Source organism: Pseudomonas fluorescens (genome assembly GCF_001708445.1).
Classification (GTDB): domain Bacteria; phylum Pseudomonadota; class Gammaproteobacteria; order Pseudomonadales; family Pseudomonadaceae; genus Aquipseudomonas; species Aquipseudomonas gorinensis.
Map to the genome: position 1 here is coordinate 2106520 of NZ_CP015637.1, position 57450 is coordinate 2163969.

Annotated in this window: 48 protein-coding genes and 2 pseudogenes (1 of these 50 only partly in view); 24 read left to right on the forward strand and 26 right to left on the reverse strand. The window is 61.1% G+C overall.

Features of this window, described 5'->3' with window-relative positions; genetic code table 11:
- Positions 1-131: 131 nt before the first annotated feature.
- The gene (locus A7317_RS09615) at positions 132-782 is read right to left on the reverse strand and encodes a YceH family protein (RefSeq protein ID WP_069075649.1); all 651 of its coding nucleotides are present in this window, start codon (positions 780-782) and stop codon (positions 132-134) included.
- A 205-nt stretch (positions 783-987) separates the two neighbouring features.
- Here A7317_RS09615 and A7317_RS09620 point away from each other — a divergent pair, with 205 nt between their 5' ends.
- Positions 988-1497 (forward strand): DUF1993 domain-containing protein, encoded by a 510-nt coding sequence (locus tag A7317_RS09620; protein ID WP_024074478.1) that lies wholly within the window; start codon positions 988-990, stop codon positions 1495-1497.
- A gap of 346 nt (positions 1498-1843) precedes the next feature.
- Here the strand turns inward: A7317_RS09620 and A7317_RS09625 are convergent, their stop codons facing one another.
- A complete protein-coding gene (locus A7317_RS09625; protein WP_024074122.1) occupies positions 1844-2869 on the reverse strand; it encodes an IS110 family transposase in 1026 nt (341 codons plus the stop codon).
- A gap of 125 nt (positions 2870-2994) precedes the next feature.
- Complete coding sequence (gene sstT, locus A7317_RS09630) at positions 2995-4215, reverse strand: serine/threonine transporter SstT (protein ID WP_069075650.1); 1221 nt, start codon at positions 4213-4215, stop codon at positions 2995-2997.
- A 239-nt stretch (positions 4216-4454) separates the two neighbouring features.
- Here sstT and A7317_RS09635 point away from each other — a divergent pair, with 239 nt between their 5' ends.
- Entirely contained in the window at positions 4455-5612 is a 1158-nt protein-coding gene (locus A7317_RS09635) for an MFS transporter (RefSeq protein ID WP_069075651.1), read from the forward strand.
- A 4-nt stretch (positions 5613-5616) separates the two neighbouring features.
- Here A7317_RS09635 and nhaR read toward each other — a convergent pair whose 3' ends face one another.
- Positions 5617-6519: a transcriptional activator NhaR gene (nhaR, locus tag A7317_RS09640; protein WP_024074481.1), complete on the reverse strand. Its 903-nt coding sequence runs from the start codon at positions 6517-6519 to the stop codon at positions 5617-5619.
- Between the two features lie 134 nt (positions 6520-6653).
- On the opposite strand from nhaR, the gene A7317_RS09645 reads away from it, so the two are divergent.
- The 4 genes from A7317_RS09645 (at position 6654) to mnmH (ending at position 9916) form a co-directional block, all read left to right on the forward strand.
- On the forward strand, positions 6654-6905 hold the full coding sequence (locus A7317_RS09645; RefSeq protein WP_024074482.1) for a hypothetical protein: 252 nt from the start codon (positions 6654-6656) through the stop codon (positions 6903-6905).
- Between the two features lie 29 nt (positions 6906-6934).
- Entirely contained in the window at positions 6935-7684 is a 750-nt protein-coding gene (locus A7317_RS09650) for a TerC family protein (protein ID WP_069075652.1), read from the forward strand.
- 94 nt (positions 7685-7778) lie between these two features.
- Complete coding sequence (gene selD, locus A7317_RS09655; protein ID WP_024074484.1) at positions 7779-8813, forward strand: selenide, water dikinase SelD; 1035 nt, start codon at positions 7779-7781, stop codon at positions 8811-8813.
- A complete protein-coding gene (gene mnmH / locus A7317_RS09660) occupies positions 8813-9916 on the forward strand; it encodes a tRNA 2-selenouridine(34) synthase MnmH (RefSeq protein WP_069075653.1) in 1104 nt (367 codons plus the stop codon). Before selD ends, mnmH begins: the two co-directional genes overlap by 1 nt.
- A 65-nt stretch (positions 9917-9981) precedes the next feature.
- On the opposite strand, the gene A7317_RS09665 is transcribed toward mnmH, so the two are convergent.
- Positions 9982-11037, reverse strand: a complete 1056-nt coding sequence (locus tag A7317_RS09665; protein ID WP_069075654.1) for a permease — start codon at positions 11035-11037, stop codon at positions 9982-9984.
- Between the two features lie 103 nt (positions 11038-11140).
- Positions 11141-11842, reverse strand: a complete 702-nt coding sequence (locus tag A7317_RS09670; protein ID WP_024074487.1) for a hypothetical protein — start codon at positions 11840-11842, stop codon at positions 11141-11143.
- Between the two features lie 254 nt (positions 11843-12096).
- On the opposite strand from A7317_RS09670, the gene A7317_RS09675 reads away from it, so the two are divergent.
- From A7317_RS09675 to hemB, 3 genes are all read left to right on the forward strand, one after another.
- Positions 12097-12795 (forward strand): glutathione S-transferase N-terminal domain-containing protein, encoded by a 699-nt coding sequence (locus A7317_RS09675; RefSeq protein WP_024074488.1) that lies wholly within the window; start codon positions 12097-12099, stop codon positions 12793-12795.
- Positions 12796-12797: 2 nt separating this feature from the next.
- Positions 12798-13640, forward strand: coding sequence for a PhzF family phenazine biosynthesis protein (locus tag A7317_RS09680; RefSeq protein WP_069075655.1), 843 nt, complete (start codon positions 12798-12800; stop codon positions 13638-13640).
- A 116-nt stretch (positions 13641-13756) separates the two neighbouring features.
- Complete coding sequence (hemB, locus tag A7317_RS09685) at positions 13757-14731, forward strand: porphobilinogen synthase (protein WP_024074490.1); 975 nt, start codon at positions 13757-13759, stop codon at positions 14729-14731.
- Positions 14732-14909: 178 nt separating this feature from the next.
- Here hemB and A7317_RS31370 read toward each other — a convergent pair whose 3' ends face one another.
- The 3 genes and pseudogenes from A7317_RS31370 to A7317_RS09695 form a co-directional block, all read right to left on the reverse strand.
- Complete coding sequence (locus tag A7317_RS31370) at positions 14910-15119, reverse strand: hypothetical protein (protein WP_317845867.1); 210 nt, start codon at positions 15117-15119, stop codon at positions 14910-14912.
- 352 nt (positions 15120-15471) lie between these two features.
- Positions 15472-15855, reverse strand: coding sequence for a hypothetical protein (locus A7317_RS30605; protein ID WP_150055530.1), 384 nt, complete (start codon positions 15853-15855; stop codon positions 15472-15474).
- A 1-nt stretch (position 15856) separates the two neighbouring features.
- Positions 15857-16873, reverse strand: a pseudogene (locus tag A7317_RS09695) (RHS repeat domain-containing protein); the annotation flags it as partial.
- A 161-nt stretch (positions 16874-17034) separates the two neighbouring features.
- On the opposite strand from A7317_RS09695, the gene A7317_RS09700 reads away from it, so the two are divergent.
- A complete protein-coding gene (locus A7317_RS09700; protein WP_069075657.1) occupies positions 17035-17733 on the forward strand; it encodes a glycosyltransferase in 699 nt (232 codons plus the stop codon).
- Here the strand turns inward: A7317_RS09700 and A7317_RS09705 are convergent.
- A complete protein-coding gene (locus tag A7317_RS09705; protein WP_024074710.1) occupies positions 17723-18592 on the reverse strand; it encodes an isocitrate lyase/PEP mutase family protein in 870 nt (289 codons plus the stop codon). The two genes, A7317_RS09700 and A7317_RS09705, sit on opposite strands and share 11 nt — an antisense overlap.
- Positions 18593-19024: 432 nt before the next feature.
- Here A7317_RS09705 and A7317_RS09710 point away from each other — a divergent pair, with 432 nt between their 5' ends.
- Positions 19025-19801 (forward strand): ABC transporter substrate-binding protein, encoded by a 777-nt coding sequence (locus A7317_RS09710; protein WP_069075658.1) that lies wholly within the window; start codon positions 19025-19027, stop codon positions 19799-19801.
- Between the two features lie 300 nt (positions 19802-20101).
- Here A7317_RS09710 and A7317_RS09715 read toward each other — a convergent pair whose 3' ends face one another.
- The 16 genes from A7317_RS09715 to A7317_RS09790 form a co-directional block, all read right to left on the reverse strand.
- Positions 20102-20728 (reverse strand): helix-turn-helix transcriptional regulator, encoded by a 627-nt coding sequence (locus A7317_RS09715; RefSeq protein ID WP_024074712.1) that lies wholly within the window; start codon positions 20726-20728, stop codon positions 20102-20104.
- Entirely contained in the window at positions 20728-21861 is a 1134-nt protein-coding gene (locus A7317_RS09720) for an NAD(P)/FAD-dependent oxidoreductase (protein ID WP_024074713.1), read from the reverse strand. The genes A7317_RS09715 and A7317_RS09720 overlap by 1 nt, the downstream gene beginning before the upstream one ends.
- A 22-nt stretch (positions 21862-21883) precedes the next feature.
- A complete protein-coding gene (locus A7317_RS09725; RefSeq protein ID WP_069075659.1) occupies positions 21884-22831 on the reverse strand; it encodes an ornithine cyclodeaminase family protein in 948 nt (315 codons plus the stop codon).
- A gap of 79 nt (positions 22832-22910) precedes the next feature.
- The gene (locus A7317_RS09730; protein ID WP_069075660.1) at positions 22911-23963 is read right to left on the reverse strand and encodes a hypothetical protein; all 1053 of its coding nucleotides are present in this window, start codon (positions 23961-23963) and stop codon (positions 22911-22913) included.
- Between the two features lie 12 nt (positions 23964-23975).
- Positions 23976-25784, reverse strand: a complete 1809-nt coding sequence (locus A7317_RS09735; RefSeq protein WP_069075661.1) for a hypothetical protein — start codon at positions 25782-25784, stop codon at positions 23976-23978.
- Between the two features lie 3 nt (positions 25785-25787).
- Positions 25788-27044, reverse strand: a complete 1257-nt coding sequence (locus A7317_RS09740; RefSeq protein ID WP_069075662.1) for a hypothetical protein — start codon at positions 27042-27044, stop codon at positions 25788-25790.
- Positions 27045-27063: 19 nt separating this feature from the next.
- On the reverse strand, positions 27064-27987 hold the full coding sequence (locus A7317_RS09745) for a hypothetical protein (RefSeq protein WP_069075663.1): 924 nt from the start codon (positions 27985-27987) through the stop codon (positions 27064-27066).
- 58 nt (positions 27988-28045) lie between these two features.
- A complete protein-coding gene (locus A7317_RS09750; protein WP_024074719.1) occupies positions 28046-30403 on the reverse strand; it encodes a hypothetical protein in 2358 nt (785 codons plus the stop codon).
- Between the two features lie 10 nt (positions 30404-30413).
- A complete protein-coding gene (locus A7317_RS09755; protein ID WP_024074720.1) occupies positions 30414-31553 on the reverse strand; it encodes a hypothetical protein in 1140 nt (379 codons plus the stop codon).
- Positions 31532-32968: an alkaline phosphatase family protein gene (locus A7317_RS09760; protein ID WP_069075664.1), complete on the reverse strand. Its 1437-nt coding sequence runs from the start codon at positions 32966-32968 to the stop codon at positions 31532-31534. Before A7317_RS09760 ends, A7317_RS09755 begins: the two co-directional genes overlap by 22 nt.
- Positions 32958-34178, reverse strand: a complete 1221-nt coding sequence (gene eboE, locus A7317_RS09765) for a metabolite traffic protein EboE (RefSeq protein WP_069075665.1) — start codon at positions 34176-34178, stop codon at positions 32958-32960. Before eboE ends, A7317_RS09760 begins: the two co-directional genes overlap by 11 nt.
- The gene (locus A7317_RS09770; RefSeq protein ID WP_024074723.1) at positions 34175-35059 is read right to left on the reverse strand and encodes a TatD family hydrolase; all 885 of its coding nucleotides are present in this window, start codon (positions 35057-35059) and stop codon (positions 34175-34177) included. Before A7317_RS09770 ends, eboE begins: the two co-directional genes overlap by 4 nt.
- A gap of 39 nt (positions 35060-35098) precedes the next feature.
- The gene (locus A7317_RS09775) at positions 35099-35782 is read right to left on the reverse strand and encodes an EboA domain-containing protein (RefSeq protein ID WP_024074724.1); all 684 of its coding nucleotides are present in this window, start codon (positions 35780-35782) and stop codon (positions 35099-35101) included.
- Positions 35779-36648 (reverse strand): UbiA family prenyltransferase, encoded by an 870-nt coding sequence (locus A7317_RS09780; RefSeq protein ID WP_041160900.1) that lies wholly within the window; start codon positions 36646-36648, stop codon positions 35779-35781. The genes A7317_RS09775 and A7317_RS09780 overlap by 4 nt, the downstream gene beginning before the upstream one ends.
- A 5-nt stretch (positions 36649-36653) precedes the next feature.
- A complete protein-coding gene (locus A7317_RS09785; RefSeq protein ID WP_069075667.1) occupies positions 36654-38525 on the reverse strand; it encodes a 3-dehydroquinate synthase in 1872 nt (623 codons plus the stop codon).
- Between the two features lie 575 nt (positions 38526-39100).
- On the reverse strand, positions 39101-40039 hold the full coding sequence (locus A7317_RS09790; protein WP_024074727.1) for a LysR family transcriptional regulator: 939 nt from the start codon (positions 40037-40039) through the stop codon (positions 39101-39103).
- A 109-nt stretch (positions 40040-40148) separates the two neighbouring features.
- Here A7317_RS09790 and A7317_RS09795 point away from each other — a divergent pair, with 109 nt between their 5' ends.
- From A7317_RS09795 to A7317_RS09850, 13 genes and pseudogenes are all read left to right on the forward strand, one after another.
- Positions 40149-41648 carry a CoA-acylating methylmalonate-semialdehyde dehydrogenase gene (locus tag A7317_RS09795; protein WP_024074728.1) on the forward strand — a complete coding sequence of 500 codons (1500 nt, stop codon included), beginning with the start codon at positions 40149-40151 and terminating at the stop codon, positions 41646-41648.
- 463 nt (positions 41649-42111) lie between these two features.
- A complete protein-coding gene (locus A7317_RS09800; protein ID WP_069075668.1) occupies positions 42112-42417 on the forward strand; it encodes a hypothetical protein in 306 nt (101 codons plus the stop codon).
- A 251-nt stretch (positions 42418-42668) separates the two neighbouring features.
- The gene (locus tag A7317_RS09805) at positions 42669-43919 is read left to right on the forward strand and encodes a glycoside hydrolase family 68 protein (protein ID WP_024074730.1); all 1251 of its coding nucleotides are present in this window, start codon (positions 42669-42671) and stop codon (positions 43917-43919) included.
- A gap of 920 nt (positions 43920-44839) precedes the next feature.
- A pseudogene (locus A7317_RS31500) lies at positions 44840-45259 on the forward strand (HAMP domain-containing protein); the annotation flags it as partial.
- 102 nt (positions 45260-45361) lie between these two features.
- Positions 45362-46117 (forward strand): methyl-accepting chemotaxis protein, encoded by a 756-nt coding sequence (locus tag A7317_RS31505; RefSeq protein ID WP_370531119.1) that lies wholly within the window; start codon positions 45362-45364, stop codon positions 46115-46117.
- Between the two features lie 17 nt (positions 46118-46134).
- Positions 46135-47055 carry a substrate-binding domain-containing protein gene (locus tag A7317_RS09815; RefSeq protein WP_069075670.1) on the forward strand — a complete coding sequence of 307 codons (921 nt, stop codon included), beginning with the start codon at positions 46135-46137 and terminating at the stop codon, positions 47053-47055.
- Positions 47056-48269: 1214 nt separating this feature from the next.
- Positions 48270-49262 carry a helix-turn-helix domain-containing protein gene (locus tag A7317_RS09820; protein ID WP_024074631.1) on the forward strand — a complete coding sequence of 331 codons (993 nt, stop codon included), beginning with the start codon at positions 48270-48272 and terminating at the stop codon, positions 49260-49262.
- Between the two features lie 68 nt (positions 49263-49330).
- Complete coding sequence (locus A7317_RS09825) at positions 49331-50263, forward strand: SphA family protein (protein ID WP_024074632.1); 933 nt, start codon at positions 49331-49333, stop codon at positions 50261-50263.
- A 10-nt stretch (positions 50264-50273) separates the two neighbouring features.
- Positions 50274-51506: an MFS transporter gene (locus tag A7317_RS09830; RefSeq protein ID WP_024074633.1), complete on the forward strand. Its 1233-nt coding sequence runs from the start codon at positions 50274-50276 to the stop codon at positions 51504-51506.
- Positions 51507-51522: 16 nt separating this feature from the next.
- Positions 51523-52986, forward strand: a complete 1464-nt coding sequence (locus A7317_RS09835) for an amidase (RefSeq protein WP_024074634.1) — start codon at positions 51523-51525, stop codon at positions 52984-52986.
- 281 nt (positions 52987-53267) lie between these two features.
- Entirely contained in the window at positions 53268-56165 is a 2898-nt protein-coding gene (locus A7317_RS09840) for a PAS domain-containing sensor histidine kinase (RefSeq protein ID WP_024074635.1), read from the forward strand.
- Entirely contained in the window at positions 56165-56794 is a 630-nt protein-coding gene (locus A7317_RS09845) for a response regulator (RefSeq protein ID WP_024074636.1), read from the forward strand. Before A7317_RS09840 ends, A7317_RS09845 begins: the two co-directional genes overlap by 1 nt.
- A 70-nt stretch (positions 56795-56864) precedes the next feature.
- Positions 56865-57450, forward strand: the 5' portion of a protein-coding gene (locus A7317_RS09850) for a methyl-accepting chemotaxis protein (protein ID WP_081329170.1). Its footprint extends 692 nt past the window's final position; 586 of the gene's 1278 nt are visible here — the first part of the coding sequence; it begins with the start codon at positions 56865-56867; the stop codon falls past the right edge of the window.

Sequence of the window (57450 nt, forward strand, 5' to 3'; positions counted from 1 at the left end):
CACAGGGAGATTTGTCAGGGGCTGAAAAGTTGTGTAGATACCCATGCCCCGATGGCGGTGTATCAGGCAATGAATGTATTGACCGAACCACCGCTATCGGGGGCAACCCCCCTCCCACATTTTTGACCGTGTCAGGCCTGTTCCAGCTGTGCCAGGCGCTCTTCCAGCGCCGCAATCCGTGCTTCAAGCTCTTCAATACGATCCAGCGAGACCGCGCCGGCAGAGCGCTCCACCGGGCTCCCCCGCGCCGCGATAATCGCCTCGATATCCGCCGGGTCCCCCAGCGCATGGGTATAGCGATCTTCCCGCTGCCCCGCCTGACGTGGCACCAGCAGCGCCAATCCGCGTGCGATCAGGCGCTCCAACTGGTGCACCACTTGCTCGGCATCTTCGAAATCATGCATGCGCCCGCTGCGGGTCAGCAGTTCATTGACCGTCTGCGGTCCGCGTAAAAACAGCAGCCCGGTCAGGATCACCTGGGCCGGCACCAGCTCCAGCGCCTTGTCTACCCGATGCTCCCAGCGGTCGGCGCGACTGCCCATCACCAATCGGGTAAAGCCCTGGCCTTCGAGTGCGCGCAGGCTCTGGCCGACCTGGCCTGGGCTGAGGTTCATGACGGGTTCGCGGCTGGTCTTCTGGTTGCAGGCCAGGACCAGGGCGTTGAGGGTCAGGGGATAGGTTTCGGGGTTGGTCGCCTGTTTTTCGATCAGGCAGCCCAGGATGCGGATTTCCGTGCTGTTCAGGCGCGGCTCAGGAGTGTCGGTGTCGTGCTCGGCGGTCATCGCGCTTTCCCTATGCAGTGAATGGGGGCGTTCTCAATGGGTTTCCCTACCCCGTTGTCGCCTTAAAGCAGACCAGGCCCGGCGCGGCGGGGAATCTAATTGAGAACGCCCCCGCCTAGCCTAAGCCGGAAAAAATAAAAGACAAGCGCTCGGCATGGCTATAATCGCCGCTGGTTCCAACCCTGCCATTACCGATGAGACTGTCATGACTATTTCCCTGTACGCCGCCTCCGTCCCAGTCTTCAAGCAAATGCTCAACGCCCTGAGCGATGTGCTGAACAAAGCCGAAGCCCACGCCACCGCCAAGAACATCGAGCCCAATGCCCTGCTGCAAGCGCGCCTGTTCCCGGACATGTTCCCACTGGTGCGCCAGGTGCAGATCGCGGTCGACTTCGCCAAAGGTGTTTCCGCACGCCTGGCCGAGATCGAAGTGCCGAAGTACGAAGACAGCGAAGTGACCTTCGCCGACCTGCAAGCGCTGATCGCCAAGGTCCTGGCGTTTGTCGACACCATCAAGCCTGAGCAGATCGACGGCAAGGAAGGTATCGAAATCATCACCCGCCCAGGCACCCCGAAAGAGAAACGCTTCACGGGCCAGTCCTACCTGCTGACCTACGGCCTGCCGCAGTTCTTCTTCCACGTCACTACTGCTTACGCATTGTTGCGTCACAACGGTGTGGAAGTGGGCAAGCGCGACTACATGGGCGCGTTCTAAGCCTATAAAAAATCTATGGTCCCCCCCATTTTTGCAATACTGATTAACGGGCGATGTGGTTGGCTTGCTTAAATCTATCCGGCGTCTGTTTGGGGCTTCCCCCCATTTTTGCAATACTGATTAACGGGCGATGTGGTTGGCTTGCTTAAATCTATCCGGCGTCTGTTTGGGGCTTGCCCCAGCGCCACGATGAGAGTCGCGCCTGACGATCCTTAAAAGCCCGTCGGCTTCTGAAGCCGATTTTTATGTCAGGATCTTCGCCAGGCCGGTAGGCCGTTCACGTCATCCGTTGTTCAGCTATCGCAAAACCTGAAGGGTGAATTGTGGTACTGCAACAACCGCAGGGTCAGGCGTTCAAGGCGTCTGGCCCTGCTTCATATTGCGCATGGTGAGCCGCTATCGCCCAAGCGATACGCGCCAGTTTGTTGGCCAGGGCACAGGCCACCACATTCGAGTGTCGTCGGCGCAGCAGCGCTCGCACCCAGTCGGCCAAAGCCCCCTTCTGATGATCCAGCCTCTGCATGTAAACCCTGGAGCATTGCACCAGCAGTTGCCGCAGGTGCTTGTCACCCCGCTTGCTGATCCCCAACAAATTGGCTTTGCCGCCCGTGCTGTACTGTCGCGGCACCAAGCCCACTGAAGCCGCAAAATCGCGACTGCATCGGTATTGCTTGCCATCGCCCATTTCTACAGCCAGAAGGCTGGCGGTGATCGGACCGACACACGGCATGCTAAGCAAACGGCTCCCCAGATCATCGTCGGCCAGCTGGCAAGCCAGTTGTTTGTCCAGTTCCTTGATCTGTTCATCCAGGTAAACGAAGTGATCGTGCAGGCGTTGCAACAGCACTGTCAGCCGCACAGGCAGCTCATGCTCGGCCAAAACAGCTGCCAAACGCTTCATGATGGCTGAGCCTTTGGGCAGGCTGATGCCAAATTCCAGCAGGAAACCGTGCATCTGATTGGCTGTCTTGGTGCGGTCATGCACCAACGACTCGCGCATGCGATGCAGGACAGACAGGGTTTGCTGAGACTCGGTTTTAGGCGTAACGAAGCGCATGGACGGACGGGAAGCCGCCTCGCAAATGGCCTCTGCGTCGATAAAGTCATTTTTGTTGCCCTTGACGAAAGGGCGGACAAACTGCGGTGAAATCAACTTGGTCGTATGCCCCATCGCCGCAAGCTGACGGGCGATGAAGTGAGAGCCGGCACAGGCTTCCGTTACCACGACGCAGCTCGGCAAGTTGCCGAAGAACCGCATCATCTGCGCTCGCGAGAGCTTTTTGCGAAACACCTCGCGGCCCGATTTGTCTTGGCCCAGAAGGTGGAAATTATGTTTGCCGAGATCGATCCCGATCAGCGCTGACTCGCTCATGATGATGGCCTCCAAAAACAAAACACCTTGCGAAAGCGTAGCCCTCGCAGGGTGTGGGGGTGACCATCTCATTAGCCCGGGGGCGTTCTTCAATGAACGGCCCCGGGCTTTTTTACGCCTGGAGTTCAAGCAGGCAGTTCTTCCTTGCCCAGGCACGCGGCCGCGGTAAACAACACATCCGTGGACGAGTTAAGTGCAGTCTCCGCCGAATCCTGCAACACACCGATGATGAAACCGACCGCCACCACCTGCATGGCAATTTCGCTGGGAATGCCGAACAGGCTGCACGCCAGGGGAATCAGCAGCAGTGAACCACCGGCCACCCCCGAGGCTCCGCAGGCACAGACTGCCGCGACGACGCTGAGCAGTACGGCGGTGGGCAGGTCGACGGCAATCCCGAGGGTGTGCACGGCAGCCAGGGTCAATACGGTGATGGTGATCGCGGCGCCGGCCATATTGATGGTGGCGCCCAGGGGGATCGACACCGAGTAGGTGTCCTCATGCAGGCCCAGGCGTTTGCTCAACGCCAGGTTTACCGGAATATTCGCCGCCGAGCTGCGGGTGAAGAAGGCGGTGATGCCACTTTCGCGCAGGCACATCAGCACCAGTGGGTACGGGTTGCGGCGCAGCTTCCAGAACACGATGGCCGGGTTGATCACCAAGGCCACGAACAGCATGCAGCCGATCAACACCACCAACAGGTGCGCATAGCCGAGCAGGGCGCTGAAACCGGAAGTGGCCAGGGTCGAGGCCACCAGGCCGAAGATACCCAGCGGCGCAAAGCGGATCACCACGCGCACAATCAAGGTGACGCCGTTGGACAGGTCGTCGAGTACGGTGCGGGTGGTTTCGTCGGCATGGCGAATCGCGATCCCCATGCCGATGGCCCAGGCCAGGATGCCGATGAAGTTGGCATTCATCAGGGCACTGATCGGGTTATCCACCACGCTGAGCAGCAGGCTTTGCAGCACCTCGCCGATGCCGCCGGGGGCGCTCACCGTGGCGTCATGGGTGGCCAGTACGAGGAACGAGGGAAACAGGGTGCTGGCGATCACCGCAACGACTGCCGCGGCAAAGGTGCCCAGCAGGTACAGGAACAGGATCGGCTTGATATGGGTTTCCTGGCCGTGTTTATGGTTGGCGATCGACGCCATGACCAGCACAAACACCAGGATCGGCGCGACGGCCTTGAGCGCAGTGACAAACACTTTGCCGATAAACCCGGTGGCCTTGGCGGCGTCGGGCAACAACAGGGCCAGCAGGATACCGGCGATCAAGCCGATGACGATTTGCGTGACCAGGCTGACACGCGCAAGTCGTTGAAAGAGGGAAGGGGCAGCAGTCATAAAGTTGTCTCTGTTTTTTTAATGGGTGCAGCAGGGCGGGCGGAAAGGGCTGTAGGAAACAGGTCGCGAAGTCTAGCATGCTGCACGAACTGTCCCGGCCAATGCGGCAATGCGTCACCGGCCGGGCGCCGGTCTTAGCCAAGTCCGGACATGTTCTGTTAAGATTCTTGCCTCTCATCTTTCCTCTCCGTCAGCGAGCCCCCAGGGCAGTCGTTGATGTCGTCGTTTCTGGAGTTTTCATGCTGTTTCCGATCCTGCTGCTGTCGGCCGCCGGCTTTACCGTGCTGACCACGGAATTCATCATCGTCGGCCTGCTGCCGTCGATTGCCCGCGACCTGAATGTCAGCGTGTCCCAGGCTGGGTTGCTGGTGACCCTGTTCGCGTTCACCGTGGCGGCGTTCGGCCCGTTTCTCACGGCCTACTTCGCCCGATTCCAGCGCAAACGCCTGTTCATCACGATCCTGGTCATGTTCGCCGTGGCCAATAGCGTGGCCGCGCTGGCGCCGAATATCTGGGTCATGTCCCTGGCCCGCTTGATCCCGGCCTTGGGGTTGCCGGTGTTCTGGGCCCTGGCCAGTGAAACCGCGGTGGATATCGTCGGCCCCGAATTCGCCGGGCGCGCCATTGAGAAGATCGGCTTCGGGATTGTCTGCGCCACGGTGTTTGGCATCCCGGTCGGCACGCTGATTTCCGATATGTTCGGCTGGCGTACGGCGTTTGCCCTGCTAGCGGCCATTGCGCTGGCCAAGGCCTTGCTGCTGTACATCTACCTGCCCGTCACGAAAGCCAAGAACGAGCAGGTCACCTTGCGCTCACAGTTCAAGATCCTGCGCAGCCCGCTGATGCAGGGGCATATCCTGCTGTCGATCCTGGTGTTCAGCGGCATGTTCACCGCCTACACCTACCTGGCGGACATCCTCGAGCGCCTGGCCGGGTTCGACGGTACGCTGGTGGGCTGGTGCCTGATGGGGTTCGGCGCGGTCGGCCTGATCGGCAACTCCCTCGGCGGGCGCGCGGTGGATCGTCACCCGTTGATCGCCTCCATGGTGTTTTGCGGGTTTATGATCGCTGGCATGGTGGCCGTGGTGCCTGCCATTCATTCGACAATCGGGCTGGCGGCGGCGATGGCGGTGTGGGGCGTGACCCAGGCGGCGATGTTCCTGGTCAGCCATGTCCGCCTGATGAAGGCCGCGCCCCATGCGCCGGCGTTTGCCGCGTCGCTGAATATCGCCGGGGCCAACCTGGGTATCGGCCTGGGGGCCATGGTCGGTGGGCATGTCATCGACACCTTGGGCCTGGGCAGCCTGGGCTTTGCCGCCTCCGGGTTTATCCTGGTGTCGATCCTGCTGGCGCTGTGGCTGATGACGGCCAAGCAGCCCGCTGCCTCCAACGCCTGAGCTGTCAGGGCAGGGCGGTGAACAATTCTCGCCGCGCACCCTCGGTAATCGCCACGATGCCGGGGTGCTTGACCTTGCGCTCCACCGAGATCGCGTAGAACGACTCGCTCACCGCATCAGTCTGGCCGATCAGCGCCACGCCGTACTGGCGCACGACCTCATCGGCGATCACGCTGGGGGCGATAAAGATGCCGCTGCCGGATTGGCCGAATGCCTGCATCAACGCGCTGTCGTCGAACTCGCCGATGATCTTTGGCTGGATCTTCTGCTCGGCAAACCAGCGCTGCAAGCGGCTGCGCACCACCGTCTCCGCCCCCGGAATCAAGAGCGGCGCGCCATGCAAGCATTGTGGGAAATCGCCGCCATGCCGGTCAGCCAGTGCCTGGGTGGCGAAGAAACTGATGCCACATTCCCCCAGTTTCTGGCTGTAACCCTTGATGTCCAAGTGCGTTGGCATAGGGCTATCGGAAATGACCAGGTCCAGGCGCTGGATCGCCAGGTCGGCCAATAAACGTTCGAGTTTGTCTTCACGGCAGGTGATGCGGATCGGTTCGCTTAGCTCCATGGTCGGTGCGATCAGCCGGTAGACGATGGACTTGGGCACCACATCCGCTACCCCGACCCGGAACACAATCTGCTGTTCATTGGGTTGCGCGCGCAGCATCGCTTCCAGTTCATTGCCCGTCTGGAACATCTGCTCGGCATAGGGCAGGGCCTGGCGACCCGCTTCGGTCAGCTCCAACTGGCGGCCTACCCGTTGAAACAATGCGACACCAAAGGTTTGTTCCAGCAGGCTGATCTGCCCGCTGATGGTCTGCGGCGTGAGGTTCAGTTGCTCGCAGGCGCGCACGATGCTGCCGGTCTTGGCTACCACCCAAAAGTAATGCAGTTGTCGGTAATTGAGCATGGCACCCTACACTTCGTAAAAATCGAAGTATACGCGAGAAAAATACGAATTTTCCTGAACTGTTCGCCTGCATAGAATGCCTCGCTATCGCGGGGCCACTATTTGGACCCAATGGTTCTAACGAGGAAGACATCATGAAACTCAACTCCCTGGGCGCTGCATCGCTGCTTGCGCTTTCATTGGTGGTGGTCAGCGGTTGTGATCAAGTCGAAAAAAGCGCACAGCAAGTGATGGGCAAGGCCACCGAGCAGGCCAAACAAGTCATCGATGAAACCCACAAGGCCGCCGAACAGGCCTTGAGCGAAGCGACCCAGGGTCTGATCAGCCCGGAAAAAAAGGATGACCAGCCAGAAAACGCGCCGCAATCGGACAGTAAAGAAGCTTAACTCCCCCCGAACAACGTCAGGACTGACCTATGGATTACCTTTTACAACTGGCCGCCAGCCCCACCGCCTGGGTCGCCCTGGCCACCTTGATCGTCATGGAAATCGTGCTGGGCATCGATAACCTGATCTTTATCTCGATCCTCACCAACAAATTGCCGGAGAAGCACCGGGCCAAGGCTCGTCGCATCGGCATCAGCATGGCGCTGGTGCTGCGCCTGGGCCTGCTGAGTACCATCGCGTTCATCGTGCAGTTGACCGCCCCGGTGTTCGAGATATTCGGCCAGGCGTTTTCGTGGAAAGACATGATCCTGATCGCCGGCGGCCTGTTCCTGGTATGGAAGGCAACGACCGAAATCCATCACAGCATGGACCCGGAGCCGGAAGAGAAGGCCAGCACCAGCAATGTCGTGGCCATCGGTTTTGCCGCCGCCATCGGGCAGATCCTGTTGCTTGACCTGGTATTTTCCATCGACAGCATCATCACTGCCGTAGGCATGACCGAGCACTTGCCGATCATGATCATTGCCGTGGTGACATCGGTCATCGTGATGCTGGTGGCGGCTGAACCGCTGGCCAAGTTCATCAACGACAACCCGACTGTGGTGATGCTGGCCCTGGGCTTCCTGATCATGATCGGCATGACGCTGATCGCCGAAGGTTTCGGTGCCCATGTGCCAAAAGGCTATGTATATGCGGCGATGGCGTTCTCGGCGGCAATCGAATGCTTGAACATCGCGCGGCGTAACCGGCACAAGCGTTTGCTCGCTGCCCGTCAGTAACGGCTGGAACAAACAGGCCGGCTGCGCTCATCCGAGCCCAGCCGGCCTTTTGCTGTCTGCTAGAATCGGCCCACTTGATAGCTTGAGGTCCACCATGAACGAGCCGATTCGACTTACCCAGTACAGCCACGGTGCGGGTTGCGGCTGCAAGATTTCCCCCCAGGTGCTGGAAGTGATCCTGGCCGGCAGCGGAGCACAGAACCTTGACCCCAAGCTGTGGGTGGGCAACGCCTCGCGCGATGATGCGGCGGTGTATGCCATCGATGATGAGCGTGGAGTCGTCTCCACCACGGATTTTTTCATGCCGATTGTCGATGATCCCTTCGATTTCGGTCGCATTGCCGCCACGAATGCCATCAGCGATATCTACGCCATGGGCGGCGACCCGCTGATGGCCATCGCCATTCTCGGCTGGCCGGTCAACGTGCTGGCCCCGGAGATCGCCCGCGAAGTCATCCGAGGCGGGCGCTCGGTGTGTGACGAAGCCGGCATTCCGTTGGCGGGTGGGCACTCCATCGATGCGCCGGAGCCGATCTTCGGCCTGGCCGTGACCGGCATCGTGCAAAAGCGCCATATGAAGCGCAACGACACGGCCACCGCCGGGTGCCAGCTGTACCTGACCAAGCCTCTGGGCATCGGTATCCTCACCACTGCCGAAAAGAAGGGCAAATTGCGTGAGGCGGATATCGGCCTGGCCCGTGACTGGATGTGCACCCTCAACAAGCCTGGCAGTCGCTTCGGCAAGTTGGCCGGCGTGACCGCGATGACCGATGTCACCGGTTTCGGCCTGCTGGGGCATCTGGTGGAAATGGCTGACGGCAGTGGCCTGACTGCGCGCATCGAGTACGAAAAGGTCCCACGCCTGCCTGGCGTGGAGTACTACCTTGACCAAGGCTGCGTCCCTGGCGGCACCTTGCGCAACTTCGACAGCTACGCCAGCAAGCTCGGGCGCCTGCAGGAACTGCACAAGCGCGTGCTGTGCGACCCCCAAACCAGCGGTGGCCTGCTGATCGCTGTCAGCCCCGACGGTGATGCCGAGTTTCACGCGGTCGCGGCTGAACTGGGCCTGGCTCTTGAGCCGATTGGCCAGTTGGTGGAGCGACAGACCAACGCGGTAGAGGTGTCTTGATGGCCACTGACATCACCGATTACCGCGATATCTTCCTCAACGACCGACCCATGATGGATACCCGCGCGCCGATCGAATTCAGCAAAGGCGCGTTTCCCGGGGTGATCAACCTGCCGTTGATGACCGACGACGAGCGCCAGCGCGTCGGCACCTGCTACAAGCAACAGGGCCAGCAGGCGGCAATCGTGCTGGGCCATGAACTGGTGTCGGGGGCGATCAAGGCCGAACGCATCGAACAGTGGGCACGATTTGCCCAGGCCCATCCCGACGGTTACCTGTACTGCTTTCGTGGCGGGCTGCGCTCGCAGATTGTGCAGCAATGGTTGAAAACCGAGGCCGGTATTGAGTACCCCCGTGTCGGCGGCGGCTACAAAGCGATGCGCTCCTTTCTGCTCGACACCGTCGAGCGCGCCACCGCCGAGTGTGATTTCGTGCTGCTGGGGGGCATGACCGGCGCGGGCAAAACCGAGGTCCTGGGCCAGTTGCGCAATGCCTTGGACCTGGAAGGCCACGCCAACCACCGGGGTTCCAGTTTCGGCAAGCGGGCCACGGCGCAGCCGTCCAATATCGACTTTGAAAACCGTCTGGCGGTAGACCTGCTGAAAAAGCGCACGGCGGGCATCGAGCAGTTCGTCGTCGAGGATGAAAGCCGCATGATCGGCAGTTGCGCACTGCCGTTGCCCTTGCACAAAGGCATGCAGTCCTTTCCGATGGTGTGGTTGGAGGACAGTATCGAAGGGCGCGTCGAGCGAATCCTCAACGATTACGTCGTCGATCTGAGCGCGGAATTTATCGCGGTGTTTGGCGAGCAGGGCCAGGCGCTGTTTGCCGAGCGCTTGACCCAGGGCCTGGCCAATATCTACAAGCGCCTGGGGGGCGAGCGCTTCCAGCGATTACAGGTGATTCTGCAGGAGGCCCTGGCGGAACAGGCACGCACCGGCGTCGTGGATTTGCATCGGCTGTGGATCGAAGGTTTGCTGTGCGAGTACTACGATCCGATGTACGCCTTCCAGCGTGAAAAGAAAGGCGCACGGATCGAGTTCTCCGGCGAGCAGGGCGCGGTGCTGGCGTACTTGCGCGAGCGTAGCGCCCGGCGCGGTTGACAGGTGGGTTTCAGGTGCCTCATCGCGGGCTTGCTCGCGATAGGGCCGTCAGCCTCAACGAAGCGTTAGAGGATCACCGCACCGATCAATCCGCACACCACGCCCACCAGCATGGTCAAGCCGGCCACCGTCACCAGCACCCGCGCATCGAAATCCTTGCGCAGCATCAACAGCGACGGCAGGCTCACGCTCGGCAAGGTCATCAGCAAGGCCACGGCGGGGCCGGTGCCCATGCCCAGGGTCATCATGGTTTGTACGATGGGGATCTCTGCCGCTGTAGGAATCACAAACAGCGTGCCGACAATCGCCAGCGGTACCAGCCACACCAGGCTGTTGGTCATGGCGCCGTCCACATGGGGAAACAGCCAGACCCGCGCTGCACCGAGCACCAGCACCGCCAGGATATAGATCGGTATCGTGCTCCAGAAGAGCTGCCACAGGGTACGCAGCCAGCGGCTCAGGAACGGTTGCGACTCCGTGCTGCTGGCTTCGGCTACAGCCTCCAATGCCGCTTCCGGCACCTGTTCCGGCCGGGCGATGCGCTGTGCCACCATCGACACCCCCACCACCAGCACAATCCCCGCCACCAGCCGCAACGCCGTAAACCCCCAGCCCAGCACAAACCCCATGAACACCAGCGTGGCCGGGTTCAGCACCGGGTTGGCGATCCAGAACGCCAGCGCGGCGCCCACCGACAACCGCTGGCGGCGCATGCCTGCCGCGACCGGTGCCGCGCAGCAACTGCACATCATCCCCGGCAAGGCGAACAGCCCGCCGCGCAAGGTCGAACCCAGCCCGGCGCGGCCGAACAGGCGCAACAGCCAATCGCGAGGGATCAGGACTTGCAGCAAGGAACCAAGGATCACCGCCAACACAGCGGCTTTCCAGATCGCCAGGAAATACACCTGGGCATAGGCCAGCGCCGCGGCCAGCGGCGAGCTTTGCTGGTCATTGAGAATCGAGGCGCCGATGCTGTGGTTATCGGCGGCCACAAATGCCTTGAGGTAATAAGGCGACCACTTCACGTAGTAGAGGCCCACGCAGGCCACCAGCAGGAATAACGTTGGTTTCCACCAGAATGACCAGCCTCGGTTGGGCTGGGTGGAGGTGAGGTTGGGCATGGAGAGGTTCCGCAGGCGAGTCAAGAACGCAGCATCATACGCCCTTGCCTTCGATCATACCCACGCTCCTGCGTGAGCAAAGCTCAAGCCGAAACGCTGCGTTTCAGAGATCGGCGCTGGCCTGGGTCGCCTGCGGGCAAGTTTCGTCGCCGTTATTCAGCCCTTGCTTGTAGTTACGGCTCAGCAACGAGGCCTTGCCGTTGTGCCAGGTCAGCGTCAGCACATACAGCGTGTCGTAGTCGCTGCCGGACCAGTCATTGGTGATGGTGTGCTTTTCGCCCACCGCTTCACTGGCCACCTTGTTGATCAACTCCGGCAGGTAACCGTGGGACCAGGCGGTGTAGATGATGGCGTTGTGGTACTTGTCTTCCACCAGTTCGTCGGCGAGGGCGCTGGTGTCATTGGCCGAAAACTTGATGTTCACCGGCAGGCCGAGCTTGATCGCGCTGGGGCTGATGGTCATCAGGGGGCGAATGTAGCTGTACGAGTTATCTTTCTCGCCTTCTTCGATATTGCGCGTGGGGTTGGCGGCAAACACGAAGTTGGCCTTGCCGAATTTTTCCGGCAATACGGTGGCCAGGTTCATCGCACGGTTCAGGCCCTGGCAATTGAGCTGGCCCAGGCCGCCGGCGGGTTTTTCGCCGTGGCGCAGGAAAACCAGGGTTTGCACGCCATCCACCGGTTGGGCGCGGCTTTCGCGAGCGTCGAGGGCGGCGACCATGGCGGCGCTGACCAGCAGCAGCGGCAGCGTAATGTAGGAATAGCGTTTCAGTCGTTGTACATGGCGCAGAGGCTTGATCTTCATTGTAGGTTCGAGTCTTCATGCGTCAGGTTAAGGCGGACAAGCCTGGCCCCAGTCACGCCGATAGCGTCCTGCGGTGTGTTCCCTGTCGATACAGCGAGGTGCCTCCATTTACCGTTCGGGCGCATGTAAGAGTGCGCTTGGGCACTTTGGTTCGCCCGTGCGGGACATTAGCCCGCCAATGTTGCGCAATGATGACTTATGCACGACGGGAGGCGGGTGGCTATCATGGTGACTTTCTGCCTTGGGGTTTCCCGATGAATTCGCTCGCTGCCTTCCCGATCAACAGCAAATGGCCCGCCCAGCACCCTGAGCGCCTGCAGCTGTACTCGCTGCCCACGCCTAACGGAGTCAAGGTCTCGATCATGCTCGAAGAGCTGGGCCTGCCCTATGAAGCGCACAAGGTCAGTTTCGACACCCAGGACCAGCTGTCGCCCGAGTTCATGTCCCTGAACCCCAACAACAAGATTCCCGCGATCATCGACCCCAATGGCCCCAGCGGCCAGCCGTTGGCGCTGTTCGAGTCCGGCGCGATCTTGATTTACCTGGCGGAAAAGACCAGCCAACTGCTCTCGGAAGACCCGGCCACCCGCTACGAAACCCTTCAGTGGCTGATGTTTCAGATGGCCGGCATCGGTCCGATGTTCGGCCAGGTGGGGTTCTTCAACAAATTCGCCGGTAAGGCCTACGAAGACAAACGCCCGCGCGACCGCTACGTCGCCGAATCCCGACGCTTGTTGGCGGTGCTGGAGAAACGCTTGCTGGGGCGTACCTGGATCATGGGCGACGACTACAGCATCGCCGACATCGCCACTTTCCCGTGGATTCGCAACCTGATCGGCTTCTACGAAGCGGGCGATCTGGTCGGCATTGCCGACTTCCCCAATGTACTGCGCGCACTGGACGGTTTTGTTGCCCGGCCAGCCGTGATCCGTGGCTTGAACATTCCGAGCTGAGCATGCCGACTTTCGATTTCAAACAACTGGATGTATTTAGCCGCGAGTCGCTCAAAGGTAATCCGCTGGCCGTGGTGCTGGGCGCCGATAGCCTCAGCGACCAGCAAATGGCCGACTTTGCCCGGTGGACCAATCTCAGTGAGACCACGTTTTTGCTGACACCCCGTGATCCACGGGCCGACTACCGCGTACGAATTTTCACTACCTTGAAGGAGCTGCCATTCGCCGGGCACCCCACATTGGGCAGTTGCCATGCGTGGCTCCAAGCCGGAGGTATCCCCAAGGGCGAGGAGATCATCCAGGAATGTGAAATCGGCCTGGTGCGTGTCCGCCGTCAAGGGGATGAACTGGCGTTTATTGCGCCGCCGTTATTGCGCGACGGCCCGGTGGAAGCGCCATTGGTCGAGCGCGTGCGCCTGGCCTTGGGCCTGGAGCCGCAAGCGATTGTGCGCAGCCAATGGGTTGATAACGGGGCCGATTGGCTGGCGATAATGTTGGCCGATCGCAATCAAGTCCTAGGCTTGCAGCCAGACTATTCGCAACTGCTCGGTTTGGCCGTGGGTGTCATCGCCCCTTGCAACCCAGCCCACGATGACGTGGAGGCGCACTTTGAAGTGCGTGCCTTTGTCGCAGGCGATGGCGCCCAGGAAGATCCGGCCACCGGCAGCTTGAATGCCGGCATTGCGCAATGGCTACTGAGCGAGAGGCTGGCGCCGGAGCGTTATGTGGTCAGCCAGGGCACGGCCATAGGGCGTGCGGGGCGCATTCACATCGAGCGCCAGGGCGATGAAATCTGGGTCGGTGGGGCAGTGGCGGTATGCATCGAAGGGCGTCTACAGCTCTAGATCAATGAATTATTACGAGCCTGGCAATACACTGTTGGCCCCTGGGCATTTGTGCTGCCGGGGCCAAGGGGCATAAGCTTTCGCCCCAAAGTTTTCAGTCTTCAGTCAGGAAAGCCATGACCAGCCAGTTCCCTCAAGCCCGCCCACGTCGCCTGCGCCGCTCCCCGGAGCTGCGCAGCTTGTTCCAGGAAACCGAGTTCACCCTCAACGATCTGGTATTGCCGATTTTCGTCGAAGAAGAAATCGACGACTTCGTGCCGATCACCAGCATGCCGGGGGTGTTGCGTATTCCCGAGAAGAAGCTGGCCCATGAGGTCGAGCGCTATGCCCGTGCGGGGATCAAGTCGGTGATGACCTTTGGCGTGTCCCACCACCTGGACGCCAGTGGCAGTGACACCTGGAAGGAACGCGGGCTGGTCTCGCGCATGTCCTCGATCATCAAGGACGCTGTGCCGGAAATGATCGTGATGTCCGACACCTGCTTCTGTGAATACACCGACCACGGCCACTGCGGCGTAATGCACGGTGCCCACGTCGACAACGACGCGACCCTGGTCAACCTGGGCAAGCAAGCCGTTGCCGCCGCCCGCGCCGGAGCCGATGTGATTGCACCGTCGGCGGCGATGGACGGCCAGGTCCAGGCGATTCGCCGCGCCCTGGATGACGCCGGGTTCACCCATATCCCGATCATGGCCTACTCCACCAAATTCGCCTCGGCCCTCTACGGCCCGTTCCGCGAAGCCGGTGGCAGCGCGCTCAAGGGCGACCGCAAGAGCTACCAGATGAACCCGATGAACCGCCGCGAAGCCGTGCGCGAATCGCTGCTCGACGAACAGGAAGGCGCGGACGCGCTGATGGTCAAACCGGCCGGTGCCTACCTCGACATCATCCGCGACATCCGCGAAGCCTCGCGCCTGCCGGTGGCGGCGTATCAGGTCAGCGGCGAATACGCGATGATCAAGTTCGGTGCCCAGGCGGGGGCGATTGATGAGGATCGGGTGGTGCGTGAAACCCTCGGCTCGATCAAACGCGCGGGTGCGGATTTGATCTTCACCTACTTCGCGATGGACTTGGCGTTGGCCGGTATCTGAGAACAGTGCAAACCCTGTGGCGAGCGAGCTTGCTCGCGTTGGGCTGCGTAGCAGCCCTAAAACCGACACCGCTGAACTGCCTGAAACACCGCATCGCCCTGACTGGGGCCGCTTCGCGGCCCAACGCGAGCAAGCTCGCTCGCCACAGCGTTTTGGGCTGTCAGGGAAAGTGGTGGTGTTACCATGTTGACTGGTCTTCGAGGCTGGCTTTTTGCAGGTCGTCTTTCCATACCTCATTGGCTAGCCGGTAGATATCGGCGAAGAAGCCTCTAGGGTCGGCGATTTCCGTTTCGTCCCAAGCCATAGTTATGTGTTCGTCGTAATCACTTTCGAATTCTTTTGAAAATTCAAAGTCAGGTTTGTCTAGGGCATCCTTGAGTGTAGACATCAATGCGAAGCGATGTCTGTATGACAGATACATAAGGTTCTTCAAAACAAAAGAAATTATAATTGTCTCTCTGTCTTTTTCATTGTTGGGGTTGTACTTCCATAGTTATTTGCCAGCTGTCTCCTCAAGGTCGTATATCAATAAAGTTCCCAATATATGAGAGATATCAGGAGTGTAAGGAGTATTCATGAATGGACACTTCAGCATTGTCTGCTCACTTGAGACCGGCTAATGGGTGTCCCCTTTCTGAGTCCTTTCTGGCAGTCCTATTTGTTCCCATAAGTAAAATATATCCGGTGGTTGGCGTGTTTTGTACACGTAATGAGCGGCTATAGGGTAGGCGATTTTATGCTCAGGCATTTGTTGGGTGGAGAAGAATGTTAGTTGCTATAACTTCAACAAATCTGGACTTTTGGGTGATTGGTTTGTCAAGTTCAATCAGCGTTATTGATTCGCCGATTTTTAGTATTGCGCAACTTTGGTCTGCATCTTGGATAAGCTCGCCGATAATTTTATGAGCCCCGTTTACAGATGTGATCTCTGGTGTTGTGCCGGATGAGGACATAATGTTTTGTCCCCATGAAAATATTTCATCCAGTTCTAATTCTACATCCAGAGTTTCACCAATTTTTAACGTGATTCCGCCCCATAAAGCCGTGGCATTTCCAAAGGGTGAGTTGAATTTTACTCTCAAAGTGCCTTTTTCAGAAAAAACATCAGTTACTTTTATCTTCATTTCACTTCTTCTTCAGGGGAACGCGTACAACAGTATTGTCGACGTTCATGGTGTTGGTTTTCATCTCGAACGTCCATGTCTCCTCATGGTAGTGATGCTTGCTTGGCTTGCTGTTCATTTCATGAGCCCCGTAACGAATACTCCTTTTTGCGTCGCTGGAAACAATTCTGTCGCGGTCGGGCTTCCCAGTTCGTGGGTTGGTGTTTGTGTGAGGGCCAGGTCCCAGAAATTCATCCCATTTCTGAATGGTTTCTTCCGGCTTTACAGGTTTATTGGCAAAGGTTTCATTATGGTAGCCCAGTGTAGGTGGAGAGTTTGAACTTGTGGGGCTGAGTGGACTGCCTTCATTAACGTGTGTTTTTGCTGTTGGATCTTCAACACTGGTGCTCGGCTTGCATTTATCTCCGTCTGGACAAGTACTCAAACCTAGCGGATCCACCCACCCCGTAGGATTGGGCACATACTGGTACCCATTGATCCCACCCGCCAACTTCACCGGATCAGGCGTCAGATAACGACCAACATCCGGATTGTAGTAGCGATGGCGGTTGTAGTGCAGCCCGCTTTCCTGATCGAAGTACTGACCCTGAAAACGCAGTGGGTTGTCGACTGTTCCGATGTCGAGCCGGGTGATTTCGCCGTAGGCGCGGTAGTGGGCGGACCAGACGATTTCACCGTCGGGGGCGGTGAGCTCCTGCGGTGTGCCGAGGTGGTCGAGTTGGTAATGGTAGGGCGTTGTGTCTTTTGGGCCGAAGCCTTCCAGTAGCGCCAGTGGGCGAAAGCTGTCCGGTTCGTAGAGGTAGCTGCGATGCTTTTCGGCGTGGTGTTCGGCAATCAGTTTGTCGCCTTGCCAGAAAAACTCCGTGGTTATGCGATCCGCGGTCTTGCTGATGCGCCGCCCAAACGGGTCATAGCGATAGCTCGCGGTTTGGCCGTCGGGTTGGGTAATGCCGATCAGCCGATGCTGGCAGTCGTAGCGGTATTCGGTGACGAGTTGGTGACCCTTGCCGTTCCGTTCGTTATCGTTGACGTTTTTCGCGAGCAAGCTCGCTCCTACAGAAGGCGATGTACGCTTAACTGAACGGCATTAGGGCACGCCCTGCGCGCAAGATTATTTAAACCTTCTCACTGAGCGACAGGTCGATAGCTGGAGATACTTCGCCAGGTGAGGGAACGTCAATGATAGGGGTTGTGATACCTGCCCATAACGAAGAACGGCATATCAGCGAGTGCCTTGCTTCTGTGCGACTTGCCAGTGAGCATCCGGCGTTGCAGGGCCAGCGGGTTGAGATACTGGTGGTGCTGGACGCCTGCTCGGACGGTACGGTCGAGCAGGTGGCGGCGCGCGGGGCGAGCATGCTCGAGGTGTGCTTTCAGAACGTCGGCAAGGCCAGGGCCGTGGGCGCTGAGCACTTGCTGGAGGCGGGTGTGCAATGGCTTGCCTTCACGGATGCGGACACACGGGTGCCCTGTGATTGGCTGGTGCGCCAGATCGAATGTGGCGCTGACGCGGTGTGTGGCACCGTCGAAGTGGACAGTTGGAGCGAGCATGATGAAAGCGTGCGCTCGCGCTACCTGGAGCTGTACCAATTCATCGAAAACCATCGCCACATCCACGGTGCAAACCTGGGCCTGAGTGCCGATGCCTACCGCAACGCCGGTGGCTTTCAACACCTGGTCACTCATGAAGACGTGCGGCTTGTGGCCGACCTTGAGCGGACCGGCGCGCGAATCGCCTGGACCGCCACCAACCCGGTGATCACCAGCGCGCGCCGCGACTACAAGTGCCGTGGCGGCTTTGGCGAATACCTGATGTCCATGCTTGCGCCCCACGGCCCGGAGTTGCCTGCCGGCGGCCCGCCGCTGGTTACTCTTTGACGTCCATGAATTCCTTGGCCCATGCCACATAGCTTTCCGGCAGGGTGTAGGTATGCGTCAGCTCCGTGGCGCTCAGGTTCGAGGTGCTGTGGGTCAGCTGACGCTGGGCCCGCAGGCTGTCGTAGGTCGCCTTGATCGACGCAAAGTAGGCGCCATGGCCGGCCACGATCACGCGCACACCCAAGCGGGCCAGGCGCTCGGCATCATTGAGCTTGGGGTTGCCATAGGTCACCAGCATCAACGGTACCGTGAGGTTTTCCGCGATTTTCTCCAGGTGCTCGAAGTCGCTGATACCCACCATGCAGATGCCGTCGGCACCGGCTTTTTCGTAGGCCTTGGTACGTTCAATCACGGCTTCGGTGGGTAGCACGCCGGCGTTGGTTCGCGCGATGATCGACAGCTCGGGGTCGACCCGGGCTTCGAGGGCGGCCTTGACCTTGCCGATACCTTCCTCGACGGAAATCAGGTCGGTCGATTTGCGCCCGAATTGCGCCGGCAGCAGGGTGTCTTCAATGGTCAACGCCGCGACGCCGGCACGTTCCAATTCTTCGACGGTGCGCATCACGTTCAAGGCGTTGCCGTAGCCGTGGTCGGCGTCTGCGATGAACGGTAACTGGGCGACACGGCCGATGCGGGTGGCCTGTTCGACGAATTCGCTCAGGGTGATCAACGCAAAGTCGGGCGCTGCGAGTACCTGCAACGAGGCGACGGAGCCGCCGAGGATACCGACTTCGAAACCCAGGTCCGCCGCGATTCGCGCGGACATCGGATCGAAAACAGATGCTGTCTCCACGCATTTTTGTGCGCCAAGCAGTTCACGGAAATTACGACGAAGAGCGGAGTGGGACATTTTTGGCATGATCTATCCTGGTGCTGGTCATCGTCGAAGTACGATCAATGCCTATTCATAAACCAGCGAGACTACCACGCGCCAAAATACAGAGTCATGACGTTTGAGAATAGGGTATGCGCCACGCACATACTGATGCACCGTTATAAAGCACGCCTGTTTTCCTGATGCCTGTCAGGCCCCTGCACTGCGCCCCGAAAGAGCGCACCGCGCTTTTTTCACTGATGATTTTTTGCCTGCCCCTGCGATGCTTCGCGACCTTGTCATGGGCGCGAGGGCGGTCGTGTGATGCCTGGAAATGGATGGCGATGAAGTGTTCGCGTGTGGATTGACGCGAAATACACAAAAGTCCATTATGGAATTATAAGTACAAAAAATGCTCGCCGGCGTCACCTTTTCTTCACTCTTGCCAAACCAACAACAACTTGCGAGAACACGATCATGAAGAAGCGCTCCCTTATCACCGCCCTGGCCCTGAGCCTGCTCGCTTCCAGCCATGTGCTGGGCGCCGAGAAAACCCTGCGCATTGGCATCGAGGCGGCTTACCCGCCGTTTGCCTCGAAGACCGAGGACGGCAAGATCGTCGGGTTCGACTACGACATCGGCAATGCGCTGTGCGCGCAGATGAAAGCCAAGTGCGTGTGGGTTGAAGGCGAGTTCGACGGGCTGATTCCGTCGCTGAAAGTGAAGAAGATCGACATGGCCTTGTCGTCCATGACCATCAACGAGGACCGTAAGAAGTCGGTGGATTTCAGCCACAAGTATTACTTCACCTCATCGCGCCTGGTGATGAAGCAGGGCGCGGTGGTGGATGACCAGTACGCCAGCCTCAAGGGCAAGACGGTCGGCGTGCAACGCGCCACCACCACCGATCGTTATGCCACCGAGGTGTTTGAACCGCAGGGCATCAACGTCAAGCGCTACGGCAATAATGAAGAAATCTACATGGACCTGGCGGCAGGGCGCCTGGACGCGATCTTTGCCGACACCATCCCCCTGAGCGACTTTCTGTCCATGCCGCGCGGCCAGGGCTACGCCTTTGTCGGCCCGGAGCTCAAGGACCCGAAATACGTGGGCGAGGGTGCCGGGATCGCAGTGCGCAAGGGCAATACTGCGTTGGTCAGCGAGTTGAATGCGGCCATCGATGGCATTCGTGCCAGTGGCGAGTACCAGAAGATTTCCCAGCACTATTTCAAGTCGGATATCTACGGCGATTGAGCGTCATAGGCGGGTAAAATGCGGGAGCAAGCTTGCTCCCGATAACCATAGGCATCTACACAACTTCTCAGCCCCTGACCAATCTCCCTGTGGCCAGCGAGCTTACTGTGGCGAGCGGGCTTGTCCCGCGTTGGGCTGCGAAGCAGCCCCAGACAAGAAAAACGCGGTATATCAGACACCCTGTAGAGGCTGATTTTAGGGCTGCTACGCAGCCCAACGCGGGACAAGCCCGCTCGCCACAGTAAGCCCGCTCCACAGCAAGCCAGCCCGATCACCACACCAGCGCTATTTTCCGGGCGTTCAGCCCTTGAGTTCCTTCAAGTGCTTGTAGACCGTCGCCCGCCCCATCCCCAATACATTGGCCACATAGTTCGAGGCGCTCTTGCCCTTGAAGGCGCCTTCGGCATGCAGCGCCAGTACCAGCTCGCGCTTATGATCTCGGGTCAGCAGGTTCAGGCTCAATTGGCGTTCGCGCATCCACGCATGCAGGAAGGTGTTGATGCGTTCCTGCCAGTCATCGCGAAACAGCGAATCCGGTTGCGGGATCAGCTTGCTCGGTGACAGGAACAGGTCGAGCGCGGCCTTGGCATTTTCAAACAGCGAGATATTCAGGTTGATGCACAGCACCGCCAGCGGGCGACCTTTGTGGTCGTGCAGCACGGTGCTCAGGCTGCGAATTTTCTGGCCGTCCCAGTTGAGCTTTTCGTAGGGACCGATATTCACTTCGCGCACATCGTCGGACAGCATGTCTTCCAGCGCCGAGTCGTCGCCAATGGCGCGTTTCGACAGGTTGTTGGCGATGTAGTCGACCTTTTGCGTGCGCAAGTCGTGCAGCACGGCCTCGGCATGGGGAAAGAACAGCGTGGCGATCGCATCGGCGATCGCACGGAAGTTCTGCAGGACCTTGTCTTGTTCAGCGGTGTTCATCAATGGGGCTCCAGGCGCTCGGGGGAGAGCATACCAGCGTCCAGGCCGAACCGCGCCAGTGGCTCCGGCAACGCCGCGCCGCGCACCAGGGCCGCGCTGGCCTGGCCCATGGCGGGCGAGGTCTGGATGCCATAACCGCCTTGCGCCGCGACCCAGAACAGGCCGGGCACCCGAGGATCGAAGCCGGACAGCAAGTCACCGTCGTGCACAAAACTGCGCAGGCCGGCCCAGGTGCGGGTCGGGCGTCGGATGGTCAGGGTGGTGGCCTCTTCGATCTGGTAGATCCCCATGGCGATGTCCAGCTCTTCGGGCTGGATGTCCTGGGGTTCCACCGGGTCGGCGTTGGCCGGTGAGCCGAGGAACATGCCGGCGTCGGGTTTCATGTAGAAGGCTTCGTCGAGCGCAACCAGCATCGGCCAGGCGTGGCTGTCCACGCCCTCGGGGCCGGCGAAGATAAACGCTGAACGGCGCTTGGGTTGCAGGCCGATGGAAGCCGCACCGGCCAACCCGCCGATATGGTCGGCCCAGGCCCCGGCGGCGTTGATGATAATTGGCGCGGTGAAGGTTTCCTGTTGGGTTTGTACGTGCCACAGGCCGTCGGCGTCACGGCTCAGGCCCAGCACGTGGTGGTCGGTTCGCACCTCGCCCTGGTGGCGGCGGATACCGCGCAGGTAGCCCTGGTGCAGGGCGTCGGTGTCGATATCGCTGGCGGTCGGGTCATAGATCGCCCCGTGGACTTTCTCGCGACGCAGGATCGGCAGCCGCGCGCAGGCTTGGTCGGCACTCAGCTGTTCGACCTGCGGCACGGTGGCCTTGGCGCTGAGGTATTGGCGGTTCAACTCGGTCGGGTCGCCGATGAAGTCCACCGTCATCTCGCCCCGTGGCGTCAGCAGCGGGTGCTCGCAGAACCCGGCGGGCGGATTGTCGAAAAACTCACGGCTGGCCAGGGTCAGCGCCCGCACTTGCGGGGTGCCGTAGGCGGCGGTGTAGAGCGCCGCCGAACGCCCGGTGGAGTGATAGGCGGGGTGCGATTCACGTTCCAGCACCAGCACTTTGCCGTGGGGCGCCAGCCAGAAACCCGTGGAAGCGCCGGCGATGCCGCCACCGATGATGATGAAGTCTGCGTGACTCATGCTCGTCTCCTGATAGGTGGGGTCAGCGCTGCAACTGATAGAGCGCATTGGCCAGGGCGATGTCTTCCAGGCCCAACCCGATAGAGCGGAAGAATACGTGGCGGTCATTGTTCGGGCGCTGCGCCATTTCCGTCAGCAGCTCGGGCAGGTCGCCCATGACGGCGCTGGCGTCCCAGCCGTGCTGTTCGCTGGCGATCAGCATGTCGCCCGCCGCGCCGGGTGTGGTCTGGCGGTAGTCGCAGAATACCTGCATGTCGTTAAGGGCGTGGGGCGGTACTTCATGGGCGCGAGGGGCGTTGGTGCTGATCGAGGTGATCAGTGCCGGTTTGCTCAAGCGCGCCGGGTCGAGCACCGGGCCGGCCGATGAGGTGCAGAGCAGGATCACGTCGGCATCCTCCACCGCGGCTGCGCAACTGCTGGCGATGACCAGGCGCGGATCGAGGCTGCCGAGCTGCGCGAGGGTCGTGGGGGAGGCGTTGGCCAGGCTTGGCGAAAACAGGCTGATGTGCTGCCAGTCGCGCAGGTTCTGCACGTAGCGCAGGTGCGCCTGGGCGACCTTGCCGCTGCCGATGATCGCCAGGCGCCGTACCGCCAATGGCGCCAGTGCCTCCACCGCCAGGGCCGTGGTGGCGGCGGTGCGAGCGGTGGTCAACTCACCGGCATCACACAGCAGCAACGGTTGGCCGGTGTGCATCGACATCAACAGCGTCCATGCGGTCACCAGCGGCCCTTGCTCGCGCACGATGTAGGGCGAGGTCTTGACCCCGTACACCCCGTCTTCGGCCAGCACGCCCAGGTAGTTGATAAAGTCGCCGGCGCCCTGGGGAAACTCCACCTGTTGCTGTGCGGGCTGCACCGCCTGCCCGGCGGCGAGGTCGTGAAACAACTTGCGCAGGATCTGCGGTACATCGACTTGAGCGAGTAACTCGCGGGCCTGTGCCGGGTTGATCACATAAGGCGTGCTGGACATGGGTTTGCTCCGCATTAAACTATTTTGTCCATTATGGACTTTTAGTTATGCGGAGCAATATCCCGGTGAAAAAAAGCTGTCAGGCCAGTTGCACTCGCCGCAGCCGGCCGCTCAGTGCCACTACGCTGTTATCCGGCGCCGGTATCGGCCGCCCCGTCAGCCCCATGCCTTCACTGATCACCACCGCATCCTGGACCCGGCACAGGTTGGACGGCGTATCCAGCCCGCGTGCCAGTACGGCGACTTGCCCGGTGTCCAGGTTGCAGCTCAACAGCCGCCCGCTGAAGCGGGTAAAGCCGCCGTGCAGGACGGCACCGTTCCAGTCCGGCGGCAAGGGTTGTTGCAGGTGGCTGCACAATTCCAGCACCAGCAGGTTGCCGTCCGGGCACCACGCCAACCCGGTGGGCAGTTGCAGCCCGTCAATCAGCACCTCGATCCGACCGCTGGCCGGGTGTACCCGAATCACCTGGCCGGCCTTGTCGGCAAAGTCGATGCCCTGGCGCGCCGGGTCGCCCCGCAATTCACCGGAGAACAGGCTGATCAGCACCGCGTCGGTCTGCGGTTCGTAGACCAGGGTCACCGGTACGGCCTCCTGGCCTTGTTCCAGTTCGGGCAGTTGCACCCGCACCTGCTCGTCCTGGCCGTCGCTGAACTCCACCAGTTGGTTGGTATCGGGCTTGACCGCCAGCCAACTGCGTCGGGTTGGGTGCCAGCACAGCGCATTCAGGTTGCCACGGCTGTGGAACACCGGTTCGGGCGGGCTGTATTGCAGGTCCAGCAACTTGGAGCCACTGACATAGTCGGTCTGGCTGACCATGCAGTGCCCGTCACCGCAGGCGATGTCTGACAGGCCCATGATTTCATCGCGCAGCATGCGTGCCTGCATGTTCATCGCGCGAAACCCTTGGGCAAGGCATTCACCGGGCAGGTAGGCGCCGGGTCGTTGCGGGTCCGGTTGCAGCAGGCTGATACGCCCGCTGAAGGGTTGGTCCGCCAGGCCCGAACCGGCCTCGGCCAGTAACAGGCTGCCATCGGCCCGCAGGCAGACGCCGCGCGGGTTGAGCAGCCCCTCGGCGATCAGTGTGCTGGGGCGCAGGGTTTCGTCGGGGTGGGCGGGGATATGCCAGGTCATGGGATCGCTCTCCTATTGGGGTGGCTGCCACGGTTCGCCGGTGAGATAGGCGCGCAACAGGGCGCGTTGGCAGGGCGACATCGAGCGCACCACCGGCATGAACAACGTGGTGCCTTTGTAGGTGTCGGCGGTGCGGGCGAGGATCGCGTTCTTGGCGCCCATCACCGCATCCGGTTGGTTCAATGCCACATAGCGCGACATGGCCGGGAAGGCCAGGTAGTGAAAGCGCAGGACATTTGGGTACATGAGTTCCCAGGTAATGGTTGTGCCCTCGGGAATGCCGAAGTCGGTCTGGGCGTACTTGCGGAAATTGGTGAAGTAGCCGCTGCTGTCAAGGCCATTGGCGGTGCAGGTCAAGGCGGCGAAACCCGCCTGGGCCGCGGTGCCGGGCTTGACGCTGACCGGTACGCTGACAGCCAGTTGCCCGGCCTTCACCGTCAGCGTGGTGGGGACATCGAGGAAGTCGTAGTTTTGCGGGTCGGTGTAGAGCGCCGGAGGCGTGACCGTCAGGCCGATATCGGTGGTGTCGGGCACCGGGCCGCCCAGATAGCGGACCTGCAAGGTGATCGACAGGCCATCGGGGTAGTCCTCCAGGTAGACATTGCGCTGATCACCGTACACCCGGTAGGTCGATTCGATCGCGTTCAGCGTGGTCCCGGCCACCGTGCCCGGTGCGGTGATGGACAAGGGCGAGACCTGGGTCGCCTGTTGTTGGCTGGGGCTCAGGGGCACGTCGACGATACCGCCATACACGTAGTAGTCGACCAACGGGCTGCTGGTGGGGTCAAGGGTGGTCAGCAGGGTGGTGCCGGCGCTGATACTGACGGTGCCGTAATTGGCGTTCGGCCCGATCGCGCTGGTGATGTCGTCCCTGACCGCCCGGAAGGTTTCCTTGGGGATGACGTTCACCATGTCCAGGCTCAGCAGGCCATTGCTGGCCAACTCGGCATAGGCTGCATTGGACGTGCACTGGTTGACCAACTGCCGCCCCGGCTGGCAGGTCAGCGGCTCGTCGGCGAATGCCGGGGCCAGGGTGCCGATGACCCGGCCAATACTGGGGTTGGGCGTGTATTGGCCCAAGGCGTAATCGGCGTTCAGTTGTTCGGTGGTCATCAAGGGGCACATCTCGAACATCACGAAACGCAGCACGATGCCCGTCGCGCCCGGTGCCTGGATGATCGATTGCAGGCCAGGGCTGCTGGTGTTCCAGCTGACGATACTGCTCAGCGGGAAGGTCAGCTGGAACGTGCCACTGGCGTGGAACGAGCCCGGTGCGTCCATGGTGCCCGGCAGCAGCACGCGGCCCTGCACGTCGAAACTGCTGCACACGGTATCGCAGTGGATCAGCAATTGGACGTTGTCGCTGGCGCCGATCTGCAGGCCACCGACGAAGATCTGGGTGGTGGTGGACGCCGTCGGGTCCAGGTCCACCATCATCGGCCCGGAGTGGGGACCCTGGCCGGTCACCGGGTCTACCGAACCGAGCAGGTAGACCGCCTGGCCCACCAGGTCGCCGGTGGTGCTGATGCTGCCCGGGCTGCCTTGGGAACTGATCAAGGCGTCCTGGGTTTCCACCAGGTGCTGCCCGTAGTGGTTCCAGCCGCCGAGGGTGTAGCGTGTTCCGCCGGGGGTATTGAGCATGTCGTTCAACTGGTCGTCGCTGAAAGCCTCGGCTTGCGGCGCCAGGGTCGAGGTGGCCAGGTCAAACACCGGCCAGCTGTGTTCCGTGCCTTGGGGCAGGCATGGGGTGTTGTTCGACACGCTGACATCCGTGCTGATGCCGCCCCAGAAATTCAGGCGAGGTCCATTCAGAATACTCATGGTCTATTCCTTTTCCTTGGACGGGCGGGTACCCGGGGCATTGGCGAATTTGAACAGGTAGGAGAAATCGGACGTGAACAGGCTCTTGGCCGGTGTGGCCATGGAGTGGCACGTCATGCAACTGCTGTTGGGCTGGATGTAGCTTTCCATGGTCACGTTGGCCGACAGCGCGGGCGTTGGCGTGCCCAAGGGGTTGCTCGGGTCGTTCGGCCGCAGCGGGCGCTGGGTGGTGATCAGTTGGTAGTACTTGAGCACGCTGTTTTGCAGGCCCGGCTCGGCGCGGTAGCGTTTGTTGACGTCGTCGGTCAGCGCGGCAATCGGGGTGAACCGGCTCAGCGGGTCGGGCGTCTGGAACGTGGTGCCCGGCAGCGGTACGCAGACCAGTTGGGCGCCCTGGGGCTGCCAGGTGCAGGGCGACTGGTTGACGTGGGCGGCGCTGGGGTTGAAGTAGCTGTAGGGCGGGCTGGTGGTCGCATTGGACGGCACGTTGTCGATCTGCTCGAAGGTCGACCAGACCCACTGCGGGTAGCCGGCCGGCTTGGTGATGATGTGCAGGCCCACCAGCCCCAGGTACGCCTGCTGGGTACCGATGCGCTGGCCCTGCTCGTTGAACGTGGCAACCTGCGCCAGTTGGGTCAGGTAGCGGCTGGCATTGTCATTGGGCGTCAGGATGCGCCAGCTGGATTTGATCTCGATGACCCCGTTGGGGAACTGGATGTTGTTGGCCTTGGACACCACATCGGCGTTGTAGAAGCGGTTGGCGACGATGTAGTTGTAGGAGGTCTCGTTGGCCGCGATGTCGTAGTAGGTCGGGTTGCCGGCCTGGTCGATCAGCCAGCCGCCGACGGCCTGGTCAATGAAGGTCTCCTGTCGCGTGTTTTTCAACGCAGCAATGTTGATGATGCCCAGGGTTCTGGCCGCCAGCGGGGTGTTCCATGGGCCAGGGTCGGCCGCATTCGGCAAGAAAATTTCCTCGACGGTCTTGTAGGTCTGCCACACGGTATAGCCCGCATCGCCGGGCTGTTGACTGCAATTGGGCGTGCCGCGTTGGCCGTCCTGGGCCGGCCAGTTCAACGCGATGAACATCTGCCAGCTGTATTGATCGAACTGGTCCTGGCTGGCGGTGGCGACCGGTGCACTGCTGGGCGGCTGGCAGTTGAGTGGGGTGGCCAGCGCCGACGCCGCAGGCGTTTCCCTGGCCAGCGCCGGCGGGCTGGCCAGGCCGATGACTATCACGGCACAACAAACGAGGCTTTTCATGGCGATCCTTCCTTGGGGGTCAGGGTTTGCGCTGCATCAGCTGGTTCCACTGCGCCTTATGCCCGTTACTCTGCGTCGCCGGCGGCTCGAACAGTTGGCAAGGCGGCGGGTTCGACGGGCACATGGCGGCCACTTGTGCCCAGGTCTGGGCCGGGTCGGGGCGGGCGATGCGAAAGTTCGTGTAGTTCTGGCTCACGATGGGCGCATTGGCCACGGTGGTGTCCCCCGAAAAGAAGAACGACTGCGGCGAGCGGTAGGGCGGTTGTCCCGTCGACACTTTGTTGAAGGCATAGCCGAACAGGATCGGCCCGGCAGGTGAGTCGAGATCCAGCGCATAGGCCTGCACACGGCCGCCCAGGTTTTTGCTGCGCTCGGCGCTGTAGGGCAGGTGCTCGATAAAATCCTGGCGCGGCGGATGATTCAGCGGCGAAAACATGCAGCAGGCCGGCATGTCTTTGGGGCGGTCCTGCGGGTAGGTGAGGAAGTACGCCTTGTTGCCCAGGGACACGAAGGTGCAGGTGTAGTGGTTGTCCTTGATCGGGAAGATCGGCAGGCAGTACTGCTCGTAGTGCTCCATCATCGCGCCAAAGCCGTCGCCATCCGGCGGGATGTAGGTGGTGTCGTAGTAGCTGGTGCCCCTGGACACGGTGTAGTCCGCCGGGGTCAGGGTCGAGGGCGGGTTGCTGTAGGGCGGCGGGTTTTTCTCGTAGTTGTGCATCACCCGGTACATCGTCCAGTCGCTGATCCAGTACGCCGGGAAAAACGGGTCGGTAGGGTCGCTCGGGGCTCGTTTGGCGATGCAATTACCATTCTGCGCGTTGCACCCTGCGTTGTTGTGTACCCCATTGGTGAAGTACACGGCGCCGCTGTCTTGCCCGCCAAACGCCGCGGGGCTGAGCAGCAGCAGGAGCAGAAACAGTCGACTCAAGAGGCTGGTGTTCATATGACACTCCTTTGAAGTCCGGGTGACAGGTGCGTCACCCGGTGGTCCTGTCCGAGGCTTACGAGTAGTCGCTCATACTGAGCGGGACGGGTGGGTAATTGCGCTTCACCAGGGCCTGCGCCCACAGCTCCAGCACGGCGCGCCGGCTTTGCGGCATGTCGCGGGTGATGGGCATCGCCAGGGTGCTTTCCTCCTGGTACTCCTTGCTGATCAACACAATCAGCTGGTCGACGGCACCTTCGATGCGCGTCAGGGAATTGAGCGGCATGTACTTGCTCATGATCGGGTACAGGTAATAGAACGGTTGCAGGATGAAGGGGTAGATAAAGCTCTCCCAGATCAGTTGGCCGGCGTCTTCACGCTGGTAGACCTGGTTCCATGCGTCGACAAAGTCCTGCTGCATCTGCGGCTCCAGCGGCAACACGCGCAGTGGCGCGAGGAAGTCGGTGAAGGCCTGGTTGAGCGGGAAACTGAACGGGATCACCGGCGCCTGCTGGCCTTCCTGCACAAAGAAACGCAGGGTCGGAAAGCCAGGGGCCTGGGCGGTGACCGTCAGGTTGGCAATGCCGTTGGCGTCGGTCTGGATCTGGGTCACGCTGTACTGCACTGTGTTGCTGAGCGGGTCTTGCAACGTGCCTTGCCGGGGGATCGGGTTGGCGAACGACAGGCACGGGCTGAGGGCGACCGAGGCGGGTGTCGGCAGGAATTGCTGGTAGGTCACCGGCACCGTTTGATCGTCTGATTCGACGATCCGCGTGGCCATGAGCTGGCGACCGGTGCCCTCGGTGACTTCGGCGAGCAGTGTCGACGTGCCGTTGAATTGCGGGAGGTTGGCGCTGTTCTTGATCGGGTTTTGCGGGTCGTTGTTGAACAGCGTGAAGTCGGCCGCGTTGCTGAACGCCAGGTAGTAATCGGTGGTGCACAGCATGTAGGCATTGCTGTACTCCGCCACCCACAACACGGTCCCGGCCGGCGCTGGCAGGCCATCGTATTGCACCATGATCTGCAATGTCTTGGTGTCGCCCACGTCGATGAAGCTGGCGCTCTGCACCACTTCGGCTGTCCACATTTGCTGGGTGGCGGCGGGGGGCGTGGTGGCGCCTTGCAGTTGCAGTTCCAGCGTGCCGGTTTGCAGCTGCGCCTGGGCCTGGGCGGTGAGGGGCAGGTCGAGGATACCCGCACGTTGGTCGAACGCCGCCTGCTGGTAATCGTCATAGCCGAAGCTGGCCAACGGGCTGAATTGCTCGCCCTGCCGGATACCGATCTGGTAGTTGCCGGCCTGGAACTTGGCCGCCACCGGGATGGGCGCGGTCTTGTCGACCGGGTAGAACGGAAAGGCGTTGCCCAGGTCCAGCGACAACGTATCGCCATGGGCCTGCGCCGAGATCACGCCGAGTTTGGCCGAGGTGGTTTGCGTGGGCGAGGTGATCGGCACCGGGTTGGCCGGGATCAGGCGCCGACCGGCCGGGGCGGTGGGGAATTCACCGTCCAGCCACAGGCCCAGGGTGCCGACCGTGCGGCTGTAGGCCGGGTTGAAGAAAATATCGCCGACGTTATCCAGCCCTTGTTGATACATCGCCGTCACCTTGGCCAGGGCTTCGGGGCTGGAGGAGTGGGTGTCGATGGGCGGGTAGTTATTGAAAATACCGTTCCTGTCGTAGCACGTCAGGTAGGTGGAAAAGCGAAACATCAGCCCCTTGGCTTTTTGTTGTTCCATCTGCGCCTGCAGGTTTTGCAGCAAGGCCGAGTTGCCGATGACCCAGGCCAGGTTCTCTTTCGGGAAACAGGTCTGCCAGGTGGTGGTGACGTAGCTCAGCCCGCCAAGGTTGGCCCAGTTGAAGTTCAGGAAGCGGTCGAGCATGCGGTGCTCGCGCTTGAGCGTCAGGCCACATTGGTCGGTGCCCAGCACCAGTTTGTCGAAGTACAGCGCAGTGAAGGTGTTCTGCCAGGGGCTCACGTCGACAAAGCGCGCCGGTGTGGGCGCGTTGCTGCCAAACGGGTTGCCGAGCAATTGGAAGCTCTGGTTGATCAGCGGGTCCTGGCTCACATACCCCCCGGTGGGCAACTCGCCGCCGGTGACCACGGACTGGATCTGGTTGTAGCTCACGGTGCCGCAGGCATTGTCCCCGAACAGGTTCCATTCGCCGGGGATCATCGGCGTGGTCAACTGCGAGGCGTTGCCCGGTACTTGCAGGACATAACCGGGGATCTGGCTGTGTGGCAGTGGCGCGATCGTCCACGGCAGCAAGGTGCTGGCGGCGTTCTGCGGGGTGACGTTGAAGCTGTCCAGGAACCGCCAGTTCATCTGCATCTTCACCGCATCGTAGAGCGGGTACATGTCGTTGTTGTTAGCGGTCGGCGGGTTCCAGAACAGATGGCCGCCCAGGTAGATACGCGGGAAATTCAATACGCTCATGTCAGGCTCCTTAGCGTTGCCACTGGGCGCGTTTGAGCGACCAGACAAAGTCCAGTTTGTGGTAACCGACAAAGTCGGTGGCCGGCAGTAGGGCGGTGGGGTACACGATGCCGCCCTGTTCCTTGAGGGCGAAATTGAAGTAGCCCTGTTTCGCCGAGTACGCGGCTGTAGCGTGGCAGGCGAAACACGACGATTGGCTCTGGAAGGCCGACTCCAGCTGGGAATTGGCGAGCAGGGTGGGCGTGGTGTTGGACTGCACGCCAATCAACTCGTACTGCGCCAGTTCGGCGTACTGGGCCTGGAAGAGCGTGTTGACCGGCTGTGCCGCCGGTGTCGGCCCGGTGCTGTTGGTCATCGGCGTGGGCGGCACCGCATTGGTCACGGTGTACTGGCTGTTGTGGCGGTTTTCGAAGGTGGTCCAGACCCAGTCGGGGTTCAGCTTGTTGATCACATGCAAGCCGCTCAAGGCGGCATAGCCCACCTGGTACTGTTCACCTTGCTGGTAGTAGGCCTGGGCGATGTAGTAGCCATCGTTGGCCAGTTGCTGCTGGTAGCTGGGGTCGTTGCCGATCCACAGCCACGCGGCTTTCAGTTCCCAGGCGGTGGCGGGGAAGTTGAGATCGCTGGTCAAGGCGGCCTGGCCGTTCACGTTGTAGACCTTCTGCTGCACGATGTAGTCGAACGTGTCCGCGCCCATCAACAACTGGAAGCGCACCGCCTGGCCTTGCTGGTCCTTGGGGACCTGGCCGCCCATTTCCAGGATCAGCCCGTCCACCTGCTGCGTGGCATTGAGGTTGTGAAAGGTGCGACTGAGGTTCATGCCCAGCGCCTTGGCCTGTTGCAGCACGGCGTCTGGCGGCGGCGTATTTTGGTTGTACGGCTGGGGCGGGGCGCCGTTGGCCAGGTACACCTGGTCCGAGGGTTTCAGGGTTTCCCAGACCCGGTCGGGGCTCTGCGCGCTGGCGGGCTGGTTCAGGCAGGCAAACCAGTTCCAGGCCAGGGTGTCCGGGCTTTGCACAAAGGCCGCCCGGGTCTTGTCGAGGTTGCCTCCAAATTGCAGGAAGTTGCTGCAATCGAAGGGGTTGGTGTCCTGTGCCTGGGCCAACCCGGCCAATGCACTGAGGACCGTTATAGAGAAGGCTCGCCGCATGAAAGCTCCTTGGCAATGGCCAGTTCGGTGTGTGGGCGCCCCAGGAAGTGTTCCAGGAGCAGTTGCTTCACTGCCGTCGCCGCAAGCTGCTGCGGTATCGGCAGATCACAATTGGTGATCAGCAGGGGGCCGGTCTGCACGCTGGTCGGCAGGCGCCCGTGGCTGCCGCGGACCAGGGAGGTGTCCAGCGGGATCAGGTCCATGTAGTAGCGAAATCCGAGCTTTTTTTGCAGCAGGCGGCGCGCCACTTTCAGCATGGGGAACCGAATCGCCGGGTCGATAAACAGCTCGACCGGGTCGTAGCCAGGCTTGCGATGGATGTCCACGGTGCGGGCAAAGTCGGGGGCCTTGCGGTCGTCGAACCAGTAGTAGTAATCAAACCAGCTGCCGGCGGCGGCCACGGCCACCAGCTCGCCGCTGCGCGGGTGATCCAGTTGCCAGGCGCGTTGCTCGGCTTTGTCCAGCACCTGCTCGATGCCGGGCTGGCGCTGCAACAGGGCTTTGACCCGAGGGATGTCCTGTGCCTGCTTGACGTAGACATGCGCAACCTGATGATCAGCCACCGCGAAGGCCGCGCTGGCGCCGGGGTCGAGCAGCTCCCAGCTCAGGGATTGGCGCACCTGCAACCAGCCTTCGGTGCGCAATACACGGTTGATCGACACCGATTGCTCGACGGCCTCGATGCCATATTCCGACAGCAGCATCACCGCGGCGCCCTGCACCTTGGCGAAGGCCAGCAGCCGGCCGACTTCACGGTCGATGGCCCGCACTTCGTCGACGATCGACGGGTGATCCGGGCCCAGGCGCTGCAAGCTGTAGTCGAGATGGGGCAGGTAGACCAATTGCAGGTGGGGACGGTTGATCTGGAACTCGGCAATGGCGCAATCGACGATCCAGCGGCTCGACGCGATGCCGGCCGCCGGGCCCCAGAACCCGGGAAACGGGAACTCGCCAATCTGCTGTTCGATCTGTTCATGCAGCCCGGGCGGTGACGAGTACAGGCCGAACTGTTTACGCCCGTCCGCCGGGTAATGCGGGCGCGGGGTGATGGCGGCGTCCACGTCGGCGTACATGTTGTACCACCAGAACAATTGGCTGCAGCGAAAAGCCGGGAACTCGCGCTTGAGCGTGTGCCAGACCTTTTCACCCTGGACCAGCGCATTGGGTTGCAGCCAGAAGCGTACTTCGGCCTGGTCGCGAAAGTACCAGCCATTGCCGACGATACCGTGTTGCGACGGCGGTGCCCCGGTCAGGATCGACGCCTGTACCGTCGACGTCACCGCCGGGAACACCGGTTGCAGGTGGGCCAGCTTGGCGGTCTTGAGCAGGGCATTGATCTGCGGCGTGGCTTCGCCCAACAACGAGGGCGTCAAGCCCACCACATTGATCAACAGCAGCGGTTGCTCAGAGGGCATGGGCGTAGGCCTCCTGGACCGCAGCGTGCAACAGGTTGCGCTGGCGCAGTTGGTCTTCGACCCAGCGCAGTTCAGCGGCGATGCCCTCCAGTTGCGCCGGCTCGGTGGCCGGGCGCAGTTGGGCGGGCAACACGCCCCAGCTGTAGGTCTCGACTTCCAGCACCGGCCGACAGTCCACATGGCCCGCCAGGTAGTCGAAGGTCTGCGCCAGGGCGACCTGGCTGCCCGTCAGCTCCGGCAACAGCAGGTGTTCACTGAACAGCGGGATGTGGAAATGAATGCGCAGCTCCGTGAACTGCGCGCAGTCACTGAGGGCCGCGGGCAAGTCGGCCCAGGCAACCAGGCGACCTTGCGCATCGAGTGCCTTGACCTGATGCAGGTAGGTCGCCTCGGCAAAATGCCCCAGGGTCTTGAGCACGTGGTCGCGGCGCTGATCGCCTTGAGGCGGCAAGCGGCAAATCATTGCGTTGGACAGCTGGATCTTGCCCACCGGCACTTGCGCCTGGTGCAGCCGCGTCAACGACTCATAACAGTCTTCGAACATCACGGCCTGGTGGCACACATCAAAACACAGCGCCAGGTACTCATGGTGTGGGTCGAAGGTTTGCCGTTGCTGGAAGAAGGCGATGGCCTGCGCGGTGTTTTCCAGCACGCAGTCCGGTTCCATTTCCAGGCAGAACAGGATTTTCTTGCCGGTTTGCCGATGCAGCGCGGCGAGTGCGCGGGTGAGTTGGCTGAGGTGCGCATCGGCGCGTGCCTGCCGTGCTGGGGTCCAAGTGGCGGCGTAGCCCAGGGGCACCGTGGAAATCACCCCCTGCGCGCAATCGGCTGGCAAGGCCTGGGCGAGGATTCGCGCCAGGTCCAGGCTGTACGCCAGGCGTTGTGGGTCGGCCCAGTCGGGCAGGTACACCTCGGCTTTCACCGCGCCCTGATGGAATTCGCCATAGGGGAAGCCGTTCAGCGAGGTCAGGCGCAGGCCGCTGTGTTGCAGCAATTGCAGGAACGACTCACGCGCCGACGCCTGTTGCAGTTCGGCCGCCGCGCGCGCGCAAATCCACAAGCCGCTGTCCTGTTCGTCGAGCCCGCGCAAGCGCCGCACGCCCTGGAAGTGCCGCGCGATCGAGGCCTGCAGCCCGGCGAGGTCACGGGTGGGGTGGACGTTGCTGCAGTAGCCGACCTGGGGGGCTGTCCAGCCGCTGACGGCGTTCATTTGATCACCGGGTCCTGGCCGCGCAGGGCCGAGTTTTCCTGCCATTGCTTGCGCTGGTCGATGGGCAGCGGGGTGCTGACGAGGGCCTTGTCCAGTTGCCCGCTTTGGGCAAAGAAGTCCACCGGGTTATGGAACAGCACCTGTTCGACCTGGGCCTGGGTGAACCCGGCCGCCAGCATCGCTTCGCCGGTCTTGGGCACTTTCAGCGGGTCGCTGATGCCCCAGTCGGCAGCGCTGTTGACCACCATTTTTTCGGTGCCGTATTCCTGGAGCAGGGCGACCATGCGCTGCTCGGACATCTTGGTGTTGGGGTAGATGGAGTGCCCGCGCCAACAGTCGCTGTCCAGTACCAGCGGCAAGGTCAGCTCGTTGAGGTGGTCAATGATGACCAGGTGCTCGGCAATCCCCACCTCACGGATCACCGCCAGGGTGCGTTTAGTGCCGCCGATCTTGTCGCGGTGCGGCGTATGCACCAGTACCGGCAGGTTGAATTGCTTGGCCAGCTCCAGCTGGGCGGCGAGAAAGCGATCCTCTTCGGGGGTGATGTCGTCATAGCCGATTTCGCCGACGGCCACTACGCCGTCCTTGACCAGGTAGCGCGGTAAAATCCCCAGCACTTCATTGGCGATCGACAGGTCATTGGCCTCCTTGGGGTTCAGGCCGATGGTGCAGAAATGGTGGATGCCGAACATGCTGGCGCGAAAGCGCTCCCAGCCCAGCAAGGTGTCGAAGTAGTCGACGAAACTGCCGACACTGGTGCGCGCCTGGCCCTGCCAGAAGGCCGGCTCGATCACCCCGGTGATCCCGGCGGCGGCCATGTTCTGGTAGTCGTCGGTGGTGCGGCTGACCATATGAATGTGCGGGTCGAAATACTTGAGCATGGTGGATCCTCGTCAAGGGAAAAGGGGCGGCACTGGGCGTCAATTCAGGTACGTGTGCCATTCCGGCGGCAGGCACAGGCCGCGCAGGCGTTGCAGTTGTGCCGGGCTGAGCAGGTTGAAGGCGATCACCCGGGGCAGGCCGGGGGACACGCTGCGCCCGGCGGCGAGCTGTTCGTCCAACAGGTCGAGGGCCAGCTGGTTGAGGCTGACGCTGTGGCGCTGCGCCAGGCCGACCAGGCGCGTGATGTCCAGGCCCATGCCGAGGGCTTTGAGCACCAGTTGGTGAAAGGCGTGCTCCGGGTAGTGACGCGACGGGTAGGCGGAGTCGAGGGCGAGGGCGGCAAACACCTGGGGGTTGCTGGTGCGCCCGGCCTGCAGCGCCAGCGCCAGGCACTGCCCGTCGCTGTCGAGCCAGTCGAGAGCGTTGAGCAAGGCGATTTTTTCCAGGTCGTCGCCCCACAGGAACAGCTGGCGCAGCAGTGCCAATCGCTCGGCAGCGGCGCAGGTCTCCAGCACCTGGGCCAACAGCAAGGCCCGCGCCAGCGCGACCACGGGCGCTTTCAACTGGCGCTTGCACTGGCCGCTCAACAGTGCGGCCGTGTCGGCGTCCGGCTGTTGCACAAGCCGTTGCTGCGCCTGCTGCCACCACTGTTGCTCGGTGTTATCCAGCTGCTGGCTCAAGTTTTGGCGATGTTCGGTGAGGCAATCCTGGCGCATGTTCATGTCGGCTTGATCCAGCGTTGAAAGTGGGGCAGCAGGAAAAACACCAGTACACATAACAGGCTGCCAACCGGCTGGTCGGCCACGGCCAGTACCAGTGCATCGAACAACGGCAGGGCGGCCAGGCCGGCACCGATAAACGCGCGAACCTGGCGCTGTTGCGGGTTGGCCAGGTGTTGGTGGTAGTGCCAGCCCAACCAACCGAGCCACAACAGCAGCACCGGCCAGAACCACAGGTTGTTGGAGTAGATCGCCAGGGCCAGCGGGCTGAGCATCAGCAGCAACGGCAGGCGGCTGATCAGCTGGTTGCGGTGTTCCTGGCGTGCCAGGTAGGTGAGGCCGCTGATGTACACGCCGAGCAGGATCGCGCAGAGCCAGATCGGTTCCGGTGGCACCGCCAGGCTGGCGGCGGCGGTGAGGTACAGCGCCGAGCGACAGGCTCCCATCAGCCATACGCTGTGGGCGTACTTCTTGTGCAGCAGGTTGTAGCCGAAGATGCAGCCCACCAGCAGCAGTACGCCGCCGAGCAACCAATGCGGCTCATCGATCAAGCGGCTCAGGCCCAGCACCGCGGCAGCGGCCAGGCTCAGCAACAGCGCGGTCGCCACGCCGACTTGCTGGCGGCTGGCCAGGCCCAGGGTGATCGGGCGCGGGTTGTGGTGTTGCCGGTCCCAGTCGGCATCGAGCAGGTCATTGAGCAGCATGCCCGCCAGGTACAGCAGCGACAGGGTGATCAACAGCAACCCCCACACCAGCCATGACGGCGGCGCCAGGGCGCCGGCACTGCTGGCGAGCAGGGCGGCGGCCAGGGTGTTGGTCCACACCGTGGGCAGGTTGGAGACGCGGCCAAGGGTCATCCAGGTTTTCATCGGGCTCATTGTGCGTAGCCCTCACCCAGCGGCAGCGCGGCATCGCTGCGACTCAGCAGGCGTTGCAGGGCAGCTTCCATCTTCGCGTTGTCGATTTCGTGCAGGTCCACCGACTCACCGATGCGGCAGAGCATCGGGATCGACAGTTGCCCGCCCAGGTGCTGACGGAATTCCTCCAGCCCGAGCAATACCGGCGAGCGACCTTGCGCGTCCCGCAAGGCCAGCTCCGGTGGGCACAGGTTGAAACCGAGCGTGAGCAACAACTGCATGATCCGTTCGATGTCGGCATCGCCCAGCAGCCCCAGGGCATTGGCGTACACCCCATCCAGGGCCATGCCCACCGCCACCGCCTCGCCATGGCGCAGGCGGTGATGGCTGAGGTTTTCCAGTTTGTGCGCGGCCCAGTGCCCGTAATCCAGGGGCCGGCCGTTACCGCGTTCGAAGGGGTCGCCGGCCCCGGTGATGTGGTGCAGGTGCAGTTCGGCGCAGCGGCGAATGGCGTAGCGGCTGGCAGCGTGATCGAAATGGGCGAGGGCGTCGGCGTGCTGTTCCATCCATTCGAAAAAAGCCCGGTCCTTGATCAAGGCCACCTTCACCGCCTCGGCCAGCCCGGCGATCTGGTCGAGGCGGGTGAGGCTGGTCAGCAGTTGAAAGTCATTGAGCACCGCCGTGGCGGGGTAGAAGGCGCCCAACAGGTTCTTCTGGCCGAAGGCATTGATGCCGTTCTTCACGCCGATACCGGCATCGTTCTGCGCCAGCACGGTGCTCGGGATACGGATCAGGCGAATGCCACGATGGAAGGTGGCGCAGGCGTAGCCCACTGCATCCAGCACCGCACCGCCGCCCAGGGCCAGCACGTAGCAATGCCGGTCCAGGCCGTGTTGCAGCATGTCGCTGTACAGCCGTTCCAGTACCTGCGCGTGCTTGCTCAGTTCACCGGCCGGCAGCGCAATCGGTGCCGCCTGCAGATGCAAGTCGGGATGCGCGGCAAAGTAGCTGTCGATCTCTTCCAGCAGGTGCGGTGTGCTGAGCAACAGTTGTTCATCGGCGAACACCAGTACCGTCACCGGGCCGCTGTGCTGGGCGGTGAGTTGGCGATGCAGACAAGGGTTGAGCGGGGCGAACAGGTGGTCGGTGAACACCACCGGGTAGTCATAACGGACTTCGAAGCGCCCGTGCAGCGCTTGCTCGGCGTGCGGCTTGCGCGCGGCCTTGAACAGGCTGTAGCCCGCCACAAACACCACCGGCAACACCATGCTGGCGAGGATCGTCACCAGCAGCGCGTTTTGCTCGATCAGGAATGTACCGATAGCCGTGTAGGCCAGGGCCAGGCCCGCGTTGGCCAGGGTGGTGATGACTGTAAATGCCCGCAGCGGATAGCGCTGCATGCCGGCGGCCACCACCGAGGTTTCCGCCAGTACCGGTACGCCACGCAGGCAAATCAGCGAGAGTGTGCCCAAGCGATACGCCAACTGCCCCGGTTGGCGCTGATGCAGGCCCAGGCGGCCTGACAGCAGGCGAAAATACCCGGCCCCCAGGGCGTACCCCAACCCGGCACCGAGGCACAGGCCAATGAAAATCACCAGGTAACCGCCCAGGCTGCCCAGCATCGCCACCGCCAGCAGCGCCACCAGGCTCGACGGCACGGGCAGCACCACGTCCAGCGCGAGCAGGGCAATCAGCAGCAGCGCCAGGTTGAATGTTTGCGTGGGGGTCGTCGGCTGATAGAGGTTGAGGTGTATCAGGACGTCTTGGATCTGTTGTTCGAACAACAGGAAGCTGGCGATGACCAGCCCCGAAAAGCACAGCAATGACAGCCAGAAATGTTCAACTGGCCCCTTTTTCGAGAACGCACGATACCACCGGCTGCGCTTCATCAAAGCATCCCTTTTGAGTGTTAAGACTTAAATTCCGTGTCTTGTGTTAACGCTGCGTCTGGTCGGTTTTCAGAGCAATAAAATTCCTCGCCTGGATGGCTGTTTATACGGGCAATGGCTGATTGCCTTCATGGTATGGATGAACTTAGTCGGTTGTGGTTTTTTTGCAAGTTTGTCGGGCGACAGCGTTTTAAAACGCGACTGAAAGCAGGTCGAGACGGGTTTTGTGTGATGGGATTTATTGATTTATTACAACGAGTTGCATGGTATTTTGAATGACGCCAATAACCCGTCAAACGTGTTTGTCTTGAATGAGTCATTGATGTTCAAGTGCGCGAAGCGTGTTGTTTTCGGGGATGAATTATTGCCGTTCGCTATATAGCGTTGTTCCACGTTGTATTTGTCGAGAATGATTCCGTTTAATGCGGGCATGCTCGAACCGTGGAGTTGTTTCGGGAGCGTCCTGCAACTAAAGGGACCTGCGTTATTGGCCTTTAAACCCGTTGTGCGCGCGTTGCCCGCAATGCTGCGGGGTGCGCACGGATGCGCTCAAGAGGCCACTGAGCCGGCGTGCGCTAACCGAGGAAACGAAAGCCGCTAGAGAGTTTTTCCTTGAGGTAACCCACCAGCGCACTCACCGACTTGGGTACATGGGGCGAGTAGGGCCGAATCAGGTAGATCTCATCGGCAAACGCGCCCTTGAGCGTCCAGTCCTTGAGCACCTGCACCAGTTTGCCGCCGGCCAGGGCGGCGTGGGCGCTGAAGTCCGGGAGCAGGGCGATGCCCAGGTGGTTGAGCGCCGCGTCGCGCAGGGCTTCGCTGTTGTTGGTGGAGAAGCTGCCGGCGATGGGCACGGTGACCCGTTCGACTTTCCTGCTGCCGCGCTCGAAGGTCCAGGCCGGTTGGTCGGTGCCGCGCGGGTAATAGAGGCAGTTGTGTGCGCTGAGGTCGGCGGGCGCGCGCGGTTCACCGTGGCGTTGCAGGTAGTCACGGCTGGCAACCAGCACTGAGGTGGTGTCGCACAGCTTCCAGGCCACATGGGTTTCCGGTACCTGGAAACCGTGGCGCACCGCCAGGTCGTAGCCTTCGGCGGCCAGCGAGCTCAAGGCGTCCGACACGTCCAGCTGGATACGCACCTGCGGGTAGTGCTGGAGGAACTCCGACAGGTGCGGCACCAACTGTTGCCGGGCGAATGCCACCGGGGCGGTCAAGCGCACCAGGCCACGAATCTCGCCGGCGGAATCGCGTACGGACGAGAAGCTGCGGGCGATTTGCTCATAGGCACCGCGCACTTCACGGGTCAACGACAACCCGGCATCGGTCAACCGCACGCTGCGCGTGGTGCGCGTCACCAGGCGTGTGCCGGTGGCTTTCTCCAGGTCGGAAATACGCTGGCTGACCGCGGATTTACTCACCCCCAGGCGCGCGGCCGCAGCGGTGTAGGTGCCGTGTTCCTCCAGCACTGAGAGCCAGTGAATGTGGGTCCACAGCCCTTCGATCTCGGATTTTTCCATGGGGTTATTGTTCGCTTATGAGGACAAGCAGTTCTGGATTCTGCTCTGGTTTGGAACAAACCGAAAGCCTATCGTGTGTCCCAACGCAACCCACCTGGGATCTACTGCCATGACTACAACAATCGAGCACTACATCAACGACCAGCGCGTCAGCCGCGATGATCGCTATCAGGACGTCTACAACCCGGCCACCGGCGAAGTGACCGGCCGCGTCGCCCTGGCCAGCCGGCAGACGGTCGATGAGGCCGTCGCCGCCGCGCAAGCCGCGTTCACCCGTTGGGCTGACACCCCACCAATCCGCCGCGCCCGCGTATTGTTCGAATACCTGCACCTGCTGCGTGAGCGCAAGGACGACCTGGCGCGCATCATCGTTGCTGAACACGGCAAGGTCTTCACCGATGCCCAGGGCGAAGTCGACCGTGGTATCGACATCCTCGAATTCGCCTGTGGCATTCCCAACCTGCTCAAGGGCGAACACTCCGACCAGGTTTCCCGTGGCATGGACAATTGGACGATGCGCCAGCCCCTGGGCGTGGTCGCCGGCGTCACACCGTTCAACTTCCCGGTGATGGTGCCGATGTGGATGTACCCGATCGCCATCGCGGCGGGCAACACCTTCATCCTCAAGCCAAGCCCGACCGACCCGAGCGCCTCGCTGTTCATGGCCGAGCTGCTGCATGAAGCCGGCCTGCCCAAAGGTGTATTCAACGTGGTGCAGGGCGACAAGGAAGCGGTGGACGCGTTGATCGCACACCCGGACGTCAAGGCCGTGAGCTTTGTCGGCTCCACGCCGATCGCCCAATACATCTACGAAACCGGCGCGCGCAACGGCAAGCGCGTCCAGGGCCTGGGCGGCGCGAAGAACCACATGGTGGTAATGCCCGACGCGGATATCGAGAAAACCGTCGACGCGCTGATGGGCGCCGCCTACGGCAGTGCCGGCGAACGCTGCATGGCCATCTCCGTCGCGGTGCTGGTGGGCGATGTGGGCGACAAAGTCATCGCCGCCCTGACCGAACGAGCCAAGCAACTGCGCATCACCGACGGCCGCGACCTCAAGGCCGAAATGGGCCCGATCGTCTCGCGCGCCGCCCTGGAGCGCATCAGCGGCTACATCGAACAAGGCGTGCAGGCCGGCGCGCAACTGCTGCTCGACGGGCGTGACTATGTGCCTACCGAAGCGGGCCTGGAAAACGGCTTCTGGCTCGGCGCGACCTTGTTCGACCACGTGACCAAAGAGATGAGCATCTACCGCGAAGAAATCTTCGGCCCGGTGCTGGCCTGTGTGCGCGTGAATGACTTTGCCGAGGCGGTGAAGCTGGTCAACGACCACGAGTTCGGCAACGGCGTCAGCTGCTTTACCCGCGACGGCAACATTGCCCGCGAGTTTGCGCGGCGTATCGAAGTGGGCATGGTCGGCATCAACGTACCGATCCCGGTGCCGATGGCCTGGCACGGGTTTGGTGGCTGGAAGAAGAGCCTGTTTGGCGACATGCATGCCTACGGCACCGAAGGCGTGCGCTTCTACACCAAGCAGAAGTCGATCATGCAGCGCTGGTCGGAAAGCATCGAGCAGGGTGCGGAGTTTGCGATGCCTGTGTCCAAATAACGCTTGGAAGAACACCGCAGGGCAAATGTGGGAGGGGGCTTGCCCCCGATGGCGGTGGATCAGTCGTAGAGATGTCGACTGACCCACCACCCTCGGGGCCAAGCCCTAATGCCATTCAGTTAAGCGTACATCGCCTTCTGTAGGAGCGAGCTTGCTCGCGAAAAACGTCAACGATAACGCGTGTTTCCTGAACGCGGCGCCTGTAAGTTCTTCGCGAGCAAGCTCGCTCCTACAAAAAAGCCTTAACTGAACGGCATTAGGGCTTGCCCCCTCCCATTTTTTTGACTGCGCAAGGGTTGACGATTCAGTGATTCAAGAATACTGTACATAAACACAGTGTTTAAGCGCTGATCGACCAACACTCGGCAACTTCAGCCATGCCAAACACTGTGTGCAAGTTAACGGATTAACTTGATGCACAGGCTCGTTATACCGAGCCGTTTTATATCGAGAGAGGGAACTCATGTCCTATCCAGAACGCAAACTCATCGGCTTGACCGGTTTCACCCTGGCGCAGAATGCCAATATCCTTTCTGAACGTAATTGTTTTGGCGAGCGCAGCCAAAACAAAGGCATGTTGGGTGACAAGGTCACCGGGATGTTCACTGATACAAACAGTGTGCCGCCGATCACCCATCAGAAGTCGCCTAAAACACAATGGACGGCAACTTCCAACGACGCCCAAACCTTGAAGACGGCGGCGCAAGCCAAAGGCTTTACCCAGAAGAACGCCGGGGCCAAGGCCGCGGCGCGGGTGTTCGGTAATTGATTGGCTCGCTTTCTACTGAGCTGTCATTTATTGCAAGTGCCACTGTATTTATATCAAGGATATAAACACAGTGATGGCCTTTGTAATCTAAATAATCCCTCATGTTGTGATATTCAGGCTTCCATGTTAAACCTGTTTTCGCACTTGCAGATGCAACTATCATATGCTCTTTCAGTCGCCATTAAGTTGCGGGCTGTCAGGTGCTATTTAATCTTCGCTTGTCACTTAAGCGTCAGCAAAAGGACATCATCATGAAACATGCGAATCACACACCCACTCGCTGGACACGGGCCGATGCGCTGAAAGTTAATGAAAATGACCCGACGACGACACAGCCGTTAGTGAGTCCTGACTTTCCTGTCATGAGTGACACGGTCTTTATCTGGGACACCATGCCATTGCGTGAACTCGATGGCACGGTGGTATCGGTGGATGGCTGGTCAGTGATCTTCACCCTGACCGCCGACCGTCGCCCCCATGATCCACAATTCATCAACGCCGATGGCCGCTACGACATCAAGCGCGATTGGGAGGACCGCCATGGTCATGCGCGTATCTGCTACTGGTATTCGCGTACCGGCAAGGACTGGATCTTCGGCGGCCGTGTCATGGCCGAAGGGGTTTCGCCGACCACCCGTGAATGGGCAGGCACGCCGATCCTGTTGAATAACAACGGTGATATCGACCTGTACTACACCTGCGTCACGCCGGGTGCCACGATTGCCAAAGTCAGGGGCCAGGTTGTCACCTCGGACACCGGTGTCACCCTCCAGGGCTTTGATCAGGTCAAGTCGTTGTTCGAGGCCGATGGCACCTACTACCAAACCGAAGCACAGAACGCGACCTGGAACTTTCGCGATCCCAGCCCCTTTATCGACCCCGTCGATGGCAAGTTGTACATGGTGTTCGAAGGCAATGTGGCCGGCGAGCGCGGGACTCACGAAGTGGGCCCGAACGAGCTGGGACTGGTGCCACCGGGGCATGAGGACGTGGGCGGCGCCCGCTACCAGGTGGGTTGCATCGGCATCGCCGTGGCCAAGGACCTCAACGGTGACGAGTGGGAAATCCTGCCGCCGCTGGTGACTGCCGTCGGGGTGAATGACCAGACCGAGCGGCCGCACTATGTGTTCCAGGACAACAAGTACTACCTGTTCACCATCAGCCACAAGTTCACCTACGCGGATGGCGTGACGGGTCCGGATGGCGTCTATGGCTTTGTCAGCGATCATCTGTTCGGCCCCTATGCACCGATGAATGCGTCGGGGCTGGTACTCGGCAACCCGCCTTCGCAGCCGTTCCAGACGTACTCTCACTGCGTGATGCCCAACGGCCTGGTGACGTCGTTCATCGACAGCGTACCCACCACCGGCGATGACTACCGCATCGGCGGGACCGAAGCGCCGACGGTCAGGATCGTGTTGAAGGGCGCTCGCTCGTTTGTGCAGGAGTCTTATGACTACGGCTACATTCCGGCGATGCGGGATGTGGTGTTGAGCCAGTAACCCCAGTGCAAAAGCCAGCCTGATTTCATCAGGTAGGTGGGAGGGGGCAAGCCCCCTCCCACATTTTTTTGAGCGCGTTACAGCCTGTCTTCACCGCTCAAGTCCCAGCCCACCCGGCCGATACAGGCACTAGCACCACGAGTGATCCCGAACTCGTAGGGGCACGCCTGGTCGTCGCTCAGGTCAACGAATAAAAATCAAAAGGGGTGGCCATGACCATATTGCAGCGTGTGATCGGCGGGTTTGCGGTGTTGGTGCTGTTACTGCTGATCATGGCGGGGATCAGCTATCAGAACACGCAGTCCATCAGCAGTCGCTTGACCATTATTACCGGCCAGTCGGCGCCCTTGAGCCGGGCCGCCAGTGAGCTGTATGTGCATATCCTACGCGCCAACCAGGCATTGCTGGCCATTCAGATCAGCACCGACCCCAAGCAGATCGAGGACGGCAAGCGACCGTTTACCGAGAGCATCGCTCAGTTCAATCAGTTACTCGACAGCACCGTTGCCTACACAGGCGAGCATGAAGCGCTGCGGGCGAACCTGGCGCAGCAGCGCCAAGAGGTAGCGGCCTACGCCGAACAGGCGCAGGCGTTGATGACGTCCCACTTGCAACATGTGCAGCAGTTGGCGCTGACGCGCAAATTGCAAGGCTACAGCAGCGCGCAGGCCATGCAGTTGACCAGCTATTTGCGTGATTACATCGCGCATGCGCGCAGTGTCGGCGAGCCGCAACAGGTTGCCGCAGCGGAAAAGCTGCTGCTGGAAGTCAACAAATCCTACGATGGCTTCGCGGCCCATGCTGTCACGCCCGCCATTGATAAATTACAGCGTGTGCTCAATCTGCAAGACGAAGTGATCAGCACCCGGGCCCAGGCCCTGACGGCGATTGACCCGCGGGTCGGGCGGATTGCCGGGGTCATGGTCAACCGTCTGCTGACGGATCTGACCGCCCCTGACGGCTTGCTCCAGGCTTATCAGGTGGAGGCGAAACTGGCCGCGCAGGTGCAGCAGCAACGCAATGCGGTGGAGGCGGCGCTGAAAGCCACCCTGGACAGGATTGGCGAGTTCGGCAGCCAGTCCCTGGAGGTGGCCAACCAGGCCAGTCAGTCTGCCAATGCCACCATCGGCACCAGCCGCAGCTTGCTGTTGATCGCGTGTGTGCTTGCGGTGCTGGCGGCGGTGTTGATTGGCACCTGGGTCGCCTTCAGCTTGCGGCGTCCGCTGGCGGCGTTTCGCGAAGTCCTCAAGACGCTCACTGCGGGCGACATGCGGGTCAGTTTCGATGTCAGCCGTAAAGATGAGTTCGGTGAGTTGGGGGGTTACCTGAACGAACTGACCAAGGCCCTGCAGAAAACCTTCCGTGAATTGATCAGCTCTGCCGATGCGCTGGCCGTGACCGCCGGCAGCAACGCCTTGAACAGCGAACAGACCACCCGTGTGGTGGATGAGCAGAAGGACCGGTTGCAATCGGCAGCCTCGGCCATGACGCAGATGGAAAGCACGGTCGAAGAGGTGGCCCGGCGTGCGCAGGACACCCGCCAGGCCGTGGACGACACGAGTGAGCTCACCCACAAGGTGCAGGCGCGCGTGGCCGAGACCATCGTCAATATCCGCCAGCAGGCTGACCAGGTGAACAAAGCCACGCAGGTGACCGATGAGTTGCAGAAGTACGGGCAGAACATCGAGGGCATTGTGGTCGCCATTCGCACCATTGCCGAACAGACCAACCTGCTTGCCCTGAATGCGGCGATCGAAGCGGCCCGTGCCGGCGAGCAGGGACGTGGTTTTGCGGTAGTGGCCGATGAAGTGCGTTCCCTGGCCAGCCGTACCCAGACCTCGACCAGCGAAATCCAGGACATGATCGGGCTCATGCAGGAAAAAATTCACTCGGTGGTGCACGTGATGAACGAAAGCCAGGCGCAGTCCAGCCAGTGCGTGTCCCTGGCCTCGGGTGCCGGTGACTTGCTGCTGTCGATGAGCGATTCGGTCGACAGTATCCGCGACATGAATATTCAGATTGCCGCCGCCACCGAGCAGCAGAGCGCCACGGTGCAGGAAACCAGTCGGATGGTCATCCAGATCAACGATTCGGCCCAGCAGACGGCAGACGGTGCCGAGCAGTCCGCCATCAGCAGCCACGAGCTGTCGGACATGGCCAAGGTGCAGCGCGAGCTGCTCCATCATTTCAGCGTTTGAGCCGCGGGAGTCAGAACATGAAAGCATGGTTAATGCTCGCCTTGGGGGCGACGCTGTTCATTCCGGGCCCAACCCAGGCCGCCACGCCCTTGCTGGGTGTGGGCATGGCAAAATACGACGACAACTTCCAGACCCTGCTGCGCAATGGGGTGCAGCAACAGGCCAGCGTCATGAACGCCGACATCTTTATGGAGAACGGGCAGGACAGCATCGATTTGCAGATGCGCCAATTCCGCAACCTGGTCAACGCCAAGGTGGACGCGATTATCGTCGCGATGGTTGACGGCAAAAGTGCGGCGCAAATGATGCAGTTGGCCACGGACGCAAAGATCCCGCTGGTATTCGTCAACCGCAATCCGAACCCGGAAAAATGGCCGGCGCAGACTGCGTTTGTCGGCTCCAACGAGTTGGAGTCAGGGACGTTGCAGATGGAAGAGCTGGCGCGCCGCGCCGGTTACAAGGGCAATGTGGTGATTCTGGTGGGCGACCCGGCCAACGCATCCTCCTTGATGCGCACCGAAGACGTGGAAAAAGTCGTCGCCAAATACCCGGATATGAAAGTCGTCCAGAAAAAAGTCGGTAACTGGGAGCGTAGCCAGGCTGCCACGATTGTCATTGACTGGATCAAGCAGGGTGTCGATTTTTCGATCATCGCGGCCAATAACGATGAAATGGCGATCGGCGCGATCATGGGATTGGAAAAGGCCGGCAAGCAGGCCAAGGACTACTGGGTCGGCGGCATCGACGGCACCCCGGACGGTTTGAAATTGATGGCTGAGGGCAAGATGGCGGTCAGCGTATTTCAGGACGCCGCAGGCCAGGCCGGCGGCGCAGTGGACACCGCACTGCGCCTGGTACGCGGTGAGGTGCTGGAGTCGACGGTGGTCTGGGTGCCGTTCAAGTTGATCACACCGGAGAATCGCCAGGCGTTTGAATAGGGGCTCGGACTGAGCACCTCGATCCAGCCTTGGAACGCGGTCAAATGCATCGCCTTCTGTAGGAGCGAGCTTGCTCGCGAAAAACGTCAACGATAACGCGTGCTTCCTGAATGAACGCGGTGCCTGTGAGTTCTTCGCGAGCAAGCTCGCTCCTACAAAAAAGCCTTAACTGAACGGCATGCGGGCTTGCCCTAATGCCGTTTCAGTTAAGCGTACATCGCCTTCTGTAGGAGCGAGCTTGCTCGCGAAAAACCTCAACGATAACGCGTGTTTCCTGAATCAACGCGGCGCCTGTGAGTTCTTCGCGAGCAAGCTCGCTCCTACAAAAAAGCCTTAGCTGAACGGCATGCGGGCTTGCCCTAATGCCGTTTCAGTTAAGCGTACATCGCCTTCTGTAGGAGCAAGCTTGCTCGCGAAAAACCTCAACGATAACGCGTGTGTCCTGAATGAACGCGGTGCCTGTGAGTTCTTCGCGAGCAAGCTCGCTCCTACAAAAAAGCCTTAGCTGAACGGCATGCGGGCTTGCCCTAATGCCGTTTCAGTTAAGCGTACATCGCCTTCTGTAGGAGCAAGCTTGCTCGCGAAAAACCTCAACGATAACGCGTGTGTCCTGAATGAACGCGGTGCCTGTGAGTTCTTCGCGAGCAAGCTCGCTCCTACAAAAAAGCCTTAGCTGAACGGCATGCGGGCTTGCCCTAATGCCGTTTCAGTTAAGCGTACATCGCCTTCTGTAGGAGCGAGCTTGCTCGCGAAAAACGTCAACGATAACGCGTGTTTCCTGATTTCCGGCGAAATTGGCTCGCCGAAAAGTGTCCACCATGTCCCCGCACACCCGTCAACCATGTGTCCGGTCCATACAGCGCTCTTCCAAAAGTGACCCGCTGTAAGAGCGGAACCCTAAGTAGCCGTTACCGCAGCAACGGATATGTACTCATTCCACTCCAACATCCTGGTCGGCCCCGAGGCCGCCATCGGGGGCAAGTCGAATCGTCGCACCGCCCCTCCCACATATAAGCCGCGGAGCATCAGTTAGATAGTCATAGGCTCCCAAGCCACCACAGGTTCAGGGCCACACCAAAGCCCTGTAGATCCCCACCCCTGGCAACCCCCCCCACTATCCATTTTCGGCACAAATGCGCAAACCCCCCACAGGGCGGAATGGAACTTGCGTAATAACCGACCCGTAAGCCTTGCAACTGAAAAAGGTTGGGTCAATGAACAACAACAATATGCTGGTGCCCACCGCCTCTGCGCTGGTTCGATCGACATTACCCTTCCAGCGTTGGCAGACGAACGACATCGATGAGCACGCTCGTAATATGGACGGTTGGCACGTTCGCTATGACCAACTATCACCGGGCCCCTTTACAGGGGAGCTGATCGAATTCCGCTCGGGCTGGATGCAACTGGCACGCGACCGCTCTAATCAGGCCATGATCAAAAGGGGAACGGCCTGGAAAGGCGCGATCACGTTCAGCTTGCCCCTGAGTGCCAGCGGCGCGCTGTATTGTTCGGGGCATCCGATCCATGAGCCTAGCCTGCTGGTCGCCCATGGCGAAAATCTTCCCGAACTGCTCACGCCACAACACTTGGATTTGCTCAGTGTGGCGATTGAAGAACAGGCGTTGGAGCATGTCCTGGAGCGTCAGGGCAGCCAGTTTCGAATTACCGATCTTCCCAAGTGTTACCGCCTGGGCAACTCATCGGTGCAACGTGAACTCATGGCGCTATTCGATGAACTGGCGGGCTGCGATCAGGGGCGTGATGCGGTGCTGGGGCATGACTCTATCCGTCGCGGCATACGCGATGCGGTGATGCTGCACTTGTTGGAATTGGTGGCGCCGGATCAAGCGCCGCCGCTCAATCCCACGGCTCGCAAAAGGATGGTCGACCGCGCCCGCGAATACGCGTTGAGTCACCTCGACGAGCCGCTGTCGATCCTCGACCTGTGCAATCACATCGGCGCCAGCCGACGCAAGCTCCAGTACTGTTTTCAGGAAACCCTGGGGATCAATCCGGTGGCTTATCTGCGTGCGCTGCGCCTCAATGCGGTGCGACGTGAACTGCGAATGAGCACCCAAGCCCATGGCGTACAGGAAGTGGCGGCGCGCTGGGGGTTCTGGCACCTGAGCCGGTTCTCCAGCGATTACCGCACGATGTTCGGCGAAAGCCCTTCACAGACCCTGCGTCGCACTCAACTCTGCTGAAAACGGATAACCGGCTCACGTCACGCGTTACTAGGATGGCCCACACCACTTGATGGGAGGGGCATTCGATGATTAACAAGAATAATGCAAGCACCGTGCGTGTGACGCTGTTTACGCTGGGACTGGTCGGTTGCTGCGCCAGTGTGCACGGCACCGAGAATGGTTCGCCGACCACGGCCGTTGGTGTCTACGATTTCGGCGCGGGGATGATGCCGCCCGCCACGCCTTTTGGGACAGTGGGGGTGCGAACAGCGTTTTACTCGACCAATGTGCAGAAAGATCGCCACGGACGTTCAGTTGACAACCATCTTTCTCTGGATGTCTTGTCCATCGCGGCCGCGTATATGCGCATGACGGATCACACCGTGCTGGGCGCTAACTATGGGTTCGGCATGGTGGTGCCATTTTTCAAGATGGACGCTTCCCTCCAGGTACCGACACCGGCCGGCCCGCTGAACCTGGAAGCCGATCCGTTTCGATTGGCCGACGTGCAATTTCTACCGGTGATCCTGCAATGGAATCTATCGCCGAATCTGTTTATCAACACCCAGTTGCAGATCCAGACGCCCACCGGTGACTACGACAAGAATCGTCTGGTCTCCCCAGGGCTCAATCACTGGACGTTCTCGCCGATCGTCAACGCTACTTACATCACCGACAGTGGCTTTGAGGTTTCTTCCAGCTTTGAAGTCGACGTCAACACCCGTAACCCTGCCACCGATTACAAAAGCGGTGTGGAGTATCGGCACGAGTTTGCCGTCGGTCAGCATGTGGGGCCGTGGATCCTGGGCCTGGGGGGGTACTACTACCGCCAGTTCACCGACGACGATGCGCCCGGGCTGCAATCGGGCAACCGCGCGCGGGTGCTGGCCGTCGGCCCGGCAGTGAGCTACTTCAAGCCCGGCCTGCCGGCTGTGTGGCTGCATGCCTACAAGGAAACCGACGCCGTCAACCGTGCCCAGGGTTACACCGTGGCGCTGCGTATTTCTCAAAGCTTCTAAGGGGCTGGCCATGAACTCATCACATTCCGATTTCCCCGCACCACGGCAAGCCACCGGGCGCCGTGAAGGGCTGGTGCTGATGCTGGGCAGCAGCCTGACCATCATGGGCGCGGCCATGGTGGCGCCGATCCTGCCCAAGCTCGGTGCCGAGTTCGGCCCGCTGGAACCGCGTGCCGACTTGTTGGTGCCGTTGGCGGTCACCGGGCCGGCACTGGCGATTGTGCTGTGCGCGCCCCTGGCCGGCTGGTTGGCCGACCGGGTCGGGCGCAAGGCGTTGCTGGTGATCGCCACCCTGTTATATGCCGTGCTCGGAGCCATCCCGGCCCTGCTGGATAACTTGCCCTCCATCGTCGGTGTACGCCTGCTGTTCGGCGCGGCGGAGGCGGTGGTGATGACCTGTTGCGCCACGCTGATTGCCGACTATTGGCACGGCGAGGAGCGGCTGCGCTACATCAATCGGCAAGTGGTCACCATCGGTCTGGTCGGCTCGCTGTTCTATGTGGTGGGCGGCGCATTGGGCGAACACTCCTGGCGCCTGCCATTCCTGTTGTACCTGCTGCCACTGTTGTTGGTGCCGATGATGATCAAGGTGCTGTGGGAACCCGCGGTCGCCCGCCGACCCGTCGAGGTGGCTGAACAGGGCAGGGTGGCCGTGCTGCCCCTGGTGCTCGGTTATCTGCTGATCCTCAGCGGGATGGTCCTGAGCTTTATCGTGCCGATCCAGGCGCCGGTTTTACTCGTCAGCCTCGGCGTTACCTCAAGCACGATGATCGGGCTGTCGGCGGGGGGCAGCCTGCTGGCGACCCTGGGCGGTTCGTTAGCCTGGCCGCTGCTGCGTCGGTGCATCGGTATCCCCGGCTGCAATGCGCTGTTGCTGAGCCTGTTGGGCTTGGGGTTGTGGCTGCTGGTGCGAGCGCCGAGCTACACCATGGTGTTGCTGGCAGTGCTGATCCACGGCCTGGGCGCCGGGCTCCTGGTGCCTAACGCGATGGCGCCGGTGATGAATGCCCTGAGTGCGAAAACCCGCGGGCGCGGTTTGGGCGGGTTCACGGCTTTTCTGTATTTCGGTCAATTTGTCAGCCCGCTGGTGGTGGCCTTGCTCAGCGTTTACTCGGGTGACGTACGTCGTTCAATCCTGTGGCTGGCCTGCGCCAGCTTCGCCTCGGCCCTGGCATGGGCCCTGGCAGGCCTGCAAGCGCGGCGCAAAGCGCTCACCCAGGCATTCAGATCAAGTCATTCATAATCAATAGGAGATGAACATGGACATCCACAACCTGCTGGACAGCGAGGACGCCACCGGTTTGGCCGAGTGGGTCAGGCGTGGTGAGGTGCAGCCCGGCGAGCTGCTGGAAGCGGTGATTGAGCGTATCGAACGGATCGAACCGCAGCTGAATGCGGTGGCCGAGCGGCTCTACGATTCGGCGCGGCAGGCGGCACGCGCGTCGCGACCCGCTCACGGTGTGTTTGCCGGGGTGCCGACCCTGGTCAAGGACCTGTTTTCGCCGGTCAAGGGGGCCGCGATGACCAATGGCTCACTGGCGTTGGGAGGCGCGCGCGCAGACGTTGAAGCCGAAATAGTCACCCGTTTGCGCGGCACCGGTTGTTTGATTCTCGGCACCAGCACCTCTCCGGAATTCGGCACGTCCTACTCCACCGAGTCCACTCGCTTTGGCGCGACGCGCAACCCCTGGAACCTCGAGCATAGCGCGGGCGGTTCCAGCGGCGGCGCGGCGGCCCTGGTTGCTGCCCGTGTCGTCCCCTTTGCCCATGGCAACGATGGTGGCGGCTCCTTGCGCGTCCCTGCGTCATGTTGCGGTGTCTTTGGTTTTAAGCCGAGCCGTGGCCTGCTGCCGTCGGGGCCGATGATTGGCGAGGGCTGGGCCGGCATGGGCACCCCCCATGGGATTACCCTGTCGGTCCGTGACAGCGCCGCGTTGCTGGATGCCACGGCCGGGATCGACCTGGGCGCCCCTTACGCGGCCCCCCTGTCGGCACAGCCCTATGTCTGCGCAGTGCAACGTGACCCTCGACCGCTGCGGATTGCGTTGGTCGAGCAACTGGGACCCTGGCCGACCTCCGATGAGTCTGTGGACGCCGTGCGCCAGGCTGCCAGTGTGTGCCAAGCCTTGGGCCATCGTGTTGAGCCGGCCACGTTGCCGGTGGTGCTGCCGGAGTTTCTCGATAAGGTCTTCACCATCATTGGTGCAGGTACCCGGCATTACGTCGAGGTGTTGGGCCAGATGCGCGGATGTGCGGTACGGCCTGAGGAACTGGAGGCGCGCACCCGGATCATTCTGCGCACCAAGGGCGACGTCAGCGGCGCGCAGTACGCCGGGGCGGTGGAGTGGATACATGCCTTGGGCCGCCAATTGGCGATGTTCATGCAGGACTACGACGTGATACTCACGCCAACGTTAGCGCGTGAACCGGTACGGATAGGTGAGCTGGACCTGCAAGACGATCGCTTGAGCCTGGAGGCGTTGGTTGAGCGTTTCCACAGTTATTCGCCGTTCACGGCGGTGTTCAACGCCAGCGGGCAACCGGCGATGTCGGTGCCGCTGTACTGGAGCGCTGCGGGCTTGCCGATGGGCGCGCACTTCGCCGGTCGTTTTGGCGAGGAAAGTACCCTGTTCGCACTCGCCGCGCAGTTGGAGCGCGCCCAACCCTGGCGCGGGCGAATCCCGCCGTTCAATGCCTGCCGGCGGCCCGCTTCAGCGCTGTAATCAGGGGCGAAACAGGGTGGCTGCCAATGGTTATCAACGCGTACCACGGGTAGCCCCCTGTCGTTATTTTTGATCTTGAGCTACCCTTCAGATAAGGATTACAAATTATTTCGGAAAAGCTCCAGGCGTCACCACACAAATGCTCCAGCCTGCGGTAGGCCGACTGGTCGGCGTAGGCCAGGCAAGTCGGTGGCGCGATAGTCCATCCAGTCATTGCTGAGTGTTTTACCGCAGGAAGCACAGGGAAGAATCATTCGCGAAGGACAGGCAAAGGAGCTGTAGTGGCTGACGATGAAATGCTGCAAACCCTCGAGAGCGTGCTCGCCTGCCTGTCAGGTGCTGTGGTCGCGCTGGATCGAGCTGCTCGGGTGGTCGCAGGCAATCCCGCGTTCTCACATCTGCAAATCCAAAACGGCGTTCGCCCCGCCACGGGCTGCGAATTTATCTCCCTCCTGCGGTCCGAAGACCATGGGTTGTTTTACGCTGCCCTGGAAAAGGCGGCGGGGAAAACGCGCGCTGTTTTCGCGGCGTTGAGCCGGGTGTCGTGCGGGTTGGACATCTCGCTCACGGTATGGCGCGACGATTATTTTATTGTCGAGGTCATTGCCCGCCAGGCGCCATCGCCCCCGCAATCGAATACCGAAAGTTTCTCGGACATTCCGCTCAGGTCCATTTTCGATTCCTCGGGTACCGGCCTGGCGCTGGTGGCGCTGGACGGTCGTTGGCTACGGGCCAATGGCGTCATCTGCACGCTGCTGGGCTATAGCGAGGCGCAACTGCAAGCCACCACGTTCATGGCGCTGACCCACCCCGAGGACCGCGAGGTCGGCAAGCAGTTGATCGACGAACTCAAGCGCGGTGCAAGGCCAGGCGCTACGTTGCATAAACGCTATATCCATCGCGACGGGCGCGTGGTGTGGGTCAGGTTGACCGTGGGCCTGGTACGGGATGATCAAGGCCAGCCGGTCTGCTTCGTGTCCCAACTGGAGGACATCACCGAGAATTGGCAGCTTCGCGAAACCTTGATGGGCAGCGAACTCAAATTTCTCACCCTCGCGGAAAACTCACCCAACATCATTGTTCGCTACGACCGCAATCTGTTACGCACTTACGTCAACCCGACCTTTCTGCTCTTGACTGGCCGGTCTTATGACGAGTCGATAGGCGTCAGCCCTGGCGAGGGCGCAGGTCACTATCTCAACCAGCTGCGTCATGTGGTTGCGACGGGGGAAACGGCGCAATTCCTCGACAGCTGGACCTTCGAGGGCAGTACCGAGTATGTCAGTTGTGCGGTCAGCCTGATGGCCGAGCGCAGTCATAGCGGTGAGGTGATCGGCGTGCTGGCGCTGGCCCACGACATTACCGAGCTGCGCAAGCAACAGGTCCTGGAAGACGCGCGCCTGGGGATTTTCGAAAAAATGGCGACCGGCGGGGCTCTGGAGGAGACGCTGGCGTTGCTGGTGGGCTATTTGCAAATGGCCTTGCCCCATCGGTCCTGCGGGGTACGGCTGGCAGAGCCGCTCGGCATCGGACTGGCGACGTACAAGGCCCCTGCTGGACTGGCGGCATCCAGTCCCGCTGCTGGCTGGTGCGAACCGATCGTCGACAAACAAGGGCGCGTCCTGGGCATTTTCGAGTTGTCCCTGTCTCCCGGCGACGAGCCGGATGAGAGCGATATCCTGCGCGTACGCCAGACGTGTCACATCGCGGCGATCGCCATCGAACGCTGGCAGTCGGAGTCGTTACTCCGGGAGCGCGAGCGTCGTTACCGGGACATTTTCGACCACACCCTGGACATGCTGTGCCTGCTGGAAATGACCTCGGTCGGTGACCTGCGTTGCGTCGAGGTCAACCCTGCGTTGTTGCGCGCGCTGGGCAAAGCGCATGGCGAGGTGATCGATGAGAGCCTGGCGTCGATCTTTGGTCGGTTGAGCGCGCAAAAAATCCAGGCGCTTTGTGAGCAATGCACGGTGGTCGGACGCGTGATCGAGTCGGATGAGGGCATGGTGCTGCGTGACGAAGTTCGTCAACTGCACTTGACCCTGGTGCCGGTAGCGGACTCGGCCCGGGTGGCTCCGCGGATCCTGGTGATCAGTCGCGACATTACCCTGTTGGCCAGGGCTCGGCAGAAAGAACTCGAACGCCAGCACGACATCAACGCCCTGGTTGAAAACAGCCCGGACGCTATCGTGCGCGTGAGTGCGCATGGCCAAGTGCTGTACGTCAATGCGCAGCTGAAAAAATGGGTGGGCGGGGCGTGGCCGGAACTGATCGGAATGCCCATGGATGCGGTGGCCCCCCTGAACAACCAGGCTCAGCTGTTTCGCGAATTGGTGGCTCAGGTGATCCAGCAGAATAAAGCGACGGAGCAGGAGTTTCTCCTCTCGGGGTTGAAGGCCGCGCCCAAAGTCGTGCTGATCCACTTTGTGCCGGAGGTCGACGGCCAGCGGGTAGTCAGCGTGCTGGCGGTGGGGCGCGACATTTCCAAGCTGCGTGCTGCCGAGCGGCGCCTGGCCAATTCGAATGCACAGTTGCGTGATCTGTCGACCCGCCGCGAAACGGCGCGCGAAGAGGAGCGCAAACTGATCGCCAGGGAAATCCATGACGAACTGGGCCAGCACCTGACCGCACTGCGCATGGGCATATCGCTGTTGAGGTTTCAGTTCGGTGCCAGCACGCCCGAACTTACCCCGCAGGTCGAACGGCTGATGGTACTGACCGATAAGACCATCCAGGTCGTACGGGATGTCTCCACCAGCCTGCGACCGTCTGCGCTGAACCTGGGGCTGGTCTCCGGCCTGGAATGGCTGACAACCGAGTTTGTCACCCTGACCCGGGTTCCTTGCACGTTGCACCTGCCTTCGATTCCCCTGACGCTCCCCGATACCCACATCACCGCAGCGTTTCGCATCGTGCAGGAATCGTTGACCAATATCGCTCGCTACGCCGAAGCGACACAGGTCAGCGTCACCCTGAGCCCGCAGGAAACCCACTGGCTGCTGGAGGTCCAGGATAACGGCAAGGGGTTTGACCCGGATGCCGTTGGCCGCAAGACCTTAGGGTTGGCCGGGATGCGCGAGCGTGGCCTGATGCTGGGCGGCAAAGTGATTATTTTCAGCCATCCCGGACACGGCACTACGGTGCAAGCGTTCATTCCGATGCACAAGGATACGTACTGATGATTCGCATGCTGATTGCCGATGACCACACCATCATGCGCGAAGGGCTCAAGCAGTTGTTCATGCTGGTCGCCGACGTCCAGGTGGTGGCCGAAGCCGAGAGTGGTACCCAAGTGATCGAGCTGTTGCGCCAGGTCGAGATCGACCTGCTGCTGCTCGACATGAACATGCCGGGTATCAGTGGCGAGATCCTGATTGCCCGGCTGCATACCCAGTACCCGGATCTGCCGATCCTGGTGTTGAGCATGCATAACGAGATTCACATCGCGCAACGCGCACTGCGCGCCGGTGCGCTCGGCTACCTCACCAAGGACCGCGACCCCGAGACGCTGTTGGCTGCCATGCGTCGCGTGGCCAGTGGTCAACGCTATCTGGACCCCAACCTGGCCGAGCAGATTGCCCTGCAGAGCAGTGGCTTGAAGCAACACACCTACGTGGAAAGCCTGTCCGATCGCGAGTTCCAGATCCTGCGCTTGCTGGCGCATGGCATGAGCGTCAACCAGATTGCCGAGCAGTTGGTCATCAGCAACAAGACCGTCAGCACCCACAAGACGCGGCTCATGGAAAAGATGGGTTTCAGCTCCACCGCAGACATTGTGCGCTTCGCCATGACCTTGGGTATTTCGTGATCAACCCCCGCGGGTAGGGATTTTCCTACCCGGACTCCCGGTATCCCTACCCCAGAATAGGGATGGTCCGATGGCAGCAGTGCCATTATTGGGCCAGCATCTGTCTCAGGCAATCGAACAGCCGATCAACCGGCGACGAGATGCTTTGAATGGGAGACAGACCGTGAGCGAACAGACCACCCCGCCTTCGACCGCTTTGACGCTGTTTCCCGTGGCTTTGGCCGGTCTGCTCGGTGGCCTGGCAGTTGCCTACAGCAATGGCTTCAGTGCGTGGTCAGTGGGCGTGGCGAGTCTGTTGTTGGCGCTGTGCATCGGCCTGGGCTTTTGGGCGAACCGGGGCTACCAGGTCCAGTGGGCCCGCCTGCGCCAGCAGCTCGATCAGCCGGCAGTGGCCTCGGCGGCGTTGGCCGTCGATAACGGCCTGGCAGACGTGTGCCTGAGCGTGCTTCCGATCTGGTCGCGGCAGATAGAAGCGGCTCGAGCCATCAGCGAAACCTCCATCCTCAAGCTCAGCGAACGTTTCGGCACGCTGTCCTCGAACATCAGCCACAGCGTGGCCAGCAATGGCGGGCAAGACGCCTCCCAACAATTGGTCGACTTGCTGGAAGTCGGCCAGCAGGACCTCAACTCCATCGTGGTGGCCCTGCGCACCGCGC

What these genes read in the sequence shown, in the direction of transcription:
- A7317_RS09615 (WP_069075649.1), bottom strand. Translation starts at nt 782, where the DNA reads ATGACCGCCGAGCACGACACCGACACTCCTGAGCCGCGCCTGAACAGC.
- A7317_RS09620 (WP_024074478.1), top strand. Translation starts at nt 988, where the DNA reads ATGACTATTTCCCTGTACGCCGCCTCCGTCCCAGTCTTCAAGCAAATG.
- A7317_RS09625 (WP_024074122.1), bottom strand. Translation starts at nt 2,869, where the DNA reads ATGAGCGAGTCAGCGCTGATCGGGATCGATCTCGGCAAACATAATTTC.
- sstT (WP_069075650.1), bottom strand. Translation starts at nt 4,215, where the DNA reads ATGACTGCTGCCCCTTCCCTCTTTCAACGACTTGCGCGTGTCAGCCTG.
- A7317_RS09635 (WP_069075651.1), top strand. Translation starts at nt 4,455, where the DNA reads ATGCTGTTTCCGATCCTGCTGCTGTCGGCCGCCGGCTTTACCGTGCTG.
- nhaR (WP_024074481.1), bottom strand. Translation starts at nt 6,519, where the DNA reads ATGCTCAATTACCGACAACTGCATTACTTTTGGGTGGTAGCCAAGACC.
- A7317_RS09645 (WP_024074482.1), top strand. Translation starts at nt 6,654, where the DNA reads ATGAAACTCAACTCCCTGGGCGCTGCATCGCTGCTTGCGCTTTCATTG.
- A7317_RS09650 (WP_069075652.1), top strand. Translation starts at nt 6,935, where the DNA reads ATGGATTACCTTTTACAACTGGCCGCCAGCCCCACCGCCTGGGTCGCC.
- selD (WP_024074484.1), top strand. Translation starts at nt 7,779, where the DNA reads ATGAACGAGCCGATTCGACTTACCCAGTACAGCCACGGTGCGGGTTGC.
- mnmH (WP_069075653.1), top strand. Translation starts at nt 8,813, where the DNA reads ATGGCCACTGACATCACCGATTACCGCGATATCTTCCTCAACGACCGA.
- A7317_RS09665 (WP_069075654.1), bottom strand. Translation starts at nt 11,037, where the DNA reads ATGCCCAACCTCACCTCCACCCAGCCCAACCGAGGCTGGTCATTCTGG.
- A7317_RS09670 (WP_024074487.1), bottom strand. Translation starts at nt 11,842, where the DNA reads ATGAAGATCAAGCCTCTGCGCCATGTACAACGACTGAAACGCTATTCC.
- A7317_RS09675 (WP_024074488.1), top strand. Translation starts at nt 12,097, where the DNA reads ATGAATTCGCTCGCTGCCTTCCCGATCAACAGCAAATGGCCCGCCCAG.
- A7317_RS09680 (WP_069075655.1), top strand. Translation starts at nt 12,798, where the DNA reads ATGCCGACTTTCGATTTCAAACAACTGGATGTATTTAGCCGCGAGTCG.
- hemB (WP_024074490.1), top strand. Translation starts at nt 13,757, where the DNA reads ATGACCAGCCAGTTCCCTCAAGCCCGCCCACGTCGCCTGCGCCGCTCC.
- A7317_RS31370 (WP_317845867.1), bottom strand. Translation starts at nt 15,119, where the DNA reads ATGTCTACACTCAAGGATGCCCTAGACAAACCTGACTTTGAATTTTCA.
- A7317_RS30605 (WP_150055530.1), bottom strand. Translation starts at nt 15,855, where the DNA reads ATGAAGATAAAAGTAACTGATGTTTTTTCTGAAAAAGGCACTTTGAGA.
- A7317_RS09700 (WP_069075657.1), top strand. Translation starts at nt 17,035, where the DNA reads ATGATAGGGGTTGTGATACCTGCCCATAACGAAGAACGGCATATCAGC.
- A7317_RS09705 (WP_024074710.1), bottom strand. Translation starts at nt 18,592, where the DNA reads ATGCCAAAAATGTCCCACTCCGCTCTTCGTCGTAATTTCCGTGAACTG.
- A7317_RS09710 (WP_069075658.1), top strand. Translation starts at nt 19,025, where the DNA reads ATGAAGAAGCGCTCCCTTATCACCGCCCTGGCCCTGAGCCTGCTCGCT.
- A7317_RS09715 (WP_024074712.1), bottom strand. Translation starts at nt 20,728, where the DNA reads ATGAACACCGCTGAACAAGACAAGGTCCTGCAGAACTTCCGTGCGATC.
- A7317_RS09720 (WP_024074713.1), bottom strand. Translation starts at nt 21,861, where the DNA reads ATGAGTCACGCAGACTTCATCATCATCGGTGGCGGCATCGCCGGCGCT.
- A7317_RS09725 (WP_069075659.1), bottom strand. Translation starts at nt 22,831, where the DNA reads ATGTCCAGCACGCCTTATGTGATCAACCCGGCACAGGCCCGCGAGTTA.
- A7317_RS09730 (WP_069075660.1), bottom strand. Translation starts at nt 23,963, where the DNA reads ATGACCTGGCATATCCCCGCCCACCCCGACGAAACCCTGCGCCCCAGC.
- A7317_RS09735 (WP_069075661.1), bottom strand. Translation starts at nt 25,784, where the DNA reads ATGAGTATTCTGAATGGACCTCGCCTGAATTTCTGGGGCGGCATCAGC.
- A7317_RS09740 (WP_069075662.1), bottom strand. Translation starts at nt 27,044, where the DNA reads ATGAAAAGCCTCGTTTGTTGTGCCGTGATAGTCATCGGCCTGGCCAGC.
- A7317_RS09745 (WP_069075663.1), bottom strand. Translation starts at nt 27,987, where the DNA reads ATGAACACCAGCCTCTTGAGTCGACTGTTTCTGCTCCTGCTGCTGCTC.
- A7317_RS09750 (WP_024074719.1), bottom strand. Translation starts at nt 30,403, where the DNA reads ATGAGCGTATTGAATTTCCCGCGTATCTACCTGGGCGGCCATCTGTTC.
- A7317_RS09755 (WP_024074720.1), bottom strand. Translation starts at nt 31,553, where the DNA reads ATGCGGCGAGCCTTCTCTATAACGGTCCTCAGTGCATTGGCCGGGTTG.
- A7317_RS09760 (WP_069075664.1), bottom strand. Translation starts at nt 32,968, where the DNA reads ATGCCCTCTGAGCAACCGCTGCTGTTGATCAATGTGGTGGGCTTGACG.
- eboE (WP_069075665.1), bottom strand. Translation starts at nt 34,178, where the DNA reads ATGAACGCCGTCAGCGGCTGGACAGCCCCCCAGGTCGGCTACTGCAGC.
- A7317_RS09770 (WP_024074723.1), bottom strand. Translation starts at nt 35,059, where the DNA reads ATGCTCAAGTATTTCGACCCGCACATTCATATGGTCAGCCGCACCACC.
- A7317_RS09775 (WP_024074724.1), bottom strand. Translation starts at nt 35,782, where the DNA reads ATGAACATGCGCCAGGATTGCCTCACCGAACATCGCCAAAACTTGAGC.
- A7317_RS09780 (WP_041160900.1), bottom strand. Translation starts at nt 36,648, where the DNA reads ATGAAAACCTGGATGACCCTTGGCCGCGTCTCCAACCTGCCCACGGTG.
- A7317_RS09785 (WP_069075667.1), bottom strand. Translation starts at nt 38,525, where the DNA reads ATGAAGCGCAGCCGGTGGTATCGTGCGTTCTCGAAAAAGGGGCCAGTT.
- A7317_RS09790 (WP_024074727.1), bottom strand. Translation starts at nt 40,039, where the DNA reads ATGGAAAAATCCGAGATCGAAGGGCTGTGGACCCACATTCACTGGCTC.
- A7317_RS09795 (WP_024074728.1), top strand. Translation starts at nt 40,149, where the DNA reads ATGACTACAACAATCGAGCACTACATCAACGACCAGCGCGTCAGCCGC.
- A7317_RS09800 (WP_069075668.1), top strand. Translation starts at nt 42,112, where the DNA reads ATGTCCTATCCAGAACGCAAACTCATCGGCTTGACCGGTTTCACCCTG.
- A7317_RS09805 (WP_024074730.1), top strand. Translation starts at nt 42,669, where the DNA reads ATGAAACATGCGAATCACACACCCACTCGCTGGACACGGGCCGATGCG.
- A7317_RS09815 (WP_069075670.1), top strand. Translation starts at nt 46,135, where the DNA reads ATGAAAGCATGGTTAATGCTCGCCTTGGGGGCGACGCTGTTCATTCCG.
- A7317_RS09820 (WP_024074631.1), top strand. Translation starts at nt 48,270, where the DNA reads ATGAACAACAACAATATGCTGGTGCCCACCGCCTCTGCGCTGGTTCGA.
- A7317_RS09825 (WP_024074632.1), top strand. Translation starts at nt 49,331, where the DNA reads ATGATTAACAAGAATAATGCAAGCACCGTGCGTGTGACGCTGTTTACG.
- A7317_RS09830 (WP_024074633.1), top strand. Translation starts at nt 50,274, where the DNA reads ATGAACTCATCACATTCCGATTTCCCCGCACCACGGCAAGCCACCGGG.
- A7317_RS09835 (WP_024074634.1), top strand. Translation starts at nt 51,523, where the DNA reads ATGGACATCCACAACCTGCTGGACAGCGAGGACGCCACCGGTTTGGCC.
- A7317_RS09845 (WP_024074636.1), top strand. Translation starts at nt 56,165, where the DNA reads ATGATTCGCATGCTGATTGCCGATGACCACACCATCATGCGCGAAGGG.